48 protein-coding genes (2 of these 48 only partly in view) are annotated in these 56,078 nt (G+C 73.4%); 23 read left to right on the top strand and 25 right to left on the bottom strand.

All coding sequences use genetic code 11. The features are described 5' to 3' along the window. From AB0J87_RS27005 to AB0J87_RS26985, 5 genes are all read left to right on the top strand, one after another. On the top strand, positions 1-772 hold the 3' portion of the coding sequence (locus AB0J87_RS27005) for an ABC transporter ATP-binding protein (protein WP_363969442.1). Its footprint begins 47 nt before the window's first position; the window shows 772 of its 819 coding nt (coding positions 48-819); its start codon lies beyond the left edge, outside the window; the stop codon is at positions 770-772. Continuing rightward, the gene (locus AB0J87_RS27000) at positions 769-1,584 is read left to right on the top strand and encodes an ABC transporter permease (RefSeq protein ID WP_363969440.1); all 816 of its coding nucleotides are present in this window, start codon (positions 769-771) and stop codon (positions 1,582-1,584) included. Before AB0J87_RS27005 ends, AB0J87_RS27000 begins: the two co-directional genes overlap by 4 nt. Then, complete coding sequence (locus tag AB0J87_RS26995; protein WP_363969438.1) at positions 1,581-2,597, top strand: ABC transporter substrate-binding protein; 1,017 nt, start codon at positions 1,581-1,583, stop codon at positions 2,595-2,597. Before AB0J87_RS27000 ends, AB0J87_RS26995 begins: the two co-directional genes overlap by 4 nt. A gap of 118 nt (positions 2,598-2,715) precedes the next feature. Then, positions 2,716-4,185: a hypothetical protein gene (locus AB0J87_RS26990; protein WP_363969436.1), complete on the top strand. Its 1,470-nt coding sequence runs from the start codon at positions 2,716-2,718 to the stop codon at positions 4,183-4,185. Between the two features lie 40 nt (positions 4,186-4,225). Continuing rightward, complete coding sequence (locus AB0J87_RS26985; protein ID WP_319719532.1) at positions 4,226-4,510, top strand: protealysin inhibitor emfourin; 285 nt, start codon at positions 4,226-4,228, stop codon at positions 4,508-4,510. Here the strand turns inward: AB0J87_RS26985 and AB0J87_RS26980 are convergent. After that, positions 4,438-6,783, bottom strand: coding sequence for a LuxR C-terminal-related transcriptional regulator (locus tag AB0J87_RS26980; RefSeq protein ID WP_363969434.1), 2,346 nt, complete (start codon positions 6,781-6,783; stop codon positions 4,438-4,440). The two genes, AB0J87_RS26985 and AB0J87_RS26980, sit on opposite strands and share 73 nt — an antisense overlap. 135 nt (positions 6,784-6,918) lie before the next feature. Here AB0J87_RS26980 and AB0J87_RS26975 point away from each other — a divergent pair, with 135 nt between their 5' ends. The 3 genes from AB0J87_RS26975 to AB0J87_RS26965 all read left to right on the top strand — a co-directional run bounded on the left by AB0J87_RS26975 (position 6,919) and on the right by AB0J87_RS26965 (position 10,333). After that, complete coding sequence (locus tag AB0J87_RS26975) at positions 6,919-7,908, top strand: NAD(P)-dependent alcohol dehydrogenase (protein WP_363969432.1); 990 nt, start codon at positions 6,919-6,921, stop codon at positions 7,906-7,908. A gap of 83 nt (positions 7,909-7,991) precedes the next feature. Continuing rightward, positions 7,992-8,531 (top strand): TetR/AcrR family transcriptional regulator, encoded by a 540-nt coding sequence (locus AB0J87_RS26970; RefSeq protein ID WP_363969430.1) that lies wholly within the window; start codon positions 7,992-7,994, stop codon positions 8,529-8,531. Beyond that, positions 8,528-10,333, top strand: coding sequence for an alpha/beta fold hydrolase (locus AB0J87_RS26965; protein WP_363969428.1), 1,806 nt, complete (start codon positions 8,528-8,530; stop codon positions 10,331-10,333). The genes AB0J87_RS26970 and AB0J87_RS26965 overlap by 4 nt, the downstream gene beginning before the upstream one ends. Before the next feature lie 37 nt (positions 10,334-10,370). Here AB0J87_RS26965 and AB0J87_RS26960 read toward each other — a convergent pair whose 3' ends face one another. The 5 genes from AB0J87_RS26960 to AB0J87_RS26940 form a co-directional block, all read right to left on the bottom strand. Next, positions 10,371-12,332, bottom strand: coding sequence for an SWIM zinc finger family protein (locus AB0J87_RS26960; protein ID WP_363969426.1), 1,962 nt, complete (start codon positions 12,330-12,332; stop codon positions 10,371-10,373). Next, a complete protein-coding gene (locus AB0J87_RS26955; protein WP_363969424.1) occupies positions 12,329-15,895 on the bottom strand; it encodes a DUF5682 family protein in 3,567 nt (1,188 codons plus the stop codon). Before AB0J87_RS26955 ends, AB0J87_RS26960 begins: the two co-directional genes overlap by 4 nt. Next, complete coding sequence (locus AB0J87_RS26950; RefSeq protein WP_350732152.1) at positions 15,892-17,022, bottom strand: AAA family ATPase; 1,131 nt, start codon at positions 17,020-17,022, stop codon at positions 15,892-15,894. The genes AB0J87_RS26955 and AB0J87_RS26950 overlap by 4 nt, the downstream gene beginning before the upstream one ends. A 74-nt stretch (positions 17,023-17,096) precedes the next feature. Beyond that, the gene (locus AB0J87_RS26945) at positions 17,097-21,917 is read right to left on the bottom strand and encodes a DNA-binding protein (RefSeq protein WP_363969422.1); all 4,821 of its coding nucleotides are present in this window, start codon (positions 21,915-21,917) and stop codon (positions 17,097-17,099) included. Next, positions 21,914-22,780: a DUF4132 domain-containing protein gene (locus AB0J87_RS26940; RefSeq protein ID WP_350732156.1), complete on the bottom strand. Its 867-nt coding sequence runs from the start codon at positions 22,778-22,780 to the stop codon at positions 21,914-21,916. Before AB0J87_RS26940 ends, AB0J87_RS26945 begins: the two co-directional genes overlap by 4 nt. 209 nt (positions 22,781-22,989) lie before the next feature. On the opposite strand from AB0J87_RS26940, the gene AB0J87_RS26935 reads away from it, so the two are divergent. Further along, the gene (locus tag AB0J87_RS26935) at positions 22,990-23,721 is read left to right on the top strand and encodes a hypothetical protein (RefSeq protein ID WP_363969420.1); all 732 of its coding nucleotides are present in this window, start codon (positions 22,990-22,992) and stop codon (positions 23,719-23,721) included. Then, complete coding sequence (locus tag AB0J87_RS26930; RefSeq protein ID WP_363969418.1) at positions 23,718-24,554, top strand: NAD(P)H-binding protein; 837 nt, start codon at positions 23,718-23,720, stop codon at positions 24,552-24,554. The genes AB0J87_RS26935 and AB0J87_RS26930 overlap by 4 nt, the downstream gene beginning before the upstream one ends. Here AB0J87_RS26930 and AB0J87_RS26925 read toward each other — a convergent pair. The 4 genes from AB0J87_RS26925 to AB0J87_RS26910 are packed head-to-tail and all read right to left on the bottom strand — an operon-like array spanning position 24,551 to position 28,722. Continuing rightward, positions 24,551-26,218: a thiamine pyrophosphate-binding protein gene (locus AB0J87_RS26925; protein WP_363969416.1), complete on the bottom strand. Its 1,668-nt coding sequence runs from the start codon at positions 26,216-26,218 to the stop codon at positions 24,551-24,553. The genes AB0J87_RS26930 and AB0J87_RS26925 overlap by 4 nt on opposite strands. A gap of 16 nt (positions 26,219-26,234) precedes the next feature. Continuing rightward, positions 26,235-26,996 carry an amino acid ABC transporter ATP-binding protein gene (locus AB0J87_RS26920; RefSeq protein ID WP_363969414.1) on the bottom strand — a complete coding sequence of 254 codons (762 nt, stop codon included), beginning with the start codon at positions 26,994-26,996 and terminating at the stop codon, positions 26,235-26,237. Continuing rightward, the gene (locus AB0J87_RS26915; protein WP_363969412.1) at positions 26,993-27,832 is read right to left on the bottom strand and encodes an amino acid ABC transporter permease; all 840 of its coding nucleotides are present in this window, start codon (positions 27,830-27,832) and stop codon (positions 26,993-26,995) included. The genes AB0J87_RS26920 and AB0J87_RS26915 overlap by 4 nt, the downstream gene beginning before the upstream one ends. Continuing rightward, the gene (locus AB0J87_RS26910) at positions 27,829-28,722 is read right to left on the bottom strand and encodes an ABC transporter substrate-binding protein (protein WP_363969410.1); all 894 of its coding nucleotides are present in this window, start codon (positions 28,720-28,722) and stop codon (positions 27,829-27,831) included. The genes AB0J87_RS26915 and AB0J87_RS26910 overlap by 4 nt, the downstream gene beginning before the upstream one ends. Positions 28,723-28,828: 106 nt before the next feature. Here AB0J87_RS26910 and AB0J87_RS26905 point away from each other — a divergent pair, with 106 nt between their 5' ends. Further along, positions 28,829-30,283, top strand: a complete 1,455-nt coding sequence (locus AB0J87_RS26905) for a PucR family transcriptional regulator (RefSeq protein WP_363969408.1) — start codon at positions 28,829-28,831, stop codon at positions 30,281-30,283. A 63-nt stretch (positions 30,284-30,346) separates the two neighbouring features. Here the strand turns inward: AB0J87_RS26905 and AB0J87_RS26900 are convergent, their stop codons facing one another. Together AB0J87_RS26900 and AB0J87_RS26895 are read right to left on the bottom strand one after the other, a co-directional pair. Beyond that, positions 30,347-30,547 carry a ferredoxin gene (locus tag AB0J87_RS26900; protein ID WP_363969406.1) on the bottom strand — a complete coding sequence of 67 codons (201 nt, stop codon included), beginning with the start codon at positions 30,545-30,547 and terminating at the stop codon, positions 30,347-30,349. 13 nt (positions 30,548-30,560) lie between these two features. After that, the gene (locus tag AB0J87_RS26895) at positions 30,561-31,775 is read right to left on the bottom strand and encodes a cytochrome P450 (RefSeq protein WP_363969404.1); all 1,215 of its coding nucleotides are present in this window, start codon (positions 31,773-31,775) and stop codon (positions 30,561-30,563) included. A gap of 86 nt (positions 31,776-31,861) precedes the next feature. Here AB0J87_RS26895 and AB0J87_RS26890 point away from each other — a divergent pair, with 86 nt between their 5' ends. Further along, on the top strand, positions 31,862-32,410 hold the full coding sequence (locus AB0J87_RS26890; protein WP_350732174.1) for a helix-turn-helix domain-containing protein: 549 nt from the start codon (positions 31,862-31,864) through the stop codon (positions 32,408-32,410). 52 nt (positions 32,411-32,462) lie between these two features. Here AB0J87_RS26890 and AB0J87_RS26885 read toward each other — a convergent pair whose 3' ends face one another. The 3 genes from AB0J87_RS26885 to AB0J87_RS26875 form a co-directional block, all read right to left on the bottom strand. Next, positions 32,463-33,626, bottom strand: a complete 1,164-nt coding sequence (locus AB0J87_RS26885) for an NAD-dependent formate dehydrogenase (RefSeq protein WP_363969402.1) — start codon at positions 33,624-33,626, stop codon at positions 32,463-32,465. 95 nt (positions 33,627-33,721) lie between these two features. Next, on the bottom strand, positions 33,722-34,636 hold the full coding sequence (locus tag AB0J87_RS26880; protein ID WP_363969400.1) for a LysR family transcriptional regulator: 915 nt from the start codon (positions 34,634-34,636) through the stop codon (positions 33,722-33,724). A 70-nt stretch (positions 34,637-34,706) separates the two neighbouring features. Next, positions 34,707-35,273 (bottom strand): helix-turn-helix domain-containing protein, encoded by a 567-nt coding sequence (locus AB0J87_RS26875; RefSeq protein ID WP_363969398.1) that lies wholly within the window; start codon positions 35,271-35,273, stop codon positions 34,707-34,709. Between the two features lie 104 nt (positions 35,274-35,377). Between AB0J87_RS26875 and AB0J87_RS26870 the strand changes: the two genes are divergently transcribed. Then, complete coding sequence (locus tag AB0J87_RS26870; protein WP_363969396.1) at positions 35,378-36,232, top strand: nuclear transport factor 2 family protein; 855 nt, start codon at positions 35,378-35,380, stop codon at positions 36,230-36,232. A gap of 9 nt (positions 36,233-36,241) precedes the next feature. Here AB0J87_RS26870 and AB0J87_RS26865 read toward each other — a convergent pair whose 3' ends face one another. From AB0J87_RS26865 to AB0J87_RS26855, 3 genes are all read right to left on the bottom strand, one after another. Next, the gene (locus AB0J87_RS26865) at positions 36,242-37,057 is read right to left on the bottom strand and encodes an alpha/beta hydrolase (RefSeq protein WP_363969395.1); all 816 of its coding nucleotides are present in this window, start codon (positions 37,055-37,057) and stop codon (positions 36,242-36,244) included. 108 nt (positions 37,058-37,165) lie between these two features. Continuing rightward, positions 37,166-37,648: an NUDIX hydrolase gene (locus AB0J87_RS26860; RefSeq protein WP_363969393.1), complete on the bottom strand. Its 483-nt coding sequence runs from the start codon at positions 37,646-37,648 to the stop codon at positions 37,166-37,168. A 53-nt stretch (positions 37,649-37,701) separates the two neighbouring features. After that, positions 37,702-37,953, bottom strand: a complete 252-nt coding sequence (locus AB0J87_RS26855; RefSeq protein ID WP_363969391.1) for a hypothetical protein — start codon at positions 37,951-37,953, stop codon at positions 37,702-37,704. 71 nt (positions 37,954-38,024) lie between these two features. On the opposite strand from AB0J87_RS26855, the gene AB0J87_RS26850 reads away from it, so the two are divergent. The 4 genes from AB0J87_RS26850 to AB0J87_RS26835 all read left to right on the top strand — a co-directional run bounded on the left by AB0J87_RS26850 (position 38,025) and on the right by AB0J87_RS26835 (position 42,387). Beyond that, entirely contained in the window at positions 38,025-38,174 is a 150-nt protein-coding gene (locus AB0J87_RS26850) for a hypothetical protein (protein ID WP_363969389.1), read from the top strand. A gap of 413 nt (positions 38,175-38,587) precedes the next feature. Next, the gene (locus tag AB0J87_RS26845; protein WP_363969388.1) at positions 38,588-39,100 is read left to right on the top strand and encodes a fasciclin domain-containing protein; all 513 of its coding nucleotides are present in this window, start codon (positions 38,588-38,590) and stop codon (positions 39,098-39,100) included. Positions 39,101-39,269: 169 nt separating this feature from the next. Beyond that, entirely contained in the window at positions 39,270-40,730 is a 1,461-nt protein-coding gene (locus tag AB0J87_RS26840; RefSeq protein ID WP_363969386.1) for an FAD-dependent monooxygenase, read from the top strand. Next, positions 40,657-42,387, top strand: a complete 1,731-nt coding sequence (locus tag AB0J87_RS26835; protein ID WP_363969384.1) for a hypothetical protein — start codon at positions 40,657-40,659, stop codon at positions 42,385-42,387. Before AB0J87_RS26840 ends, AB0J87_RS26835 begins: the two co-directional genes overlap by 74 nt. A 16-nt stretch (positions 42,388-42,403) precedes the next feature. On the opposite strand, the gene AB0J87_RS26830 is transcribed toward AB0J87_RS26835, so the two are convergent. Further along, positions 42,404-42,772: a barstar family protein gene (locus AB0J87_RS26830; RefSeq protein WP_363969382.1), complete on the bottom strand. Its 369-nt coding sequence runs from the start codon at positions 42,770-42,772 to the stop codon at positions 42,404-42,406. Positions 42,773-42,784: 12 nt separating this feature from the next. Then, positions 42,785-43,198, bottom strand: coding sequence for a ribonuclease domain-containing protein (locus tag AB0J87_RS26825; protein ID WP_355202410.1), 414 nt, complete (start codon positions 43,196-43,198; stop codon positions 42,785-42,787). Positions 43,199-43,364: 166 nt separating this feature from the next. Here AB0J87_RS26825 and AB0J87_RS26820 point away from each other — a divergent pair, with 166 nt between their 5' ends. Beyond that, complete coding sequence (locus tag AB0J87_RS26820; protein ID WP_363969380.1) at positions 43,365-43,751, top strand: cupin domain-containing protein; 387 nt, start codon at positions 43,365-43,367, stop codon at positions 43,749-43,751. A gap of 4 nt (positions 43,752-43,755) precedes the next feature. On the opposite strand, the gene AB0J87_RS26815 is transcribed toward AB0J87_RS26820, so the two are convergent. The 5 genes from AB0J87_RS26815 to AB0J87_RS26795 all read right to left on the bottom strand — a co-directional run bounded on the left by AB0J87_RS26815 (position 43,756) and on the right by AB0J87_RS26795 (position 51,161). Continuing rightward, on the bottom strand, positions 43,756-44,760 hold the full coding sequence (locus AB0J87_RS26815) for an ABC transporter permease (protein ID WP_363969378.1): 1,005 nt from the start codon (positions 44,758-44,760) through the stop codon (positions 43,756-43,758). Positions 44,761-44,912: 152 nt separating this feature from the next. Next, complete coding sequence (locus AB0J87_RS26810; RefSeq protein WP_363969377.1) at positions 44,913-45,857, bottom strand: hypothetical protein; 945 nt, start codon at positions 45,855-45,857, stop codon at positions 44,913-44,915. After that, positions 45,854-48,280 (bottom strand): SMC family ATPase, encoded by a 2,427-nt coding sequence (locus AB0J87_RS26805; RefSeq protein ID WP_363969375.1) that lies wholly within the window; start codon positions 48,278-48,280, stop codon positions 45,854-45,856. The genes AB0J87_RS26810 and AB0J87_RS26805 overlap by 4 nt, the downstream gene beginning before the upstream one ends. Next, positions 48,280-49,419, bottom strand: a complete 1,140-nt coding sequence (locus AB0J87_RS26800; protein WP_363969373.1) for an exonuclease SbcCD subunit D — start codon at positions 49,417-49,419, stop codon at positions 48,280-48,282. The genes AB0J87_RS26805 and AB0J87_RS26800 overlap by 1 nt, the downstream gene beginning before the upstream one ends. Positions 49,420-49,433: 14 nt before the next feature. Beyond that, positions 49,434-51,161, bottom strand: a complete 1,728-nt coding sequence (locus tag AB0J87_RS26795) for an ATP-binding protein (RefSeq protein ID WP_363969371.1) — start codon at positions 51,159-51,161, stop codon at positions 49,434-49,436. Positions 51,162-51,356: 195 nt separating this feature from the next. Here AB0J87_RS26795 and AB0J87_RS26790 point away from each other — a divergent pair, with 195 nt between their 5' ends. The 5 genes in view from AB0J87_RS26790 to AB0J87_RS26770 are tightly spaced (at most 24 nt apart) and all read left to right on the top strand, a layout consistent with a single transcriptional unit that may run on beyond the window. Next, positions 51,357-52,124, top strand: coding sequence for a GntR family transcriptional regulator (locus AB0J87_RS26790; RefSeq protein ID WP_350732207.1), 768 nt, complete (start codon positions 51,357-51,359; stop codon positions 52,122-52,124). A gap of 24 nt (positions 52,125-52,148) precedes the next feature. Then, complete coding sequence (locus tag AB0J87_RS26785; protein WP_363969369.1) at positions 52,149-53,435, top strand: ABC transporter substrate-binding protein; 1,287 nt, start codon at positions 52,149-52,151, stop codon at positions 53,433-53,435. Next, positions 53,432-54,343 (top strand): sugar ABC transporter permease, encoded by a 912-nt coding sequence (locus AB0J87_RS26780; RefSeq protein ID WP_363969367.1) that lies wholly within the window; start codon positions 53,432-53,434, stop codon positions 54,341-54,343. The genes AB0J87_RS26785 and AB0J87_RS26780 overlap by 4 nt, the downstream gene beginning before the upstream one ends. Before the next feature lie 3 nt (positions 54,344-54,346). After that, the gene (locus tag AB0J87_RS26775) at positions 54,347-55,147 is read left to right on the top strand and encodes a carbohydrate ABC transporter permease (protein WP_350732213.1); all 801 of its coding nucleotides are present in this window, start codon (positions 54,347-54,349) and stop codon (positions 55,145-55,147) included. Beyond that, on the top strand, positions 55,144-56,078 hold the beginning of the coding sequence (locus tag AB0J87_RS26770; protein ID WP_363969365.1) for a hypothetical protein. It continues 1,042 nt past the right edge of the window; only the first 935 of its 1,977 coding nucleotides appear in the window; it begins with the start codon at positions 55,144-55,146; its stop codon lies off the right edge, out of view. The genes AB0J87_RS26775 and AB0J87_RS26770 overlap by 4 nt, the downstream gene beginning before the upstream one ends.

The following is a 56,078-nucleotide window of genomic DNA, read 5'->3' as shown; positions in this document are numbered from 1 at the left end:
CGGGACGGGCGGTCCGGTGATCAAGGTGAGCGGGCTGGCCAAGCAGTTCGTCAAGGGTGACGTCGGCATCGTGGCGCTGCGTGACTTCGACCTGGAGATCGCGGAGGGCGGCTTCGTCAGCGTGCTCGGCCGCAGCGGCTGCGGCAAGTCGACGATGCTCAACCTGATGGCCGGTCTCACCACGCCGACCGCGGGCTCGGTCGCGTACCGGGGCGAGCCGGTCTCCGGCCCGCGTACGCAGCTGGGCTACCTCACCCAGTCCGACACGCTCATGCCGTGGCGGGACGTCCGCCGCAACGTCGAGCTCCCCCTGGAGATCGGCGGCGTGCCCGCGCGGCCGCGCAGGGAACGCGCGGCCGAGCTCATCAAGAAGGTCGGCCTGGAGGGGTTCGAGCGGCACTACCCACGCGAGCTGTCCGGCGGGATGCGCCGCCGGGTCAGCCTGGCCAGGATGCTGGCCGGCGACCCCGAGACGCTGCTCATGGACGAGCCGTTCGGCGCGCTCGACGCCCAATTGCGCGGCGACCTGCAGGCGGAGCTGCTGCGGCTGTGGGAGGAGAGCGGGCAGACGGTGGTGTTCGTGACCCACGACATCGAGGAGGCGCTGTTGCTCGGCGACAGGGTCGTCGTGCTCGGCCGGGCCGGCCGCATCGTGCTCGACCGGCCGATCGACCTGCCCAGACCCAGGGACGCCGACGAGCTGCGCGTTGACCCGGACTTCGTCGCCCTGCACCGCGAGCTGACCGGCGCCCTGCGGGAGGGAGCGCGATGACCGCCGTCCACACCGTGAACCTCGACCGGAGCTGGTGGAGCAGGCACGGCGGCACCGTGACCGTCTGGTCGCTGCGGACGCTGCTGGTGGCGGCGCTGCTGGTCGTGTGGGAGCTGACCGCCGAGCGGTGGTTCGACATCACCTTCACCAGCAGGCCGAGCGACATCTGGACCCGCCTCGTCCAATGGCACCAGGACGGGACGCTGTGGTCCAACACCTGGATCACCGTCCAGGAGATCGTGTACGGCTTCGTGGTCGGCGCGGTCGCCGGCGCGTTGACCGGCTTCCTGCTCGCCTCGGCGCCCGCCGTCTACCGGGTCCTCGATCCGTTCGTCATGGCCCTGTACGCGATCCCCAAGGTCGCGCTGGCCCCGCTGTTCATCGTCTGGTTCGGCATCGGCATGCACATGAAGGTGCTGCTGGCCGCGGCGACGGTGTTCTTCCTCGTCTTCCTCAACACGGCCGCGGGCGTGCGCGAGGTGGACCGCGGCCTGATCGACGCCGTGCGCCTGATGGGCGGCGGCCGGAGAGAGATCATGATCAAGGTGGTCGTGCCGTCGTCCATGACCGGGCTGCTCACCGGGCTCAAGGTGGCCATCCCGTACGCCCTCATCGGCGCCGTGATCGGTGAGCTGGTGGCCTCCAACCGCGGGCTCGGCTATCTGATCAACGACGCGGCCGCGCAGTTCGACACCGCGGGGGTGTTCGCCACGCTGGCGGTCCTGAGCGTGATCGCGGCCCTGCTCAACCTCCTGGTCGGGCTGCTCGACCGCCGGGCCGGCCGCTGGAAGCCGATGGGGGCCGACCGGTGAGGCGCGCCGTCCTGCCGATCCTGGCCGCCCTCGTCCTGGCCGTGACCGGCTGCGCGCAACGCAGCTCGACGACGCCGCCCGGCGTGCTGAACGTCGGCCAGATCAGCAACTCGATCGCGTTCTTCCCGCTCTTCGTGGCCGAACAGAAGGGATATTTCACCCAGGCCGGGGTCACGCTCGGCGAGCGGCCCAGGCTCGGCACCGGCGCCAAGGTCGCGGCAGCGCTCAAATCCGGCAGCATCGACCTGGGCGCGGGCGTGCTGACCGACGCACTCAACCTCGCCAGGATCGACGACAAGGGCAGGCTGGTGGCCAACCTGGTCGACCGCTACTACGTCGACGTCGTGGTCGGCTCCTCCTTCACCGGCGCCGCCGCCACCGACCCGCTCGACCAGCGCATCCGCGCCCTGCGCGGCAAGAAGATCGGCATCACCGGGCCGGGAAGCGGGACCGAGGCGCTGGTCACCTACCTGTTCGCCAAGGTCGGCATGGACTCCGCCACCGACTGCGAGCTGGTCAACCTCGGCAGCACCGCCGCCGCGGCGCTCGGCGCGCTCAAGGCCGGACGGGTGGACGCGCTCGCCTTCTTCCAGCCGATCGCCCAGCAGGCGGCCGCCGCCGGCATCGGCACCCGCTTCATCTCGCCCGCCGCCGGTGACGTGCCCGGCCTGGAACGGACCGCGCACGGCGTCGTGTTCACCACCCAGCGGATCATCGACAAGAAGCCCAAGGAGGTGGCCGCCTTCCAGGCCGGGCTGGAGCGCGCCCAGCGCTTCATCCACGAGGCCGACCCCGCCGAGATCACGCGGCTGCTGACCGTCTACCTCAAGGGCATCGACCCGAAGGCGCTGACCGAGCTGCCGGGTCTCATGCGTACGGAGATGCCGGAGAGCATCGGCTTCACGCGGGCCTCCTTCGACACGGCCATCGCCTTCCACCGCGCGACCGGCCTGGTCAAGCACCTCCCCACGTACGAGAAGATCGTGCCACCCCCACTGCGGACGACGCCCTAGCAGAATGTCCGATCGAAGCTTTGATTTCCCATGTGCACCTGATTATCCAAGTCCGGGCACGACTCGATAGGCGCGTCCAAATTGTCGCCGCGCCCGAGTTACGGGGAGTGGAGATCAGATGATCATTCAGGAAGTGCGGGAGAAGAGCGTCCCTGAGGGCCGCGCCGTCATCGGGACGGCCGTGGCCGACACGACGAAGCTGCTGCTGCAGCCGCCGTTCACCATCGAACCGGCGCCCGTTCAGCGCGCGGCCCCGGCTCCGGTCCCCATCCCGGTCCCGCCGATCGTCGGGCCCCGGATCCTCATCTACAAGCAGGACCCCACCGTCGCCGAACTGGGCGTCAGGCCGATCTTCATCCCCAACCCGGTGCTCAACGGGCCCACCGACGCCCGGATCATCACCCAGCTGCCCGGCACCACGCCCGTGGCGCGCAGCGTCAACGGCGACTTCATCTTCGTCCCCAACTCGCCGGAGTTCGACTGCTCGCACACGTACGCGGTCGTCCGGGAGACGCTGACGATGTACGAGCGCCACAACGGCGGCACGCCCATCCCGTTCGCCTGGAACACCGGCGGGAACCTCGACCGGCTCACCGTCTTCCCGCACGCCGCGGTCGGGGCCAACGCCTTCTACACCAGGACGGCCAAGGCGCTGAAGTTCCTCTTCTTCACCCCGACCGGCACCACGCAGCAGGTCTTCACCTGCCGCTCGCTGGACATCGTCGCGCACGAGACCGGCCACGCGATCCTCGACGGGCTCAAGCCGGGCTGGCTCGCCGCGGACAACCCGCCGCAGACCGGCGGCCTGCACGAGTCGTTCGGCGACCTGACCGCGGTCTTCCTGACGCTGGCGCAGCCGGACCAGGCCGAGGCGCTCGTCGCGCTCACCAAGGCCAACCTGCACGCCAAGTCGTTCCTGTCGGCCCTGGCCGAGCAGTTCGGGCAGGCGCTCGGCCGGCCGTTCGGCCTGCGCAACGCCGACAACGACCTCAAGCTGAGCGAGGTCAGCAACGAGGTGCACGCGATCTCGCAGGTGTTCACCGGCGGCATCTACGACGTGCTGGCCGACATCTACGCGTTCGAACGCACCCGGCAGGGCGCGCTCAAGAGCCCCACCGTGATCCTCATGGAGGTCGCGAACCAGCTGTGCGAGCTGCTGTTCAAGGCGATCGTGAAGGCGCCCGCGACCAAGGCCACCTACACGGACGTCGTCAACCAGATGCTGCAGGTCTCGGCCGCCCAGGGCGATCCCAACATCTACCGGACCTTCATCCGTAACCGGTTCGCCTTCCGCGAGGTGGTGACGTCGCCCACGCCGTTCTCCGAGATGCTCTCCGGCGAGATGGACTTCAGGAACGCCGACTACACCGGCGACGGCAAGACCGCGAAGGACATCACCAACGTCAAGCCCGCCGACGCGTCGTCGGCCAGCCTGCGCGCGGTGCAGGACCGTTCGAGCTGCTGCGGCACCATGCAGCTGCCGGAGTTCCAGGTGATCGGCGCCGACAAGCTGACGACCAAGGGCCAGCTGCACGACGACGACATCCTCGCCTCGGAACTGAGCGCGCTGAAGAAGGCGTTCAAGTAACACCTCGCCGTATCGTGCGGTACGGCAGGGGGAGTCAGACATGCGTGTGAAGATCGAGAGAACCGGCGGCTTCGCCGGCATCGAGGAGGCCGTCGGTGAGTACGACACCGACGACCTCCCCGAGCCTCAGGCCGCCAGGGTGTACGAGGCGCTGTCCGCCATCGACGCCGCCACGGCCGAGGGCGGGTCCGGGGAGGTGGGCGCCGACCTGATGACCTACCGGATCACCGTCGGCAACGGCGCGGGACGGGTCTACACGGTCTCCGACGACCCTTCGTCGAAGGCGGCCGACCCGCTGGCCGTGCTGCTGCGCCCGTCCGCCTGACCGGACGCCGCCATCCAGGCCGCGATCTGCGCCCGCGAGTTGACGCCGAGCTTGTTCAGGATGTTGCGGACGTGGCTGTCGACGGTGTGCTCGGAGATGAACAGGCGGGCCGCGATCCGCTTGTTGCTCAGCCCGTCGGCGACCAGCCGGGCGACCTCCGCCTCCCGCTTCCCGAGCGGCCCCGCGTCGGCGGGGGCGGCCCGGGCGGCGGGAGCCGGCTCGCCGAGCGCCAGCCTGATCGCGGCGTCGCGGCTCAGGCGTGCGCCGGCCTCGTACTCGGCCCTGAACCCGGGCTCGCCGAGCGCCGCCGTCGCCGACTCCTCGGCCCGGGCGACCAGCCGGGTCAGGTACGGCTGGAGGCTCGCGCCGGCGCCCGTGCGCACCGTCTCCGCCGCTCCGAGCAGCCGCGCCGCGACCTGAGCCTGTCCGGAGGCCGCGGCGTGGCAGCCCAGGGCGTCGAGCAGGCAGTACTGCGCCACCCGGTCGTCGATCCGGTGGGCGATCGGCAGGGCCTCCGCGAGCAGCGGCTTCGCCTCGTCGAGCGCGCCGGCCATCAGCATGGCCGAGCCGAGGTTCAGCAGCATCATGCCGAGGCTGTAGAGGTCGCCGATCTCCCGGCTGATCCGCACGCCCTGCGACGCCGCGGCCCTGACGTCGTCGAGGTCGCCGTCGGCCAGGCCGTTCAGCGCTCGCGACTGCAGCGCCATGAGCGTGGCCGGGAGGTCGTCGAGGGCCGCCGCGACAGAGTGGGCCTCCTCGGACAGGCGCCTGCTGGACAGGCGATCGCCGGCCATGTTCGCGGCGAGGGAGAGTGACTGCGACAGCAGACTGCGCAGGTCCGCCTCCCGAGCGGCCGTCACCGCCCGTTCGAGCGCCGGGCGGGCGGCGGCCGGATCCGACTGCAGCACGGCCAGGAAGCCGCGCATGAAGTACCCATGAGCCCGCGTCGGCGGGTCGCCGGGGCCGGAGGCGAGCAGTTCGTCCAGCCATCGGACGCCCTCGCTCGTGGCCCGCGTCATCCAGTACCAGCCGAGGAAGTAGACGAGGTCGACCCCTTCGTGGGCCGGGCAGCGCCTGAGGACCGACCGGATGTTGTCGATCTCCAGGTCCATCCACGCGAGCCACTCGAGGAGCCGGACCCGGGCCTCGGCCGCGGACCGGCGGCACCTCGACCGGTAGTAGCCGGAGCAGCGCCGTTCGACGGCCTCCTCCTCGCCGGCCGCGCGCAGCTTGAGCCCGGCGTACTCGCGCATCGTCTCGTGCAGCCGGTAGCAGGCCAGGCTGCCGGCGTCCTCCTTCATCACCAGGGACTTGTCGACGAGCGACGACAGCAGGTCCAGCGCCCGCTCCGCCGGCACGTCGTCCCACGCGCAGACCGACTCGACGTCTTCCAGGGTGAACCTGCCGGAGAACACGGACAGCCGCCTCAGCAGCGCCTGCTCGCCCGCCGCCAGCAGGTCGTGGCTCCAGTCGATGGCGGTACGCAGGGTCTGATGGCGGGGCATTGCGGCCCGTACTCCGCCGGTGAGCAGGCCGAACCGGTCGGACAGCCGGTCGAGGATCTGCTCGGCGGACAGGACCCGCGTCCTGACGGCCGCCAGCTCGATCGCCAGCGGCAGGCCGTCGAGCCGGCGGCACAGCTCGGCCACGGCCGCCTGGTTCGCGGCGGTCAGCTCGAAGGCGCCCGATCCGGCCGCGGCCCGTTCCACGAAGAGCGTGACCGCCTCGTTCTGCCGGACCCGCGCGAGGGGCCCGGCCACGGGCAGCTGGAGCGGCGGCACCGGCACCACGTGCTCACCCGGCGCCGACAACGGCTCCCGGCTGGTGGCCAGCACGCTCACGCCCGGCGCGGCTTTCATGATCTCCGTCACGAGCCGGGAGGCCGCTTCGAGCAGGTGCTCGCAGTTGTCCAGCACGATCAGCAGCCGCTTGTCGCGCAGGTGGGCCGGCAGCCGGGCCAGGGGATCGGCCGCCGCCTGGTCCCGCAGGTCCAGGGTCGCCAGCACGGTGTCGCCGACCCGCGCCGGATCCCGGACCTCGGCCAGCTCGACCAGCCACGCGCCGCCGGGGAACCCGCGTCCGAGGCCGGACGCCATCCGCACCGCGAGGCGGGTCTTGCCCACGCCGCCCGGCCCGACGAGGCTGACCAGCCGGGCCTCGGTGAGCTTCTTCCTGACTTCTGCCAGCTCGTGGCGGCGGCCGATGAAGCTGGTCGCTTCGGCCGGCAGGTTGCCCGAGCGGCGCGGCGGTCTGGCCATCGTTGATCTGGACACTACTCCCGGCGGCGGATCGATTGGCCCCCTAAATCACGAATTTCCGTGATATCCGCGCTCGGAGGCGGCTGCCTACGCTGACCAGCGACGCGGCCGCGCGGCGCGTCCTGCCGGCAACTCGTCCAAGGGGGCACCATGAAGGCAATCCGCTATGACCGGTACGGCTCGCCCGACGTCCTCGAGCTCCACGACGTCGACCCACCCGCCGTGGGCGACGACGACGTCCTGGTCAGCGTGAAGGCGGCCGCCGTCAACCCGCTCGACTACCACTTCATGAGGGGCACGCCGTACGTGGTCCGCTCGATGAGCGGCCTGTCACGGCCCAAGCCCATCGGCATGGGCGCCGACCTGGCGGGGTGCGTCGAAGCGGTGGGCAGGAACGTCACCAGGCTCCGGCCGGGGGACGAGGTGTTCGGCGGCCGGGCGAAGCCGGAGGCGCGCAGCGCGGCGTTCGCCGAGTACGCCTGCTTCCGCCAGGACGCGATGCTCCTGAAGAAGCCGGTCAACCTGACCTTCGAGGAGGCCGCCGCCATCCCGGTGGCCGCGCTCACCGCCCTGCAGGCGCTGCGGGACAAGGCGCGCGTCCGGGCCGGGCAGCGGGTCCTCGTCAACGGCGCCGGGGGAGGCGTGGGCACGTTCGCGGTCCAGCTCGCCAAGGCGTACGGGGCCGAGGTCACCGGCGTGTGCGGCACCGGGAACGTGGAGATGGTCCGCTCGATCGGCGCCGACCACGTCGTGGACTACACCCGGGACGACGTCACCCGGGCCGGGCGGCGCTACGACGCGATGATCGACATGGTCGGAAACCATTCGCTGTCCGAGATCAGGCGCGTGCTGGCCCCGAAGGGGGTGCTGGTGGCCGTCGGGGGGCCGGTCAAAGGGCTGTGGCTGGCGCCCTTCACCGGTCCGCTCAAGCTGATGGCGCTCTCCATGGTCATGAGCCAGCGGCTGGCGCCCATGCTGTCGCGGACGAGCAGCGAGGATCTCGAACTCCTGCGGGACTTCGCCGAAGCCGGGAAGATCACGCCGGTCATCGACCGGACGTATCCGCTCAAGGAGCTGCCCGAAGCCGTCCGCTACCTCGAGAAGGGCCACGCCCGGGGGAAGGTCGTCATCACCATATAGTTGGAAAAATAGGTAGACCGGTCTATATTTTCCGCATGATAGGAACCAAAGGCGCGCAAACCAGCGCACGGCTGGTGGAATCGATGCTCGAGCTGATCCAGGCCCGCGGCTACAGCGGCACGGGCCTCAACACCGTGGTCGAGCACGCCCGCGCTCCCAAGGGATCGCTGTACTTCCACTTCCCCGAGGGGAAGGAGGCGCTCGGCGAGAAGGCCGTCGCGCTCGCCGCCGAGCGGTTCCGCGCCCTCGTGGTCGAGTCGGCGCTGGAGCCGGGGAGCCCGGGCGACGTGGTCCGGCGCGTGATCGACGTGCTGGCCGGGATGCTCACCGACAGCGACTTCCAGCTCGGCTGCCCGGTCTCGGTGGTCACGCTGGAGATGGGCGCGCAGAGCGAGCGGCTGCGGGAGGCCTGCGCGGACGCGTTCGGCTCCTGGATCGACCCCATGGCCGAGTACCTCGTGGCCCAGGGCCGCCCGGCCGCCGCCGCGCGGACGCTGGCGACGGCCGTGGTCAGCACGGTCGAGGGGGCGATGATCATGTCACGCGCCCGGCGGTCGGTGGAGCCGCTGCGCTGCGCCGCCGACGTCATCGCCGCGCTCCTGGCCGGGGAGAGGCTGTCATGAGCCGGCACGCCCTGGTGTTCGGGGCGACGGGGCTCATCGGCCGCCACCTGATCCTCGCGCTCGGCCAGGCCGGCGTACGGGTGAGCGCGGCCACCCGGAGCCCCGAGTCGTACCGGCGGCTGGTCCGCTGGCTGGAGGAGCACGGGCACGGCGAGGCCCCGGCCGATCTCCGGGTCGACTTCGAGACGCCGTCGCTGATCCGCGGCGACGCGGCGGACGTCACCGAGATCTACAACTGCGCCGGCGCCTACCGGTTCGGGATGCCGGCGGAGGAGGCCCGCCGCGCCAACGTCGACAGCGTCCGCGCCGTCGTCGCCTTCGCGGCGCGGCTGCCCCGGCTGCGCCGCCTCGTGCACGTCTCCGGCTACCGGGTGGGCGGGCAGGACCCCGAGCCCTGGAGCGACGAGCGACGGCGGGAGACGTACGAGGCGCTGGGAGCGTACGAGGCGTCGAAGGTCGAGTCGGACGCGGTGCTCAAGGCCACCGCGGAGCGGCTCGGCGTCCCCTGGTCCGTCGTCAACCCCTCCAGCGTGATCGGCGACAGCGTCACCGGCGAGTCGGACCAGCAACTGGGCCTCGCGTCGAGCGTGAAGGAGATCTGGCAGGGCAGCATGGCGGCACTGCCGGGAGGCGCCACGACGTTCGTGCCGGTGGTCACGGTCGACCATCTGGCCCGGTTCATGACCCTGCTCCCGCTGGACGAGGCCGCCGAGCGGAGCGCGTACTGGGTGCTCGACGACGACACGCCCGCGTTGCCCGACCTGCTCGCCCGCGTCGCGGAGCACTACCAGGTCAGAGCGCCGCGTACGCGGATCCCGGTGTCCCTCCTGAAGCGCCTGCCCCGAGTGCTCACCAAGGCCGACCCGGAGACGCTGACGTTCCTCTCGGACGACCGCTACCCCACAGGTCCGGCGGACGCCTTCGCCGCCCGGCACGGCCTCGCCATGCCGGACGTCACCACGTCCGTCCTGCGCTGGGCCGACCACCTGGCGGCGCACCGGTTCGGAGCCGTCCCCGCAGGTCGGCGGCGCTTCACCGCGCCCGGCGGGGTCCGCACCTTCGAACTCGGCGAACCGGACGCGCCCACCGTGGTCCTGCCGGGCCTGCCGGTGAACGCCGACACCTGGGCCCCGGTCGCCGCGGCGCTGGACCACGCCCGCGTCGTGGACCTGCCCGGGCTGGGGCTGAGCGCGGGGCGGCTCGGGGACTGGCCGCGCTGGCTGACCGCGCTCGTGGACGAGACCGGCGCCCGTCACCTGGTGGGTCACTCCGTGGGGGCGGCGGCCGCCCTGGAGGCGGCACTCGCGCGTCCCGATCTGGTGGACCGGCTCACGCTCGTGTCGCCGTTCTTCCTCCAGGCGCGCGCCGGTCTCGCCGCGCGGTCGGCGTTCCTGAGCCGCCGCTATCTGGGCCGGGTACGCCCTGAGGCGCTGGCGCAGCGGCTCACCGGGGACGTGGCGTACGCGAAGGCGCTGGAGTCCAGCGTCGCCGACCTGCGCCGGGGCCGCGTGGCCGCCGACGTCGCCCGGCTCCTGGCCGGCGTCGGCCGGGAGGACCGGCGCGCGGACCTCCGGGCCAAGCTGCGGCGGTACGCGGGGAGCGTGCACGTCATCGTGGGAGCCGGCGACCCGCTCACCGCCGAGGGACGCATGCTGCTGGACACGCTCCCCCGGGCCACGGTGACGGTCGTCCCCGGCGCCGGCCATCACCCCCAGCTGACGCACCCGGACGAGCTCGCCCACGCCATCCGGATCCCCTCGGCGGAGGTGCGGGAGCCCAGCTCTCCCGCCGTGCCGTCTTAGGGGCCGCCACGTTCGACCTGGGTGACAGCCGGGTTGGTCAGAGGGCCTCCTCGGGCTGCCAGGAGGCGTGGATCATGGCCCGTTCCGTGGCGGCGAGGTGGGTGGCGGCGGCCACCCACGCCCACGCGTACCGGTCCGGCCCCGTGTCCGTCAACCGCCCGAACACGTCACGGCTCCGGCGGTCCGCCTCGGCGGTCAGCCCCGTGACCAGGTCGGCGGCGGCCTGGAACCCGGCGCTGCGCAGCTGGATGTACGACTCGCCGTTGCGGGCCGACTCGGCCACCGCCCGCCTCCCGCCGGACACGGCCAGCTCGACCAGCCTGCGCACCCGCCAGAGCGGCGCGCCGGCCACCGGGTCCACCTCGTCGCCGTCCGGGGGCGGCGGGCAGGCGTCCTGGGGCGGGAGGTGGGCTCCCTGGAGCCGGTCGTACCCGAGGTCGGCGTGCCCCTGCCAGTCGGGGGGCAGGCGCAGCGTCGCCTCGGTGCCGGGAACCGGACCGACCGCCAGCGGGAGCAGCGTCGCCACCCGGTCCGGCTCCACCCGGCCCACCACCCGTACGAGCAGGCCCGGACGGGAGGCGAGGCGCCGCAGGTTGTCGACGTGGGCCAGCTCGGGGTGGTGACTGGCCGGGACGAGCCGGATCAGCGGACCGTGGCCCCGCACGTCACCCCCGGAATCGGGCAGCACCGCGCGGGCCAGTACGTGGTCGCCTGCCGCGCCGACGATGACCAGGTCGCAGCCGACCGGTTCGCGGGCCTGTTCCGCCGTGTCCGACTCGCTCCAGGCGTGACCGGAGAGCCGGGCGCCCGCCGCCTCCGCCAGCGGCCGGGCGAACAGGGCCGCCATCGGCCCCTCCGTCCACGGCATGCCGGAGACGGGGGTGGCCCGTACACCCTTGCCCGCCCCGAGGCGCCCGTCCGGGGAGACGGTGGCGCCGACGATCAGCAGCCCGGCACGGGAGAGCTGGGAGTGGTTCAGCATGGCGGGGCCGATGGCGACCGGCGCGGTGGCGGCTCCACGGGCACGGGCCGATCCGCCCGGCTTGACGTCGGCCACCGAATACCAGCGGCCGTCCTCCGCGACCACGTGCGTCACCACGCCGCCGTACCCGGTGGCGCTGATCACCGGCTCCCTGAACACCCCGTACACCTTCAGGCTCCCGCCCGGCTGGTAGTTGCGCCGTACGGTGCCGGCCAGCGCCGGGTCGGGGTCCGCCCCGGCCAGCCGGCCTGCGGTGAGCAGCAGCTCGCGCAGGGCGGAGACCAGGTCGGCGAGGCGGTGGCCGTCGTGGCGGGCGCGGGCGGCGCGCAGCCCCCGCACCACCCGCAGCGCGGCGGCCTCCGCTCCCGGCAACCCCGCGAGGCGGGCGGTGTGCGCGGCCCTCAGCAACTCGGCCTGGGGCACCGCGCCGGCGGCGGGCACCCCGGCGGACAGCACGGCGGCGGCAGCGGCCCACAGCCCGGTCGCGGCGGCCACCTGCGCCGCCGTGGGCCCCGTCGCCTCGTCTGCCCCCTCAGCCGCACTGTCAGGTGTGCCGCTGACCTCCGGCTCCGCGGCCGTCTGCGCGCCGTCGGATCCGGCGAGCGCGGGTTCGGCGTCGGAGGAGTCGCGGGAGGCGGTCTCCTCTCCGCCGGGGAGCGCGTCCCCGATCGGGCAGGCGCTCAGTACGGCCGCACGATGCAGACAGCGCGGCGCCAGCAGGCAACTGCACGACGCCTGGCCACCATCGGTGATCACCCCGGACGGCCCCGGCGAGAGCGTGACGACCGCGTCCTCGCCGCAGGCGATCCACACGCCCTCCCCGCCGGCCGTGACGGGCAGGGCCGCGTACTGTTCGATCGCCGCGTCCAGCTTCTTGCGCAGCCGCGAGGTCAGGCTCTCGACGGCGGCGGCCACCACCTCCGGGGTCACCGGCGGCAGCGGCCCGCCGCCACCGGGAGAGCCGGACGGGACGGTCTCCGGAGCGGTTTCGGGACTGGTTGACGTGGAGGGGTTCACCGGTGTTCTCCGCGGAGGCGGTCGCCCACCCATCGGGCGAGGGCGAGCGGGCTGAGCGCGGCCACGGGCATCCCGGCCGCGACGAGTTGCTGGGCGACGGGGATCGAGTAGCGGGGTACGCCGTCGTCGTCCAGGGCGGCGCATCCCATCAGGTGCACGCCGGAGCTGGCCAGCGCGCGCACCTCGGCGAGCAGGCCGCCGATCGGGTAGCCCTCCTCGAAGTCGCTGACCACCACGACGAGCGTGCGGCTCGGGACCGTGACCAGCGTACGGGCCTGGGCGAGCCCGGCGGCGATGTGCGTGCCGCCGCCGACCCGTACCTCCAGCAGGAGGGACAGCGGGTCGCTGACCCGGTCGGTCAGGTCGATCACCTGCGTGGAGAACGACAGGAAGTGCGTGGACAGCGTCGGCACCCCCGCCAGCACGGCGGCCGTCAGCGCCGACCAGATCACCGACGCCTCCATGGAGCCGGAGACGTCCACCACCAGGATCAGCCGCCAGTCGGCCTCCCGGCGCGAACGCGTGCTGAACACCGGCCGCTCCGGCACCACCACGAGCCGGCCGTCGTCCAGGCGGCGCGTGTGCGCCAGGTTGGCGCGCAGGGTGCGCGGCAGGTCCAGCTTGCCGCCGGGCCGGCGGGTCGGGCGCGGCGTGGCGACCCCGGTCATGGCGGGCCGCAGGCGGGTGGCAAGCTCGCGGGTCAGCTCGTCCACCAGGCGGCGTACGAGCGGGCGCAGCTTGGCCACCTGCTGCTCCGGCAGGCCACCGGCCAGGGACAGCACGGAGGTCAGCAGGTCCACGGACGGCCGGACGGAGGCGGGGTCGAGTTCGGTCAGCACGTCGTGGCGTCCGGCATCGGCGGCGCGGGCCAGGACCTCCTCGCGTACCTCGGTGCCGAACAGCGCCTCCAGCTCCTCCGACCACTCGCGTGCCGTGGGGAACGGCGCCTCCTTGCCGCCCCCGTCCCCCGGGGCGGGCCCGAAGTCGTTGGCGCCTTCGCCGCGGCCCGACCCGTACAGCTCGTCCAGGGCGCGGGCGTACGAGCGGGCGTTGGGGGGCAGGTTTTCCGACTCCCGGCCGAGCAGCAACCGCCACCGGTCCGCGGGCCTCAGCCTGCGGTGTATGTCGGTCACGGGAACGGCGACCGCCTCCGGCTCCTCCGAGGTCCCGGCCTGCGGTTCATCCGCCGGTGCCGGGGTGCTCTCGATGGGGATGGGGAGCCGGAGCGCGCGCAGGGCCTCCAGGCCGGCCGCGTCGGCAGCGGTCCAGAGGGCCAGCAGCGCCGGCGGAGCGTGCAGGGCCACGTCGAGCCGGTCGCCGAGCCGTTCGGACACGACCCCTAGCAGCCGGGCGCGGCCGGCCGGGCTGAGCGTGTCGAACCCGCCGCGCAACGCCGGCAGCCGGTCCAGGAACTCCTTGTCCGTGAGCCCGTCCACCCGGTTCATGAGCGGGTCGAGCGCGGCGGGGGCCGACTGGAGCAGCGGCCCGGCGGCCGTGAGCACGCCGGTCAGCAGCCGGGCCAGCCGCAGGCGGGCGTCGGGGCCGGTGGCGGTGTCGATCCAGCCGGCCGCCCGGTCTCCGAGCGAGGCCGGGCCGTCCAGGTCCAGCAGCACGCGGGCGGCCAGCGCCGCCCCCTGCATGAGGGGCGAGGCCGTACGCGCGAGCACCGCCAGAGCGTCGTCCATCCGCAGGCCCAGGCGCTCCTCGCCGGCCCGGGAGGCGAGGGCGACCAGGGCGACCGCGTCCTCCGGTTGATCGCTGCCCGCCAGCCCCGGCAGGGCGCGTACCGCCGCCTCCAGGAGGGTGCCGGACAGCTCTCCGGCCTGCTCGCGGCCCTCCGGCGTGGTGCCGGGCAGGTGCCGGCGGCGCAGGGCCTCCAGCAGGTCGAGGGCCTGGAGCAGCTCGGCGAGGCTCGCGGTGGCGGGCAGCGTGACGGCGGCGTCGGCGAGGCGGTCGGCCACCAGGTCGGGCAGGTCGCAGCCGGCCGCGGCGCGCAGGCCGCCGAGGATGAGGGCGCAGGTCGGGCCGCCGTCCGCCGACTCGCGGCGGTACGTCTCCCGCAGCGTCCCGGCCGCGGCCTGGGCGAGGGTCACACCGCGCACGCCCGCCAGGTCCAGCAGGGCCGGGACCGCGGGGGTCCAGGCCAGCCGCCACCTGGTGGTGAGCGCGGCTCCGTCGCCCGTGCCCATCACCTCGATCGGCTCGCCGTAGTTGACGCCGCAGACGAGGAGGCGCTGCAGGGCCACCTCGCGGCGGGCGTCGAGGTCGGAGCGGAGCGGATCGAGACGTACCTCCCGGGGTTCCGGGTTGTCGGGACACGGGAGGCGCAGAGCGGCGAGATCGGCCTCCACGGCGGGGCCGAGCCCGGAACGCGGCGTGCCGGGCGCGGTCCTGCCCCGCTGGGTGCCGACGAACACGGTGTCCAGGGCCCGCGCCAGAGCACGTCCCCGGCCGAGCGGCTCGCCCTGGCCGAGCACGGTCGTCACCGCCTCCAGCAGCTCGCCGCGCCCGGGGGCGGGCAGGCCGCGCAGGCCGGCCAGGTCGCAGGCGAGCCGCAGCGTCTCGACGGCCTCGCCGGTGCCCGCGGTGTGCCCGGCCGAGCGCAGTTCCCGGCACAGGTCCGTGATGGCGCGCGCGGCGCCGTCCCGGACCTTCCCGGGATCGCCTCCGGCCGCGAACACGGCCTGCTGCCAGCGCGGGTCCCGGATGCCGGCCGGGTAGCCGGACCGGGAGTCGAGCAGGTCGAACGCGTACGGCACGAGCGAGGTCACGGGCACCGGCCCGGCCCCGTCAGCCGGCCCCACGGCGGGGCCGGTGGCCTCGTCGGTGGCCTCGTCGGAGGGCAGGCGGAGCGCGGGCGCGTGGAAGGCGCCGATCACCGCCGCGACCCGGCGGCCACCGGCCGCGGCGACCGCGAGGACGCGGCGCATGTGGTCCTCGCGGGCCAGGTCCATCGCGGGCACGCCGCCCGCGGTCTCCGCGTCGCGGCGCAGGGCCCAGCCGACGCCGAGGGCGGCGCGGCGGACGGCCTCGGGTTCGCAACCGGGGGCGAGGACCTCGACGGCGCGGTCCCACATGTCGTCGCCGTCACGCCCGCTGCCGGCCCTGGCCAGCCCCTCGGCGAAGGAGACACCACGCGGGCCCGCCTCCTCGGCGAGGGGAGCCGGCGCGGTGGCGTCCCAGCCGCGGTCGGACAGCGGGAGGTCGCAGCAGACCACCTCCGCCCCGCGCTTCCAGGCCCACCGGATGGCCACCAGCTCGGGCGAGAAGTCGGCGAACGGGTAGAACCCGAGCCCGCCGTCGACCCGGGCCCCCGCGAGCGCCACCGGGGCCTGCGTCCCCGGGTCGGCCAGGTGCGCGAGCCAGGGCTGGAAGTCCGCCGGCAGCTCGACGCAGACCACCTCGGGGTCGGCGGCGTCCAGCAGCGCGGGCAGCACCACGGCCAGGGCGGGGCTGTGGTGCCGCACCCCCAGCAGGTACGGCCGCGACGAGGCCGCCAGCTCGGCGACCGCCTCCCGGGGATCCAGATCCGGGGCGGGCGGATTGAGGCTCTGAGCGGTCAACGGAGGTTCTCCCGCAGGTCCCACAGGCGGCGCCACATCGCCGACCCGTCCTCCGCGCGCCTGCGTACCGGCCCGTCCCAGTAGCCCAGCAGCCGCCCGTGATCCGCGGGGTCGTCCTTGCGCACGACCCCCAGCAGGTGACCGGGCACCAGGTCCAGCACGTCCCCGGTGGGCAGGTACGCTGCCGCCACCCCCAGCGAGGCCGCCACCTGCACGGCCTCGGCCGTGGACATGACGGTGCCGGGGCGTTCGACGTCCCAGCCCTCGGTGGAGCGGCCGGAGCGCAGGTCACGGAAGACGGTGACCAGCGCGTCGAGCACGGCGTCGTCCACCCCGAAGGTCGCGCCGGCGCGCTCGACGACGGCCGTGGCCTGGCGGCGTACCAGGGAGACCTCGGCGTCGGCGTCGGAGATGGGGCCGACGGTCTCGAAGTTGAAGCGCCGCTTGAGGGCGGCCGACATCTCCGAGACGCCGCGGTCGCGCAGGTTGGCCGTGGCGATGACGGTGAACCCGGACGCGGCCGCGACCTGCGCGTCCTCGGTCCCGGCCAGCTCGGGCACGCTGACCCGCCGGTCGGACAGGATCGACACGAGCGCGTCCTGGACCTCGGGCAGGCAGCGGGTGATCTCCTCCACCCGGGCGACGCGGCCGGAGCGCATGGCGGTCAGCACGGGCGAGTCGACGAGCGCCGTCCGGCTGGGGCCCTGGGCGAGGAGCAGGGCGTAGTTCCAGCCGTAGCGGAAGGCGTCCTCGGTCGTGCCGGCGGTGCCCTGGACGGTGAGCGCGCTGGTGCCGCACACGGCGGCGGCCAGCAGCTCCGAGAGCATCGACTTGGCGGTGCCGGGCTCGCCGACCAGGAGCAGGCCGCGCTCGCCGGCGAGGGTGACGACGCAGCGTTCGACGAGGGCCCGTTCGCCGACGAACTTGGGCGCGATCTTCATCCGGCCGTCCAGCGTCTCGTCACCGCTGCCGCAGATGAAGGTGACGACCGCGCGCGGGGTCAGCGCCCAGCCGGGCGGGCGGGGGCCGGAGTCGTGGGCGGCGAGGAAGGCGAGTTCGGCGGCGTGGCGCTCCTCGGCGGGCAGCACCTGCCGGGCCGAGGGGGCGCGATCTTCGGTCAAGGTCATGAGAAGAGAAGTCCTCTGAGTCATCGGTGGATGGAATGGGCGCGCCCCGGAGAAGGGGCGCGCCCCGAGCAGGGTCAGCGGCGGCGTCCGCGCTTCACCTTCAGCTCCTCGAAGCGCGGCGCGTCGCCGTCCCGCACCCGTCCCCAGGCCCTGGCGTACAGGTCGGCGGCGGGTTCGGCGGGCACGAGCGGAATCCCGGTCGACTCCGTCACGTCGAACATCGCGAGCTTCCACTGCTCCAGCGGCAGCCGCGGCGCGCTCTGCGCCGTCCACCCGCCGGGCAGGAACAGCGACCGCCCCGCCCGCTCGCGGGTGGCCCGCACGACCAGGTCGGTGTCGGCCAGCTCGGCGTGGGCCGACTTGAGCCGGGCGGGCTTCCAGCCGGTCCACCGCGCCGCGTTCCGGTCGGCCGGGTCGGGCATGGCCAGCAGCATCAGGTACGCGGTCGCGGCGTCCTCGCCCAGCCCGAACTCCTTGGCCACCTCGACGACCAGGTGGGGCACGGAACGGCTGGGGTCCTGCGGCCACCACGTGCCGTCGGCCCCGCGTTCCCCGGCGAGCGGGTCCCCGGGGTCGGCCAGCAGGGCCTCGAAGCGCGGGCCGCGGACGGTCCGCAGCGCGTCCATGGCCGGGAACGACCCCTCCGAGCCGATGAGGGCCCGCAGGTAGGGGTCGTCGCCGGCCTCGTCCAGGAGCGACACGCGGACGGCGGGCGCGGGCCGGTCGTCGTGGGTGGCCATGAGGACGGCGCCGTACCTTTCGTACCCCTCGCCGGTCTCGGTGGGCGTGCCGGCCGCCTTGCGGAAGGCGGGCAGGTCGACGTACCGGCCGAGGTCGAGCAGCAGGCCGGGGGCGGCCAGCCGGTCGCGTACGGCGGCCAGCGCGCCGGGCAGCGCGGCCCTGATCGGGTCGCCCGCGGGCAGCCGGTGCGCGAGCCAGCGCGACATCACGATGGCCGTGTGCAGGGTGTCGGCCGTGAAGCCGGTGGCGTTCTGGTCGGCGGGGTGGGCGCGGTCGCCCCGGATGGCCCAGGCCAGGTCGCGGCCGAGCTCGGGCTCGCCGGCCGGGTCGATGAGGGCGCGCAGCGCGCGGCCGGTGTCCCACCCGGTCCTGACCGTGCGGGACGCCTCGCCGAGCAGCCATTCGGGCACGGCCATCTGGTGGCCGATCCTGTCGTTCCAGACGGCCGCCGCGGCGGCCACGTCGGGACCGTCGCTCCAGAGCCGGGCGGGCTCCTGAGGCAGCAGCGCGGCGACGACCGCCCGCCGGATCCCCGCGCCGATCTTGCGCAGCTCGTTGCGGGCGATGGCGGCGTCGGCCACCTTCACGCCGATCGTGGTGCGGGTCTCCTTGGCGAGGAAGGAGTGCTCGTACGAGTCGACGGACGGCAGGCCTGCCACGACCAGCCGGGCCATCGTCAGGGAGACGCCGGTGAGCCGGGAGAACTCCTCGGCCGCCTCCGGCCGCCAGGGCGCGGGCCCGCGTTCGGCCAGCTCGGCGCGGAACGCCTCCAGCCACCCCTGCGGCCGATCCACGCCGACCGGGCCGGAGGAGCTCAGCGTGTACGGCTGCGGCACGTCGAACCGCCCGGACGGGTCGTGGAACAGCGCCGTCCACCGGGTCGCGGAGTCGTCGGGCGAGTCGTGGCCGAAGAGCACCAGGAACGCGCCGCCCTCCAGCGGCAGGCCCCCGAACCAGTTGCCCTCGCGCCACTCGCCGTCGGGCTTCTTCAGGTACCGGTTGGGCAGGTGGACGGCGACGCGGCGCCACTGCGAAGGGTCGGCCGCCGTGGGCAGCCCGGCCTCGGCCAGGGCCTGCAGCAGCCGCTCCTGTGTGACGCGGTGCTCCTCGGCGATGGTCGCCGATCCGGTGCGGTAGGCCACCGCGGCCAGGTGGTCGAGCATCGGCTCCCAGTCCAGGCTGGAGTACGGCAGCTCCGGCCGGTCGAGGTGGATGTGACCCACCCCGGCCGGAGCGTCGTCCGCCAGCGCCTGGATCCTCCGGACCTGCTGGAAGGCCCCGTCGGTCTCGTGGCGCCAGTAGTAGGAGGTGGAGATGTCCAGCCCGCTGAGCGCCTCCTGGAGTTCGTAGTCCGTGGGGCCCACGGGAGCCTGCTCGCGGTGTCCGCCGGCCAGTGCCTCGGTGAGCCTGGCGGCGACGGCGTCCAGCGAGGCCTGCTGCGCGCCGGCGAACCGCACGATCCCGGCGATGCCCGCCACCAGCCCGTCGTGGCTGACCTGGGGCAGCAGCTCCCGGATCCGCGCCGGCAGGTCCTCCTCGCGGGCCGCGGCCAGCAGCCGCGAAGCGGTGTCCGGGCCGAGCTCGCGCAGGGCGGCCGACCCCTCGGGGTCCCTCGCCCGCAGGTGGTGCCAGTAGCGCAGCGGCGGCAGGATGATCGTGCCCTCGCCGAACGCGCCGGGAGCGGCGTCGGTCTTGGCGGTGGAGACGCGCACGCCGTCGGCATCGACCAGTTCGACCCGGTAGCTCCCCTTGAGGACGGCCACGGGCCGGTCGGTGCCGGGGAAGGTCAGGATGCGCGCCGGTTTGCCGCCGTCGGGCGGGAGGGTGACCGCGCGGCCGGACAGGTCCTCGCCGCGCAGCGAACCGTCGGGCAGCCGCGTCACCCGCCAGCCGAGCAGCCCGCCCACGGGCACGCTCCCCGGGGTCGCCTCCTCGGACGGGGCGGGCAGCAGCCAGCCCCCGTGCAACGTCGTGCCCGCGGGGATGTCGGTGAGGAAGGCGGGCATGCTCTTCCTGCCGTGCTCCCCGCTGACCGGGTCGTACTCGTGCCAGCCGAGGGTGTCGTGGTCGGACCCGTCCCAGGTCCACACCCAGTAGGAGGTGCCGTCGGTGATCACGGACCGTTCGAGGGGGACGGTGGTGTCGCCGGGGTGCACCACGCCGAGCCCGGTGGTGCGGCCGCCGCCGGGCAGCGCCAGGGTGACCGCGTCGTCGCCGCGGTACCAGTCCATGCGCGTGCCCCGGGTGCTGCCGCTCTGGCTCTCGACGGCATGGACGCGGTCGGCCGAGGTGTGCCAGTAGCCGCGGTAGGCGTAGTCGGCGGTGCGGGACTGCCAGTAGACGAACAGGTCGCCGTCGACGTAGTGGTAGCCGATGTCGTTATACGTGTCGTTGGGCGGGATGCGCAGGTCGTGGGTGAGCACGGCGCCCTCGCGATCGAGCACGCGGACCTGCCGGGAGCCCGCCGCGATCAGGTACGGCCAGGCGTCGGCGACCACGATGTCGTCGACGTCCTTCCTCGGTACGAGGGTCGCGGCGGCCTCCTCCCAGGCCGGCCAGCCCAGCTCATCGAAGATCCCGGTCCGCAGCGTACGGGCGAGCACGGGGGAGACGTCGGCCGCGGCGGCCTGGCGTACCTCGTCCTCGGCCAGGACCAGGGCCTCGCCCGGCAGCCAGGACAGCCGCCGCAGCGCCTCGGGCAGTTCGGGCAGCCCGGCGGACGTCGACCGCGCGCAGACCTTGCGCACCCACTCGGCCAGCATCGGCCGGCTGCCGTCGGAGGCGGCCAGCAGGCGGACGGCGCGCAGCCCGTCGGAGTCGCCCGTGAACGTGTCGGCGGAGCGCTGGAAGGCCGCCGTGAACCGGCCGTCGGCGGCCAGCGCGGCCAGGTCGCGCTGCCCCTCGCCCTTCGCCCAGTGCTCCAGCCGCAGGTAGTCGCCCTCACCGGGGTCGGCCACGGGCAGGCCGAGCGCGAGGAACAGGTCGAGCAGATCGACGTCGTACGGGTCCGTCAGCCGGGTCGTGGTGCCGGCGAGCTCGGCGCGCAGCCGGTCGGTGGCCCGCTCGACGAGCGTGTAGAGGACCGGCAGCCGCGGCGGCAGGCCATAGGTGGCGTTGCGGGTGGTGAGGAAGCGCCGGAGCCAGCCCGACGCGCCGTCCTCCGGCACCTGGCCCGAGACGAGCTCGTCGACGGCGCCCGCCGCCTCGAGGACGTCCAGCCACACACCGGGCACGTCGTTGTCGTGGCTCTGCGGCATGACGGCGAGCAGCGTCGCGCGCACCTCGGGCTCGCGCGCGCCCAGCGCCCCGATCGCCGCGCGGTGCGCCTTCCACCAGCCGGTGGCGGCCCGCAGGGTGGCGGGCAGGGCGAGCAGCTCGCGCAGGTACGACTGCTCGGTCGCGTCGGCGTCCACGCCGGCCGCCCTGGCCAGGCGGCGCAGGTCGGTGGCCATCTGGGCGGAGGGGGGCATCCCGCCCGCCGTGCGCCGCACGCACAGCTGGGAGAAGCGGCGCAGCGCCTCGTCGGCGGACACCCGGGCGGCCAGCTCCTTGGCGTAACCGGACAGCACCTTGACCGGCAGCGCCCCCGCCAGCGCGAACTCCAGGAACACCGAGTCGAGCCGGTCCTCGTCGACCTCCAGCCCGTGCTCGGCCTCCGCCTTGCGGGCGCTGGAGAACATCTGGGAGGCGTAGGTGGCGTTCTCCACGCCGATGAACACCCGCCCGGCCTGCTCGTAGAAGGTGGGCAGGAAGTGCGGCACGGACGCGCCGAGCCGGCGGGCCAGCTCGTGGTAGCCGTCGAGCGCGTTCTTGGGCTTGGACTTGGCCTGGCGGGAGATCCGCTCCAGCTCCGGGACGACGGCGAGCGCGTGCTGCCCGTCGCCGGGGTAGTGCACCAGCACCCACTCGGGGAAGCCGAGCGAACGCCTTAACCCGAGCCCGACCACCGCCGGCTCCCCGTCGGGCTCCAGGCCCAGGAACCCGGCGGCCAGGTCCTCGGCCGCGCCCAGCTCGCCCGCGACCAGGCGCACGACCACGCGGTCGTCGAGCACGGGGTGACGGTAGCGGCGGGCGGTCATCGGCACGGCGCCCTCGACCGCGATCTCGGTGTCCGGCGGCAGGATCGCCCCCGCCTTCAGCAACTGCTCACTCATGCGTCCTTGCCCTCCTCGACCTTGCGCCCCGCGTACAGCGCCGCGGCCATCCGCATCCCCTCCGACCAGGCCACCGGGCCGACCTCACGCAGCGGCAGCGTCCTGCCGTCGAGGTCCTGCCAGGTCAGGCCGCCCGTGCTCACCTCGTCCTCCCAGTACGGCTCGCCGATCCAGACGCTCGCCTCGGTGATGGCCCCGGCGTCGCGGACCCGGCAGGTGGCGTAGCCGCCGGTGACCCGGTAGCCGAGCGTGGTGGCCCGCGCGGCCAGGCCGAAGCGGGAGTCGTACGTGCCGCCGGAGAACTCCGTCACGGTCGTCGCCCTGACGTCCAGGTCGGCGGGCTTGCGCCAGGTGGCGCGGTGGATCTGCTCGACCTTCTGGACCACGCCCAGCTCGGCGGCGAACTCCCGCAGGTCGTCGAGGTCGGGCAGCAGCACCGGGTGGGGCAGCGTCACCGTGCGCGGCGACAGCCGTACGGTCTCGCCGTCGAGGTTGACCACGCGCAGCTCGCCCGTCTCGGTGGCGTCGCGCAGGAAGCCCACCTCGTCGGGGTCGTCGCCGACCACGGCCAGGTCGCGCAGCGCCGACTGCCACGCCTCGTCCGGCCACACCCGGGCCAGCAGCCCGGTCGGCACGGGCAGGGACGACACCATCCACAGGTCCGCCTGCGCCACGCACGCGGCGGCGTGGCGGTCGAGCCACTCGGCGAACCGGCGCAGCCGGTCCACCTCGGGGTGATCACGCAACGCCTTCGGCAGCGATTTCAGCTGCCGTCCCGCCGATCGGCCGGAGGTGGCTCGCGCCGCCACCCGGCCTTCTATCAGGGCAACCTCGTACCCGTCGCCCGCTGCCAGCCAACCCAACGGTCCCCGCCTTCCAGACGCCCGAATCCGGGCATGAAACCTCGAATGAGCAGGGGTTTCCGTGCCCCTGCCGCTGTTGTTGCGCCGAACCTAGCGGCCCTGACCGACAAATGCGTGGATCTCGCGAATTATCGGGCAAGCGGTCTTGTCACGGTGCGGGCCGTGCCCGACGATCGTCGCGACGGGCGAGCGCGCGGGGGTGACGGTTCGTGGGCGGCAGGTCTTCGATCGTGATCGGCGGGCTGGCGGCGGTCCTGTCCCTGACGTCGTGCAGCGGCGACGGACCTGCGGAAACGACCCCCTCCACGGCGAGCTCCCCGTCCGCCGGCACGCCGTCCCCCAGTGCGCCGGTGGCCTGGGCGCAGGGCCTCTGCCTCGACGTCCGGGTGCCCAAACCGGACGCCCAGGTCCCGGTGCCGGTCGACTGCACCCTGGCGACGGCCGGCGTGCGGATCATCCGGCTGGTGGCCCAGGGCGAGGGTGCCGCGAAGTGCCCGCCCGACTCCGACGGCTGGCTGGACGCCCCGGCGGGCTCCCGGACGGCCTGCCTGCGCAACCGCGTCGGCCCGCATCCCGGGGACCCCGGCAAGGGCGGCGGCGTCCTGAAGGCCGGCGACTGCACGCTCATCCAGGACGGCGACGTCCAGGAACGGGCCTGCTTCGACGCCCACGGCCCCGGCAGGATCCGCTCCTTCACAAGGACGAAGAAGGCGTGCGAGCGCAGGATCTGGTCGTACGCCTACAAGTGGAACGGCTCGTACGTCTGCGTCGGCCCCGGCGAGGACGCCACGGACGTCGGCCCCAGGTACGAGCCCGGCAGCTGCCTGACCGCGCCGAAGACCAAGAAGCGCAAGACCGTGTTCGGGACCGAGACGGCCATCGTCGGCGGCCTCCGTCACCTGCGTCCGGCGGTTGTGACCCCCGATAGGCTGGCGGCATGATCTTAGTGACCGGCGCCACCGGTAACGTCGGCTCCGAACTCGTCGCCGCGCTGGCCTCGGCCGGCCGGCCGGTCCGGGCGCTCGTCCGGGACCCGCGCCGCGCCGCCCTCCCGGCCAGCGCCGAGCCCGTGACCGGCGACCTCAACCGGCCGGAGAGCCTGGCCGGAGCGCTCGACGGCGCCCAGGGGCTGTTCCTCATGCCGGGCTACGCGGACATGCCCGGGCTGCTGGCCCTGGCCCGCGACGCCGGCGTGCGGCACGTCGTGCTCCTGTCCGGCGGCTCGGCCGCGCTGGAGGACCTCGGGAACGCCGTCTCCCGCTACATGACGCTCTCGGAGCGGGCCGTGCGCGAGTCGGGTCTGGCCTGGACCTTCCTGCGGCCCAGGTCGTTCATGTCCAACGCGCTGCGCTGGCTCCCGCAGCTCGAGGCCGGCGACGTGGTGCGGGTGCCGTTCGCCGACGTGCCGGTCGCGGCCGTCGACCCGTACGACATCGCGGCCGTCGCGGCCCGCGCGCTGCTGAGCGGCGAGCACGAGGGCCGGATCCACGAGCTGACCGGCTCCCGCGCGCTGCTGCCCGCCGACCAGGTCGCCGTTCTCAGCCGGGTGCTGGGCCGGGACCTGCGGTGCGAAGGGCTGACGAACAGCCAGGCGCGCGCCGAGATGGAGGCGGGCATGCCGGTCGAGTACGTCGACGCCTTCTTCCAGTTCTTCGTGGACGGCACGCTCGACGAGACGACGGTCCACCCGACCGTGGAGGACGTGCTCGGACGGCCGCCGCGCACGTTCGAGCAGTGGGCGCGGGACCACGCGGACGCCTTCCGCAAGAGCTAGCCCGCCAGGTGGGTGGGGGCGAACATGCGCAGGGTCGCGGGCAGCACGACGACGCTCGGCCCCGGGGTCCGCAGCGCCTGCGCGAGGTCGCTCTCCAGGTCCTCCGGAGTGGTGCGCCGGGCCGGCACGCCGAAGGCCGCCGCGAGGGCGGCGAAGTCCGGCCTGGCCAGCTCGGTCCCCGTGGCGGCGCCGAACGCGTCCGTCATGTACTCGCGCAGGATGCCGTAGCCGCCGTCGTCCACGATCAGCCAGGTCACGTCGAGCCGGTGCTGGTGCAGCGTGGCCAGCTCGGCCAGGCCGTACATCGCTCCTCCGTCGCCGCTGACCGCGAGCACCGGCCCGCCGGTGGCGGCGGCCGCGCCGAGCGCGGCGGGCAGCGCGTAGCCGAGCCCGCCCGCGCCCTGCGCCGACTCCATCGGCCGCGGCCAGGCGGACCAGGCCCAGTACGCCAGGATCGTCATGTCCCAGAAGCTCAGGGCCTGTTCCGGTAGCGCGCGGTCGATGGCCGCGAGCAGCGACCGTTCGAGCGCGAGGTCCTGCGCGTCCAGCCGCGCGGCGACGCGCCCGAGCACGTCGCGTACCGCCGACTGGGCCGCCGACCGCACCGCCGGTTGGTCCCCCGGCCGGCCCGCTGCCCCGTCCCGGCCGGTACGCGCGCCCTTCACGGCCCGCGCCAGCTCCTCCAGCGCCGCCCGGGCGTCCGCGTGGACGGCCAGCGCCGGATGGTTGGACTCGAGCTTGCCGAGATCGGCCTCGATCTGCACCACCCGGCCCCGCGGCCGCATCGTGTGGTAGTTGCTGGACAGTTCCCCCAGCCCCGAGCCCACGACCAGCAGCACGTCGGCCTCCTCCAGGAACGCCGTCAGGTGCCGGTCCTCCAGCCACGACTGGAGCGACAGCGGGTGCTCCCAGGGGAAGGCGCCCTTCGCGCCGAACGTGGTGGCGACCGGCGCGTCCAGCTCCTGGGCCAGCTCCAGCAGGGCCGCCTGGGCGCCGGCGCGCACCACCCCGCCGCCGGCCAGGATCACCGGATTGGCCGCCCGTACCAGCAGGTCCGCCGCCGCGGCGACGAGCTCGGCCCGCGGGGCGAGCGGTCTCGGCGCCACCCGGAGCTCGGTCACCGCCGGGATCCCGGTCTCGGCGAGCAGCACGTCCTGCGGGATCTCCACCAGGACCGGGCCCGCGGGGGCGGTCAGCGCGAGCTCCCACGCCTCGGCCAGCGCCGGCGCGATCTGCCCGGCCGTCCGCACCACGTGGGCCGACTTCACGACGTCCCTGAAGGCCGCGGCCTGGTCCGGCAGCTCGTGCAGGTAGCCCTTGCGCCGCCCGCCCAGCCCGTCCGCGGGGATCTGGCTGCTGACGACCAGCACGGGGACGCCGGCCGCGCGGGACTCCATGAGCGCGGGGAGGGTGCCCAGCGCGCCCGGGCCGGTGGAGACCATCAAAGGCGTGACCGAGCCGGTCGCGCGGGCGTGGCCGTCGGCCGCGAAGGCGACGCTCAGCTCGGTACGGCACCCCACGTAGCGCAGGTCAGAGCGGCGCAGCGCGTCGAACAGGCCGAGCGCGTGCTGCCCCGGCTCGCCGAAGACCGTGGTGGCGCCGAGCGCGGCCAGCGACTCGACGACCAGGTCGCCGCCCGTCCGCACGGCTTGTCCCCGTGACATGGTCGGATCCTTTCCTCTACAGGACTTTGGCCAGGAAGGCCCTGGTCCGCTCGTGCCTGGGCCGGGCGATCAGCTCGGCGGCCGGTCCCGCCTCGACGACCAGCCCGTCGTCCATGAAGACGACGTGGTCGGCGACCTCGCGGGCGAACCCGATCTCGTGCGTCACCACGACCATCGTCATCCCCGCTCCGGCCAGGTCCTTCATCACGTCGAGGACCTCGCCGACGAGCTCGGGGTCGAGCGCGCTGGTCGGCTCGTCGAACAGCATCAGCTTGGGCTTCATGGCCAGGGCCCGGGCGATGGCCACGCGCTGCTGCTGGCCCCCGGAGAGCTGAGCGGGGAGGTGGCCGGCCCGCTCCTCCAGGCCGACCCGCCGCAGCAGGTCGAGCGCCTCCTGCCGGACGGCCTCGCGGGGGCGGCCGAGCACGTACACGGGCGCCTCCATGACGTTCTCCAGCGCGGTGCGGTGCGGGAAGAGGTTGAAGCGCTGGAACACCATGCCGATGTCCCGTCGCTGGTCGGCCACCTCGCGCGGGCGCATCTCGTACTTCTTGCCGCCGGAGCGGCGGTAGCCGACCAGGTGGCCGTCGACCCAGATCTCCCCGGCGTCGAGCCGTTCGAGGTGGTTGACGCAGCGCAGGAAGGTCGACTTGCCCGAGCCCGACGGGCCGAGCAGGCACACCACCTGGCCGGCGTGGACCGTCAGGTCGACGCCCTTGAGCACCTCGACCTTCCCGAAGCTCTTGCGCACGCCCCGCGCGCTGAGCAGTTCGTTCACGATCGGCCTCCGAACCGTCGTTCGAGCCGTGACTGGGCCAAGGTCAGCAGCGTGGTCAGGACGAGGTACCAGAGGCTGGCGACGATCAGCAGCGGGATCTGCTGGAAGTTGCGGCCGTAGATCAGCTGGGCGCTGGTCAGCAGGTCAGGGAGGCCGATGACCAGCACCAGGGAGGTGAGCTTGAGCATCGAGATCGCCTCGTTGGCGGTCGGCGGCACGATCACCCGGGCCGCCTGGGGCAGGATGACCCGCCGGTAGACCAGCGCGGGCCGCATGCCCAGCGCCTCGGCGGCCTCCCGCTGCCCGTGGTCGACCGAGCCGATGCCCGCTCTGACGATCTCGGCCATGTACGCCGCCTCGTTCAGCCCGAGGCCGAGGATGGCCGCGGTGAACGGCGTGATCAGCGCGTTGACCGGCGCGGAGAAGAACTCGGGGCCGAAGGGGACGCCCAGGCTGATCCGCGGCATCACGGCGCCCAGGAAGAACCAGAACAGCAGCTGGACCAGGATGGGCGTGCCGCGGAAGAGCCAGACATAGGCGGCGGCGACCCAGCGCAGCAGCGGATTGTCCGACAGCCGCATGATCGCCAGCGCGGTGCCGAGCACGGCGCCCGCCAGCATGGCCAGCGCCGTCAACTCGACCGTGAGCAGCAGCCCGCGCATGATCGAGCGCTCGAAGAGGTAGCCGGCCACCAGGTCGGGCCGGAGCGCCGGGGTGGTCACCACGAAGTTGACCGCCATCGCGGCCAGCACCGCGAGCACCGCGGCGGCCACCCACCGGCCGGGCCGCCGCAGCGGCACGATCGGCTCGGTCATGTGCTCCCGGGCGCTGGTCATGAGCCCGCGTTGATCGCGGCGTCCTTGAACGCCTGCGCCTGGAGGTTCCACTTGGCCAGGAGCTGGTCGTAGGTCCCGTTCGCGATGAGCTTCTTCAGCGCGGCCTGAACGGCGTCACGCAACTGCGGCTTGCCCTTCGGGACCGGGATGCCGACGGGAAGCGGGTCGATCGCGCTCACCGCGACCTCGAACTGCTGCGGAGCCTGCTTCACGCTGTAGGCCAGGGTCAGGTCGAGCGCGGCGACCATGTCGGCCCGCCCGGACTGCAGGGCCTGTACGGCACTCGCCTGGTCGGGGAAGGGGACCTTCTCCACGGCCGGTTTGCCGGCCCCGGCGCACTTCTTCGTGACGTCGTCCACGAGCAGGTCGCCGGTCGCGGCCTTCTCGACCGCGACCTTCCTGCCGCACATGTCGAGGGCCTCCTTGACGCCCTGCGGGTTGCCCTTGGCCACCATGAGCGCCGACCCGGACTTGAGGTAGTCGACGAAGTCCACCTGCTCCTGGCGTTCCTTCTTGTCGAGCATGCTGGTCAGGCCGAGGTCGTAGCGGCCCGCGTTGAGGCCGCCGATGATGCCGTCGAAGCTGACGTTCTCGAAGGCGAACTCCACGCCCAGCACCTCGCCGAGCGCCTTGCCGAGGTCGGCGTCGAACCCGAGCACGGTCTTGTTGTCGGTGTCGAAGAACTCCATGGGCGGGAAGGAGACGCCGGAGGCCACCCGTATCTTGCCGGCCTGCCGGATGTCGGCCGGGAGCAGCTGGGCGGCCGCCTCGTCCTTCGCGCCTGCCGCGATCTCGGTCTTGGGGGCGGCCGCCGTGGTGGTCTCCTCGGGCGCGGCGCAGCCGGTGAGGGCCAATCCGGCGAAGAGGGTGATGGCAAGTGCTCTTCTCATGTGGTGCCGTGCCTTCCCGAACAGGGGCGAATGACTACCGAGTGTGAAGGCCGTACCCCCAACCTTCAATCGGGGCAGCACTCAAGACCCGCCATATCCTTTGTGGGTGACCACAAAGGTGTCCGTGGAGGACCTGCTGCGCTCTCCCGCACTCCAGCTACGGCTCCTGGCCGGTGAGGCGGGGCTGGGGCGGTCGGTGTCGTGGGCGCACGTCAGCGAGCTCGACGACCCCACGCCGTGGCTGCTCGGCGCGGAGGTCATCATGACGACGGGGATCGCGATCCCGCGCCAGGCCGCCAAACAGCGCGCCTACCTGGAGCGGCTCGACGACGCGGGCGTGTCGGCGCTCGCCCTGTCGGCGGCGCTGCACGTGCCGCCGCTGCACGACGCGTTCATCCAGGCCGCCGAGGAGCGGGGGATGCCCGTGCTCGAGGTGCCGCTGGCCGTGCCGTTCATCGCGATCGCCCAGGAGGTGGCCGCGGCCGTGCAGGAGGACGCCAGGCAGCGCCTCGGCGCGCAGCTGCAGGTGTTCGGGGCGCTGCGCTGGCTGGCGGCCGAGGATCTCGACAGCGCGACGCTGTTCAAGCGGCTGGAGCGGCTGTCCGGATACGAGGTCTATCTGTGCACCACGCAGGGGCGGCCACTGCTGCCGGGGGTGCCGGTGCCCGACGTCGCGGTGCTGCCTTCCGAGCCGGAGGCGCCGCCCACCATCCCCGGTGGTTTCGTCCTGCCCGTGCCCGCGCCGGGAGGCCCGGCGGGCTTCCTCGTCGCCTTCGAGCGCCAGGGGGCCAGGCCCGCCGGGCTGGCCGTGGTGCAGCACATCGCCACGGTTGCCGCCCTGCAGGTGGCCATGGCCCGCAACGAGCGCGAGACGCTACGCCGCCAGGGCGCCGAGACCCTGTCCGAGCTGCTCCAGGACGTCCTCGACCCGGCCGCGGCGCGGCGGCGCTTGGTCAGGATGGGCATCCCCGTGGAGGCCGAGCTGGCCCTCCTCGTGATCAGGAACGTGCCCGACGAGGCCATCCACCGGGCGCTCGACGACGCGCCGCACCTGATGCTGCGCCGCGGCGACGACCGCTACGTGCTCGGCTCGCCCGCCCTCGGCCCGGCGATCGCCGCGCTGCCGGGCGTCGCGGCGGGCATGAGCAGGCCGTTCCCGCCGGGGGAGTCCATGCAGATCCCCAAGCGGGAGGCGGTGTGGGCGGCCTCCTCGGCGTCCGAGTCGGGACGCGCGCTGATCCACTACGGCGACGACACCACCGGCCGGTGGCTGCCCGACGACCCGTGGGCGCTCACCGCGCTGGTCGAGAACGTGCTCGGCAAGGCGCTCGCCTACGACTCCGCGCACGGGTCCCAGCTCCTGACGTCCGTGCGGACCTGGATGGAGCGTGACCGGCGCACCGAGGACGCCGCGACCGCGCTGCACATCCATCCCAACACCCTGGCCTACCGCCTGCGCAGGTTCGCCGAGCTGACGGGCCGCGACCTGACGTCCACCGCCGCGTTCGCGGAGGTCTGGCTGGCCCTGCGGGCGGGTCGCCAGCTCGGTCTCATGGACTGACGCCGCGACAGCTCGGGAGGCCCGGCCCCGGGTGGCCCGGGGCCGGGCGGGCGCGGTCAGGGCTCAGGCGTCCTCGTCCACCTGGATGGCGGCCGCCGGGCAGACGGCGGCGGCCTCACGCACGGCGGCATGCCGGTCCGCGGCGGGCTCGGCCTCCAGCAGGATGACGATGCCGTCGTCCTCGTTCTGGTCGAACACCTCCGGCGCGATCAGCACGCACTGGCCCGCGCCGCAGCACTTGGCCTCGTCCACGATGATCTTCATCTGAGTCTCCTCCTCACCAGCGGACCGGGACCTGGCGCAAGCCGCCGACCACGAGGCCCTCCACCCGGTGCAGCTCCTCCACCGGCACGGCCAGCTCCAGGGTGGGCAGCTTGCGCAGCAGCACCTCGAGGACGACCTGCAGCTCGGTGCGGGCCAGGGACTGGCCGAGGCAGGAGTGGGAGCCGGAGCCGAAGGCCAGGTGCGGGTTCGGGGTGCGGGTCAGGTCCATCTCGGCGGCCGCGTCGAAGACGCTCTCGTCGCGGTTGGCGGCGGCCATGCTGCAGATCACGGTCGTGCCGCGGGGCAGCACCGTGCCGCTGACCTCGGTCTCCTCCTTCAGGTAGCGGGGCAGGCCGAAGCCGGAGTTGGCGTCGAAGCGCAGCACCTCCTCCACCGCCGTACGCACCAGCGACGGGTCGGCCAGCAGCCGCTCCCAGCGGGTGCGGTCGGCCAGCAGCATCCCCACCATCTTGCCGATCATGTTGGCGGTGGTCTCGTGCCCGGCCACGAGCAGCCCCATCCCGGTGGCCAGCAGCTCGACGTCCGTCAGGCCCTCGCCCTCGGCGGCGCTGGCCTCGATCAGCTCGCTGAGCAGGTCGTCGCCCGGCGTCACCCGCTTGGCGGCCACGTGCTCGGACATGTACTGGATGAACTCGGCCTGCGAGGCGTCGGTCTCCGCCTGGGTGAACTTGGTCAGGTTGAGCAGGCTGTCCGACCAGTGGGCGAAGCGGTCCCGGTCGGAGGCGGGCACGCCGAGCAGGTCGCAGATCACGTACACGGGCAGGGGGAAGCCCAAGGACGCCTTGAGGTCGCCGGGGGCGCCGTGCTCGACCATGTCGTCGATGAGCTGCTCGGCGATCTGCGCCATGGCGGGCCGCAGGGCGGCCATGCGCTTGGCGGTGAAGTACTTGCCGACCAGGCGCCGCCACCGCTGGTGCGGCTCCCCGCTGTCCGGGATGATCGCCGCCATCTCGCTGCTGAACAGCCCGCCGTCGTCGTTGGCCGACAGCCGGGCCGCGTCGGGCGCGTTCAGCAGGCGGGTGAAGCGCGGGTCGGCCAGCACCTGCTTGACGTCCTCGTACCGGGTGAGCAGCGTGGCCTCGTCGCCGCTGGGCAGCGTGACCCGCGCGACCGGGCACTTCCCCCGCAGGTCCGCCCACTCGGCAGGCGGCTCCAGCGCCGCCTCGCTCGGGATCGGATAGCTCAGGACCTGCTCGCTCTGCGTCATGCGGTATCTCCTCAAAAGGGTACGGAACTGGCGATGTTGCGCTCCAGGAATACCGGACGATGTCGTCCGGTTGCTACCGTACTCCTATGCCCAACACGCGTCGACCCAACAGAGGCCCCAGCGCCGCCGCCGAGAACCGCGCGGCGCTGATCGAGGCGGCCCGCGAGCTGTTCGCCACGGATGGCTTCGACGCGCCGCTCACCTCGATCGCGCGGGCGGCCGGGGTCGGCCAGGGCAGCCTCTACCGGCACTTCCCCGACCGTGTCAGCCTCGCGCTGGCCGTGTTCGACGACGGCATCAAGGCGCTGGAGGCGCTGGCCACCGATCCCGCGGCCACGCTCGACGACGTGCTGGCGCTGACGACCGATCAGGCCATCGCCTCGACAGCGTTCATCGCGATGGTCAGCGCCACGGATCCGCGCATCATGAGCCTGCGTTACCAGGTGGAGGCGCTGCTGGAGGGGCCGCTGGCCAGGGCGCGGGAGGCCGGCCGCGTGCGCGAGCACGTCACCGCCGAGGATCTGGTGACGGCGTTGGGCATGATCGCGGGGCTGCTCGCCAAGATACCGGCGGACCTGCGGCGCGAGACCGCCGACAGGGCGTGGCTGCTGCTCCGCAAGGGCCTGGAGCCCTGATTCCCGGGGCGGCGGGCGCGGGAGGCGCCCGCCGCCTTCCGACCCGGTCGTGTCAACGCGTCCGGGTCGTGTAGGAATGGGCGCCGGCCCCGGCCAGGGCGCCGCCCTCCACGATCAGGTACTCCTCCCGGATCGGCGTGCCCTCCAGCCACGATTCGAGGATCTCGCGGGTGCCGGCGGCGTAACGCGCCTGGGCCGACAGGGAGGAGCCGGAGATGTGCGGGGTCATGCCGTGGTGCGGCATGGTCCGCCAGGGGTGGTCGGCGGGCGCGGGCTGGGGGTACCAGACGTCACCCGCGTAGCCGGCGAGCTGCCCGCTCTCCAGCGCGCGCACGATCGCGTCGCGGTCGGCGATCTTGGCGCGGGCGGTGTTGATCAGGTACGCGCCCCGCTTCATCGAGCCGATCAGCTCGTCGCCGAACAGTCCTTCGGTCTGCGGGTGGAGCGGCGCGTTGACGGTCACCACGTCGCAGTGCGGGACCATGGCGGCGGCGTCGGGGTGGAAGGTGAGCCCGAGCTCCTCCTCGACCTCGCGTGGCAGGCGGTGTTTGTCGGTGTAGTGCAGGTGCACGTCGAACGGCTTGAGCCGGCGCAGCACCGCCGTGCCGATGCGGCCGGCGGCGACGGTGCCGACGTGCATGCCCTCGACGTCGTAGGAGCGGGCGACGCAGTCGGCGATGTTCCAGCCGCCGTCCAGCACCGTCCGGTGGGAGGGCAGGTAGTTGCGCACCAGGGACAGGATCATCATCACGACGTGCTCGGCGACGCTGATGCTGTTGCAGTAGGTGACCTCGGCGACGGTGATGCCGCGGGCGATGGCGGCGTCGAGGTCGACGTGGTCGGAGCCGATGCCGGCGGTGACGGCCAGCTTCAGCTTGGGTGCGCGGGCGATGCGCTCGGCGGTCAGGTACGCGGGCCAGAACGGCTGGGAGATCACCACGTCGGCGTCGGCCAGCTCGCGGTCGAACTCCGAGTCGTCGCCGTCCTTGTCGGAGGTGACCACCAGGGTGTGGCCGCGTTCTTCGAGGAAGCGGCGCAGGCCCAGCTCGCCGGAGACGCTGCCGAGCAGGTGGCCGGGGGTGAAGTCGATCGCCTTGGGGCTGGGCAGCGTCTGGCCGCCCGGGTAGCCGGTCAGCGCGGGCAGGCCGTCCCGCGCGTATGAGGTGGGGTATCCGTCGATCGGGTCGTCGTACAGCACGCACAGCACCTTGGCCATGGCCTCTGCTCCTCGTCGTCGGGGGATGATCTCACTGTCCGCCGCCGTATATCCGCAGGTCAAAGCGTTTGTGCCTATCGGGTGATAGAGGGCTTCTATGCCAGGTGGTCGTGGGTGAGCCGGTCGAACACCTCGCGCAGGTCGAGGTCGCGGGCCAGGTCCAGCAGCGCCCGGGCCATCACCGGCTCCGGGCCCGTGCCGGCCAGGACGAGCCCCACGCGCGGCTCCCGGGCGGGCCGCTCCAGCCGGACGACGCGCATGCCTTCGGGCACCCCGAACATGTGCAGCCAGGCGTGCGCGATGACGCTGGACCAGCGGTGGGTCGCGACGTGCGCGAACAGGGCCGAGACGGTGTCGGTCTCGATCGCGGGCACGGCCACCGCGCCGGCCTGGCGGAAGTTGGCGTCCAGGATGCGGCGGTTGCGCATCTCGGGGGCCAGCAGGCACAGCGGCAGCGCGGCCACCTCCGCCCAGCGCGCCACCCGGCGCTCGGCCAGCTCGCCGTCGGACGGGGTAAGCAGCAGGTAGCGCTCCTCGTAGAGGGGATGCACCTCGCCGAACTCCTCCTCGTCGTCGAGGTACGTCATCGCCATGTCGATCTCGAACTCGGCCAGCCGCCGCGTGATCTCCCGCGACGACAGCGAGGTCAGCAGGACCCGTACGTGCGGGTAGCGCTCGCAGAACGGCGTGGTCAGCAGCGAGGCGGCGGTCAGCGCGGTCGGGATCGCGCCCATCCGCAGCGTGCCCGACAGCCCTTCGCGCATCTTCGACAGGTCCTGGCGCAGGGCGTCGGCGTCGGCGAGGATCCGGTGGGCCCACAGCAGCACCCGCTCGCCCTCCGGGGTCAGCCCGGCGAAGCGCTGGCCGCGCCGGACGAGGGGCACGTCCAGCTCGCGTTCGAGCTTGCGGATGGCCGCCGACAGCGACGGCTGGGAGACGTGACAGGCCGCGGCGGCACGGGCGAAATGCCGCTCCCGGGCCAGGGCCACCAGATACTCCAACTGGCGCAACAGCACGCCACAGGATGCCCCGCCCGCCCGCGCCGCGTCCATCCCCCCGCCGCGCGCCTTCCCGCAGCGGTCAGGGGCGGGGGCGCAGGGCGTCCAGCAGGAGCCCGGTCAGCCGGCCGGCGGGACGGTCGCTGTCGCGGGCGTGGCGTTCCATGGCGAGCGCCCCCGACAGCAGGGCCCGCAGGTCGGAGACGTCGACGTCGGCGCGGACGGCGCCGGCGCGCTGGGCGGCGCCGAGCAGGGCGCCGAAGGCCTCCCACACGTCGCGCTGGACGCCGTCGGACGGCTTGACCGGCGATCCGGCGGCCTCCAGGGCGTCGCACAACGCCTTGTTGAGCATCGCCTGATCGATCACCCGGCCCAGGAACGCGAGGAACTCCTCGCCGGGCCGCTCCGCCGCCGAGAGCGTGTGGGCCTCGTCGGCGAACTGCCCGATCCGGTCGTGGATCACGGCCTCGAACAGCGCCTCCTTGGAGGGGAAGTGCCGGTAGACCGTGCCGGCGCCGACGCCCGCCCGCCGGGCGATCTCGTCCAGTGGCACCGCCATGCCCTCGGCCGAGAACGCGGCCTCGGCGGCTTGCAGCACGCGGTCGCGGTTGCGGCGGGCGTCGGCGCGCAGCGGCTTGTCCGGCGTCATCGGTGGCTCCCTTCTAGACAAACGGGGCGCGCGTTCCGTATCGTCCAATCATGAAACGGGGCGTGCGTTCCGATTCTATTCCGTTCTCTCCGAGGGGATTCACCATGTCCGAGAACCTTCAGGCGGTCGTCGAGCACCTGCGCCAGGCCCTGGCGGGCAGGGACGCCGACGCCTTCACCGCCGTGTTCGCCGACGACGCCGTCTATGAGCTGCGGTTCGGCATGCCCGGGCAGCCGCGCCGATTCGAAGGCGTGCAAACCATCCGAGAGCACATGAAACAGGGCGCCTCTGGCGGGATCGCGCGGCTGCTGAGCTTCGACGACGTCCACGCCACCGTCTACGAGGCCGCCGACCCGGAGGTGGTCGTCGTCGAGTTCGAGCCGGAGGGCAGCGCCGGCGGCACGCCGTTCCGGTTCGCCTCGTCCCTCGGGGTGATCCGCGTCCGCGACGGCGCCGTGGTCTCCTACCTCGACTACCCCAACGCCGTGGGCGCCGCCGAAGCCGTCGGCATGCTGCCCGAGCTGGCGGCCGTGCTCGCGCCCGTGCGGCCCGGGAGCGCCAGGGAGGTCGCCGCGCGGCTGATCGAGGTCTCGGCGACCGGCGACTACGAGGCGATGCTCGCCCTGTACGCGCCGGACGTGGTCATCGAGATCCCGTTCGCCCCGCCGGGCGTGCCCACGCGTTCGGTCGGCAGCGACCTCCTGCGTGCCCGGGTCGAGGCGGTGAAGGGGCTGTGGCGATTCGAGCGCGCGGACGCGGTCAACCTGCTGGAGACCGCGGACCCGGACGTGGTGGTGGCCGAGTTCACCCTGCACGGGTCCGTCACGGCCACGGGCAGGCCGTTCGCCTCCACGTACGTCATGATCGTGACGGTGCGGGACGGGCTCATCGTGCACTCGCGCGACTACGGCAACCCGATGGCCTCGGCCGAGCTGATGCGCGAGGTGGCCGGCGCGTGAGAGCCCCGGTCAGGGGGCGGTGAGCACCTCGATCAGCTGCTTGGCGAACTCGTCGGGGGCGTCGGTGAAGCTGTGCCCGCCGGGGAACTCGACCAGCCCGAGCCCGAGCCGCTCCGCCAGCAGCGCGGCCGGCCGGTACGGCAGGTGCCCCCTGGTCTCGCGCCCGGCGGCCAGGACCAGCCGGTCGGAGACGCGGCCGAGCGCGGCCAGGTCGGGGACGTAGGACGTGAACTGCCGCAACTCATGCTCCATCATGATCGGAGCGTTGTTCATCAGCCGGGTCATCATCTCGGCGGCCCGGGGCGGCAGCGAGGCCGGGTCCGGCAGCGGCCGGAGGGTCCCGCCGATGCCCTCCATGAACCGGGCGGACGCGGCCGCGAGCCCCTGCTCGCGGAAGAGCCGGTGAACCTCCTCGACGAAGGCCCGCTGCGCGGCGGCGTCGGGGAGGACGGCGAAGCACGGCGGCTCGTGGGCGACCAGGCGGCGCACCCGCTCGGGGTGCCGGGCGAGCAGGTCGAGGCCGACGATGGCGCCGCTGCTGCCGCCGAAGACGCAGGCGGGCCGGTCGGGGGTGACGGCGTCGAGCAGCCGGCGGGCGTCCTCGCTCTGCACCTCGACCCGCTGGTCCACGGCCGGGCCGTCGAGGCGGCTGCGCGAGTAGCCGCGCGGGTCGAGGGTGATGAGCGTGAAGTGCTCGGCGAGCGGGCCGGCCAGTGCGTCGAAGACCGCCGCGTCACCGCCGCCGCCGGGCAGCAGCAAGAGTGCGGGTCCGTCGCCGCTGACCTCGTAGTAAAGCCTGGCGCCTGGTACGTCCAGCGTGGCCATGATGATCCCCTTTCGGTCGCTCCTAGGGATGCTAGCCTATTTCCTAGAGTCCCTAGGTTTCGTGGCCGCGCGGAACGCATCACAGCTGCCTGGACGTACCGAGAGGGGCTACTGGGGGGTGAAGGGGAGGTAGACGGTGCGGGCGTCCTTGCGTGCCCGCCGTGCCGCCGGGATGCGGGCGGTGGTGGTGGCGGGGAGCAGCCCGGCCGCCTCGTCCCAGGGGAAGAAGCCGAAGTCGTCGAGCTCCGAGACCTGCAGGACGATCTGGCTCGGATCCGTGACCGTGCCGCCCTCGAACAGGAAGTTGGCCATGCTCTGCGGCCGGTCGCCCACCGGCAGCACCCAGTCCACCACCAGGAGCCGGCTCACCGTCACGCGCAGTCCGAGCTCCTCCTCGACCTCGCGGACCGCGCACTCGTGGGGGTGCTCGTCGGCCTCCATGATGCCGCCGGGGATCGCCCAGTGGGGCCGGTAGTTGGGCTTGACCATGAGGACCCGGTCCTCGGTATCGGTGAGCAGCACGCACGCCGAGGCGTAGAACGCCGGAAGGGTCGCGTACCACTCGGCCGGCTCCAGGAACGACTTGCTCATCCGTCCACGCTACCCGTTCCGCCCCCGGGATCCCGGTAGCGCCGGGCCGTCTCTCAGCGCGCCGGCCCGGCCGCCCCGCCGGCCGCGCGCTCGGGGGGCACCCCCGCCCCGATCAGGATCGCGGTGGCGGCCCCCGGTCCGGAGTCCTCCCACAGGCCGGCGTTGACGCTCTCCAGCAGCGACAGCATCAGGGCGCCGAGGGCGGGCGCGAGCACTTCGGCGGGCAGGTGGTCGTGGAAGACGCCGTCGGCCTGCCCGCGCCGGACGGCGTCGCGCCGCGCCGGGTCCGTCAGGCTCGCAGTCACAGGACGCACTCGACCGCCTCTCCCGCGTCTTCCCCGAGGTCAGCGGCACGTCGGCGCGGATGGTGGTGGTGATGCCGGAGCGCGCCCGCGCCGACGTGCCCGCCGTCGGGAGCGCGGTGGAGGCGGCCGTACGGGACATCGAACGGCTCGACCAGGTCGCGGCGGCCGAACCGCCGCTGCCCACGCACGGCGCGATCATCGCCCTGCGGCCGCTGCTCTGAACGCTTCTTAAAGGGACCCGAGGCCCGCGGGCTCCGGCGGGCCAGGGACCGTCGGGTTCCAAACCTGCGCCGAGATATGGCGGGCAAAAGTTGTGGTGTACGGCTTTTGTGGCTTTTTGGGTGAAATGTAACTCCCGTGTTCTCAATGGCTGCCCACACTGGAGAGGCAGCCGGGGTGCGAGCCCGGGGCTGCGTTCGAGCCGTGGCAGGTCCGCCCGCCGCGGCACTCCGAACTCGGGGGGATCACAGTGAAACAAGTGCTTCTCGCGGCGGCGCTGGCGCTGGCCGCCGGTGCCACTGGTACCGCCGGCGCAGCTGTCCACACGCGTACGCCGGTGCCATCGCCGGAGGAAACGACCGCCGCCCCGGAGATGTCGCCGACTTCGCCAGAGATGTCGCCCACCTCTCCGGAAATGTCACCCACTTCTCCGGAAATGTCGCCCTCGCCGACCGCGACCGCCGCCGCCAGCCCGTCCGGACCCGGCTGCTCCGCGATCGAGGGCAACCTGGCCGAGGTCGCGGACGAGCCCGTCGGCACCGCACTCTCCAAGATCTCCGAGCTGTCCAAGCTGTCGGAGGCGGTGAAGAAGGCCGGGCTCGAGGAGAAACTGGACTCCGCCACGGACATCACGGTCTTCGCGCCGGACAACAAGGCGTTCGACGCGATCCCGAAGGAAGCCCAGGACAAGCTCATGGCCAACAAGGAAGCGCTGACCAAGCTGCTGTCCTACCACGTCGTGATGGGCAAGAAGGCGCCGTCCGACCTGGTCGAGGGCGCCACGCTCAAGACCATGCAGGGCGGGTCCCTGACCGTGAAGGGCTCCGGTGAGAACCTCACCATCAACGATGCCAAGATCGTCTGCGGCGGCGTGACGACGAGCAACGCCACCGTCTACATCGTCGACAAGATCCTGCTGCCCCACTGACGGGATCTGCCCTATCGGGGAGCGCGGTCGCCATCGGCCGCGCTCCCCGCCGGCTCCTGTCCTTCCCATGCCAGGGTTGCCGGCCGCGACTGGGGCGGTTGAGCGATCGCTTAAATCGGTCTATGGTCTTATTAAGCAGTCGCTCAAAAGGATGTCGGGGGTGCGGGTCGTGCCTGCTGCGGTCGTGGTCGGCGGGGGGATCGGAGGGCTGGCGGCGGCGATCGCGCTGCACCGGATCGGGTGGCGGGTGACCGTGCTGGAGCGGGCCGTCGAGTTCGGCGAGATCGGGGCGGGGCTGGCGCTCTGGCCGAACGCCACGCGCGCCCTCGCCGCATTGGGCCTGGCCGACCGGGTGCGGGCGATCGCCGGCGTGGAGACCGTGGGCGGGGTACGGGACCGGGCCGGGCGATGGCTGTCCAGGACCGACAACGCCGACGTGACGAGGCGTCACGGGTGGCCGCTGCTCATGGTGCACCGGGCCGAGCTGGTGCGGGTCCTCGTGGCGGCACTGCCGGCGGACCTCCTGCGGCCCGGCGGCGAGGTGCAAGCCGTGCGGCCGGACGGCGACGGGGTGGTGGTCGAGTATCGGGACGTACGGGCGCGGGTGGACGGCGCGGGGGCGATGGTCGAGCACCGGGGCGGGCGGGTCTGGGCGGGCGGTGAGGAGGAGCCGGCCGAGCACCGAGCCGGGCGGGTGCGGGCGGATGGTGCGGGGGTGGTGGTCGAGCACCGAGGCGGGCAGGTGCGGGCGGACCTGGTGGTGGGGGCCGATGGGATCCGTAGCCGGGTGCGGCGGCAGGGGTGGCCGGAGTCGCGGGCGCCTCGGTATGCCGGGTGTACGGCGTGGCGGGCGGTGACCGAGCCGCTGGGCGGGCGAGGCGCCGAAGGGGCGATTTTCTGGGGGCGCGGAGAGCGCTTCGGGTTCGCCGCGCTGCCGGACGGGCGGTTCTACTGCTTCGCTGCGGCCCGGGCGCCCGAAGGCGGCGAGGAGGACGCGTACGCGGGGCTCGTGAGCAGGTTCGGCGGCTGGCCCGATCCGGTGCCCGAGTTGCTGGCGGCCGTGCCCGAGGACGCCGCGCTGCGCCACGACGTGTACGCGATGCCGCCGCTGGCCACGTACGTGCGGGGGAGGGTGGCGCTGCTGGGGGACGCGGCGCACGCGATGGATCCGGCGCTGGGGCAGGGGGCGGGCACGGCGCTGGAGGACGCGGTCACGCTGGCCGCCGGCCTGCGTTCGGACCGCGGAGTGGACGTGGCGCTCGCACGGTACGACCGGGTGCGGCGGCCTCGTACCCAGGCGATCGTGCGCCGATCGGCCCGGATGGGGGCGGCGTCCCTGATGGCGTGGGGACCGGGGGCGTGGTCACGGAACCTCGCCGCCCGCATGGTGCCGCCCGGGCTGCTGCTGCGGTCGATGGATCCACTCCTCGGGTGGACGCCACCCGAGTCGGCGGAACGGGGCACCGACCCGCTGCCCGAGCTCGATGGAAGGCCGGACGGAGGGCCGGGCGGAGGGTCGGGCGGACCGCCGGGCGGACCGCCGGGTGGAGGGCCGGGTGGAGGGTCGGGCGGACAGCCGGGTGGAGGGCCGGACGGAGGACGGGGTGGAGGGCCGGGGAGCGATGCCTGACTGGACGTACCAGCCGCTGCGGGGGATAGCGGGGGCGCTGCTGGGCGTACGGCGGTCGCGGCGGGTGGCGCTGCGGACGCTGGCCTGGACGGGATCGCTGCCCGGCGGCGGGCGGGCGGTCGCGCGGTTGCTCGGGCATCGGCACCCGCCCGCGCATCTGTCGGGCACCGTGGGCGGAGTGGCGGTGCGCAGCCGGCTGGGCGCGGCGGTGCCGCCGGAGGTGGCCCGGGACGCCGTACGTGCGCTGCCGCCGCTCGGGGCGGGGCTCATCCTGGTGGAGCCGGTCGGGCTCGCGGACGTGCCGCTGGTACGGCAGGCGGCGGCGGGCAGGCGGGTGCCGCTGCTGGTCCGCACGGGGGACCCGGCCGTGACCGCCGCCCTGGCAGCACACGTGGACGCGATCCTGCCGACGGACGACGAGGAGCAGCACCGGCCGGAGTGCGGCGTGGAGGAGTCCCGGGCAGAGCGCGGCGTGCCCCGGGGGGAGCGCGGAGTGGAGGAGGGTGAACTTGAGCGCGGCGTGGGGGTGGGCGGGGCCGAGTGTGGTGTGGGGGTGGGTGAAGGGGGCATCGTGTTGCCCGCTTCCCCGGCCGTTGGAGCGGCGGTCCGCATTCTTGCCGATCCCGCCAAGATCGTGCTCGCCACACCGGCCCTGCTGATCGAGGCAGGCCCCGGGTGGTTCGGTCGGGTGATGGAGGCGGCGACCCCCACCGCGCCCGCCCCCTCGCTGCGGGCCGTCGGCCGTGACCCCCGCCGGTGGCCCGGCTGGTGGTGGGGGCTGGTGACCGGTGCCGTCATCGCGGTCGCCGGGCTCGTCGCCGCGGCGGTCGCGCTCGGGCCGGTGCTGCTCTGGTACGACCGCGCCTTCCTCGACATGGACCAGGAGGCGTTACACGCCGTCAACCACCACCTGGTCCACTTCCTGCGGCACGACCGGATCACGCTGGCGGGCACGATGGTGGCCGTCGGCGTCCTCTACCTCGGACTCGCCGCCGGGGGCATGCGCCGCGGGTGGCCGTGGGCGCGCGAGGCGTACCTGGTCTCGGGGGCGATCGGGTTCGCCGCCGTGCCGTACCTCTTCACCCACGGGTACGTGGAGCCGCTGCACACGGCGCTGGCCGTCGTGCTCCTCCCCATGTTCCTGGCCGCGGCCCGGCGGCCCCGGGAGCGCCCGCGATGGACCTCCCGCCCGGACGGACCCGAACGCGAACGCCGCCGGGCGCTCACCGGCCAGCTCCTCATGGTGGTCACCGGGGTGGGGCTGTTCGTCGGCGGCGTGGCCGTGTCGGCCGTCGGTCTCGGCGGCGTCTTCGTCCCGAGCGACCTGGAGTACCTGGGAACGGGACCGGACGCGCTGCGGGCGGCGGCCGGGACGCGGCTGCTGCCGTTCGTCGCGCACGACAGGGCCGGGTTCGGCGGGGCGCTGCTGGCCGCCGCGGCGGCGATCACCCTGCTGAGCGCCTGGGGATGGCGGCGCGGTGAGTCGTGGGTGTGGTGGACGCTGACGCTCGCGGCCGTCGCCGGGTTCGTGCCCGCCGTCCTCACCCACCTGGCCATCGGGTACGTCGACCTCTGGCACCTCGCGCCGGTCCTGTTCGGGATGGCCCTCACGGCGACCGCCCTGACGCTCTCCCGCCCGTACCTGTGCTCCGCATAGTGCTGGTCGCCCTGGTTCAGCTCAGTGCGGCGGCGGCCCGCTCCCGGAGCAGGGCCTCATGGGCGGGGTCGGTGTTCAGGGTGACGGTCAGCCCGGCTTCGGCGGCGTCGGAGAGGACCGCCAGCAGCGTGGCGAACTGCTCGGGAGGCTCGTCGCCGAGCAGTTCCTCGGCGTGCGCCACGAACAGGGCGACGGCGCCGGTGTCGCGCAGCGAGTCGGTGAGCGCGTCCCAGTTGCGGCCGAAGTAGGCGGGCAGGCGCAGCACCCGCGCCACCTCCTCGAAGAAGGCGGCGCGGGTCCGGCAGGCCCGCCCGTCGACCACCGCCGGCGCCGGGCCGGTGGACACCGTGAGCCAGGACGGCAGCGGACGTTCGGCGGAGGTCATGGGCGTGCGTCCCTACAGGCGGTAGAAGTCGGTGTAGTGGTTGGGCGAGAACCACACCACGCCGGTGCTGCGGTTCACGACGATCCGGTAGGCGTCACGCGCGGCCCCGCGCGCCCGGGAGTACACGTCGTACTCATAGTAGGTGGCGCCGCTGGGCAGCTGGCCCTCGCGGTTGTAGAAGCGCCCGCCGGTGTAGTTGTAGCGGCCGTCCGGCCAGGAGTACCAGCCGCTGGAGGTGGGGTAGCCCTTGGAGGCCCAGGTCGAGCTGGCCGAGCGCGCGTCGGAGCACCGCGAGATGGTGCAGGAGTTGTAGACCGACGCGTTGGCGGGGGTGATGCCGACCAGGCCGATGAGGGACACGAAGGCGGTGAGGACGACGGTGAGCCTCACCGGCCAGGAACGTCCGGAGCGTTGCGGGGTGTGCACGAAGCCTCCTCGTGGGGGGTGCGACGGACACCGCAATGATCCCCGCAGAATGGGGCAAATAACGACAAAGATCACTAAAGGAAAGATGAACACTCGGAATTGGTCCAATCGGTCGGACCGCAAATGGCCCATCTCATAGGGCCGAATGGCCCATAGCCTCCTGGACATGCAATCCAACACCGTCCTGACCCTCCTTCAGGAGCAGCACCCCACGGTCCCCGAAGGGGCCTGCTCGATGACCGCCCTGATCGAGCTGCCACCGGGGGACCCGGGCACCCCGCCGCACCGCCACGCCGGCCCGGTCTTCGGCTACATGCTCGAAGGAGAAATGATCTTCGAGCTGGAGGGCGAGCCCGAGCGGGTCATCCGCGCCGGCGAGGCCTTCTGGGAGCCGGGCGGTGACGTCATCCACTACCAGGCGGCCAACAACCTCCCCGACACGTGGAGCCGTTTCGTCGTCGTGATGCTGTGCGCCCCGGGCGAGCCGATGCTCACCCTGGTCGGCGAGGAAGAGCTCGAACGCCGCCGCGACCGCCGCGCCCCACGCGGCTGACCGCTCATGAGGGGGCGTCGGTGCGGCCCCTGGGGTGGCGTCCGCGCCAGATCAGGAAGACGGCGCAGGACACCAGCGACCACGCCCCCAGCACCAGGAACGGCATCAGGCTCTGGTGGTCGCGGAAGTAGACGGCGGTGTGCTGGGCGTTGACCGACGCCCCCGGCGGCAGCCAGCGGCCGATGACGCCCAGCGGTGACGGCAGCAGCGGCCACGACACCGCCCCGCCGGAGGAGGGGTTGCCCAGCAGCACCATCAGCCCCCAGGTGGGAAGCATCGCCCAGCGTCCGAGGAAGGTGTGGAACATGGTGAACACCATCCCCGTCGCGAACATGGTCAGCGCCAGGATCAACCACGACTCCAGGACCGGCAGCTTCAACGCGCCCAGCAGCCAGTCCACGATCGCCACGATGGCGAACGCCCCGAGCCCGGCGTAGGCGGCGGTGAAGGCGATCCGCTCGCCGGGATTGAGCTGGGCGGCGTTGGCGCTCAGCTGGGCCGCCCCGGTGAACCCGATGATCACGGAGGCGAGCGTGATGTAGAAGATCGCCAGGCCGCGCGGGTCGGCCCGCTGGAGCGGCTTGATGTCCCTCATCGTGAGGCGCACCCCCACCCGGGCGGCGACGCGCGGAGCCTGCTCGACGAGCAGCAGCGCCACCGACGCGCCCGAGGCGCTCGAGACGTCCATCTCGACGTCGTTCCCGCGCACCGCGAATATGGCGAAGGCCCGCTGCTCCTCGATGGCCCTGACGGCGTCGGCGTACGTCCGCTGGAAGCGCAGGACGAGCGAGGACTCCAAAGACTGCTCCAGACCGGCGACGAAGGCCTTCCCGCGTACGGTCTGGGCGCTGACGCCGACGACCGCCACGGGCATGTGGTGCGGCGTCGGGGAGGCCATGGCGTACGTGTACGACCCGGCGAACAGCCCCGCCCCCGCCGAGAGGATCAGCGCCAGGACGGACGCGGGAAAGTACGGCGATCGCTTGAAGGCCGCCCACCAGTCACCCATGCGCCCACGCTAGGCAGGCGCCCGCCGGTCAGGGCCGCTGACATTCCCTCCGTGACGGCTAGCGAAGCCTTTCGTGACGGGCCCGTTCCCAGAACGCGCCGGCCCGCGGTCGAGCACGTGGCGGACCGGCCGTCGCCGTGCGGAGCGGGCGGTTATCCGGCCGCCGCCGTGCGCAGCGCGCGGTAGAGCAGGCGGCTGTCGCCCAGGTGGTGGCGCAGGAGCTTCTCCAGGCCGCCGATGGGGACCAGGTTCTGCGGCGCGCGCGGGTCCTTGTAGTCCACGCCGGCCAGCGGCGGCAGGGCGAGGGTGACCGCGTCGGCCAGCCGTACGACCTGGGCCGGTTCCAGCTCGGCGCTGGCCTCGCAGCGCGCCACGCCCGCCCACGGCGCCGACGACTGGACGGGAAGCCGCAGGTACCAGGCGTGCCGCCGCCAGCTCGTGCCCATCAGGAACACGGGCGTGCGCTGGCCCGGCGCGAGCGCGGCGACCACCGCGGACTGCGGCGGCGGCAGGTAGGCGGTGTGGTGGGTCTTGATGTAGCCGATCGTGCGCGGCAGGTGCGTACGCCCCCGCAGCGGCCCGTCCACCAGCAGCAGGTCGTCGCCGCGGTCGCGGTGCCGCACCGCCAGGTCCACCTCCAGCTGGGTGACCAGCCGCTGCAACGCCAGGGACAGCTCCTCGAAGCTCGCGTCGGCGGCCTTGCTGGGCTCGTACGTGGCGTGCGTGGTCTTGACCTCGGGCGTGTGCGGCGAGGCGGAGATCAGCGACCGGTTGACCTGGATGGCCGCGAGGTCGGCGCCGTCCGGGCCGCAGCGGACGATGCCGGCCGCGTACGACGCCGCGATCCCCGGGACGGGCATGGGCGCGTCGGGATCGTCGACCCACACGCGGGCGTCGATCCTGCGGACCCCGTCGGCCACCAGCAGCGTTTCGGGAGGGGAGGCGTCGGGCCCGGGCGTGACGGGCTTCCAGTCGGCGGCCGGCCGCTCGATGTCGATGACCAGCTCGGCGCTGGTGGCGCCCATCTCGGAGAGGTTCTCGACGGCGAGGGCGGCGGCGTAGCCGGGGTCCCACGGGTCGACGGTGAATCCCGTCATGGAGCGATGGCCGCCTTCCGCACGTGGGAGCCCTTGCCGTCGCGCCTGACCTCGAAGCGCACCGGCACGCGATCGGCCAGCGCGGGCACGTGCGTGACGACGCCGATCAGGCGGTCCTGGCCGGCGGCCAGGCGTTCGAGGGTGCCGGCAACGGTGTCGAGCGTGGCCGGGTCGAGCGTGCCGAACCCCTCGTCCAGGAAGATCGAGTCCAGGCCCCGGGCGACGGCGCCGGACAGCGCCAGGGCCAGCGCGAGGGCGGCCTGGAAGGTCTCGCCGCCGGAGAGGGTACGGGCGCTGCGCCGCAATCCGGCCTCGCCGTAGTCGATGACCTCGATGTCGCCGGTCTTGTCGCCGAGGGCCAGCTCGTACTGGCCGTCGGACAGCTCGCGCAGCGTGTCGGAGGCCGAGGCGACCAGCACGGCCAGGGCCTCGGCGCACAGCCAGCGCTCGAAGGCGTTGGCCCGCAGGCGCAGGGCGAGCTCGTGGGCGACCTTGGCCTCGTGCTCCTTCCCGGAGGCCTGGAGCTCGAGGTCGGCGGCGCGCTTGCGCTCCTCCTTGAGGCGCTCGAGGGCGCTGTCGGCGCGGGCGACGGTCCCGGCGACGGCGGCGCCGAGCTGGTCGGGCGAGGCGTCGCGCGGGGCGACCACGCCGTGCTCGGCCAGCCGCTCGGTCAGCCGGCGGCGGTCGGCCGTGAGCCGGGCGCGGGCCTGCGCGAGCTGCTCCTCGCGTTCGGCCAGCTCGGCGCGGGCGGCCTGCGCGGCCCGGTCCCGCCAGCCGAGCAGCTCGGTCCACGCCCGGTGCAGGTCGCGCCGGTCGAGGAGCGGCGGCGGGTCCTCCTGCCGGCCGGAGACGAGCAGCCGGTCGCGGGCCGCCTCCAGCTCCCGCCAGGCGCTCTCGGCCTGCCGCTCGGTGCGCTCGGCGCCGGCCCGCGCCTCGTCCAGCTTCCCGCGGGCGGCGCGCAGCGCCCTGCGTGCCTGGGTGGCCAGCTCGTCGGCCTTGGCGATCGCGGCCAGCCGGCCTTCGAGCTCGGCCCGGTCCCCGGGGGCGGGCAACGCGGCCAGCTCGGACTCCGCCCGCTCGGCCTGCGTGGTGAGCATCGACGCCGAGGTCTCGGCCCGCGCGTGGGCGGCCCTGGCGCGCTCGGCGCGTTCGCGCGTGCCCGCGAGGACGCGGTCGGCGGCGCGGATGTCGGCGGGCGGCTCGTGTCGGGGCAGCTCGGAGACGGGGTGCCGGCAGACCGGGCACGGCTCGCCCACGGCCAGCCGCGGGACCAGGTGGGCGGCCGCGTGGGCGTCGCGCAGCCGTTCCCGCTGGGTCTCGGCGGCGGTCAGCGCCTCTTCGGCGGCTTCCCGCGCGCCGGCCAGGTCCCGCAGCGACGCGGCGGCCGTCGCGGCCTCGGCGCGGGCGCGGGCGGCGTCGGCGGCCAGGCGCTCGCGAGCGTCCAGCGCGGTCAGCGCCGACCGAGGCGCGCCCCGGTCGCCCAGCGCTGCCAGCGCCTCGTACGCCTCGTGGTCGTCGGCCTCCAGCGTGGCCACCTCGCCGGTCAGCGCCTCGACCGCCTCGGCGGCGGCGCGGCGGGCGGAAGCCAGCGTGGGCACGGCGGCGGGCATGCGCAGCGCCGACAGCATCGACCGGCGCTCGGCCATGGCGGCCAGCTCCTGCTCGGCCCGGCGGATGTCGCCCTCGCGGGCCCGCAGCAGGTCCAGGTCGGCGCCGATGGTCTCGGCCAGCCGCCGCAGCGCCTCCAGCCGCTCCGCCAGCTCCCGCTCGGCCTCCGCGGTCGCGCCGGACAGCTTGGTGAGCTGGTCGCGGGCGAAGGAGGCGGCCTGCTTGGCGGCCTCCTCCTCGCGGGCGGCGCTCTGCCTGATCCGCTCGTAGACGTCGGCGTCGAGCAGCTGCACCAGCAGGTCCTGCCGCTCGCGCGGCGCCGCGTGCAGGAACTCCGCGAAGCGCCCCTGCGGCAGCACCACGCACTGGGTGAAGAACCGATATTCCAGCCCGGTCACCCGCTGCGCCTCCGGGGTGACGTTCTCGCCCTCGGCGAGCGGCTTGACCACCGCGTCGAACGCCTGCTCGAGCGGCGAGGCCGGGTCGAGCTCGTCGAGCCTGGCCTCCTTGGTGCGCACCGCGCCCTTGGCGTCGCGCACCATCGACCGGGCCACGCCGAAGCGCCGCCCGTTGCTGTCGAACACCATCGCCACCTTGCCGGCCGCGACGGACGGGGCCAGGGCGTGGGCGATGGAGTTCTCCCTGCCCCAGCGCGGCACCGTGCCGTACAGGGCAAAGCAGATCGCGTCGATGATCGTGCTCTTGCCGGCGCCGGTCGGGCCCACGAGCGCGAAGTATTCGGTGTCGGAGAAGTCGACGGTCACCGGCTCGCGGAAGCTGCCGAAGTGGTCCAGGTGCAGCAGGAGGGGTCGCATCAGCCGGTCACCTCGTCGTAGAGCCGGTCGAACAGCGTGGCCACCTGCTCGTCGTGGCGGCCGGTGGCGGTCAGGTATTCGCGGAACAGCTCGCGCGGGCTGCGCTCGGCCGAGCCGGTCCTGCGCGTGGCGGGCACCGGCCGGAACCGCTCGTCCAGGACCACGTCAACAGCGCCGTTCAGCAGGCCGCGCACGTCGTCGGCGAGGCCCACGCGGGGTTTCTCCTCCACGATCACCTTGAGCCAGTCGTCGCCCGGCTCGATGGCCTCCAGCTGCTCCAGCGTGCCGCGCACGGTGCGCAGCCGCCGCGCCGAGGTGAAGGCCAGCTCCCGCACCACGGCAGGCTTGCCCGGGGTGACCTCGACCAGCAGCGCCCCCGGGGTGTTGCCCTCCTCGCCGAAGTCGACGGCCAGCGGCGAGCCGCTGTACCAGATCGGGCACGGGCCGGGGATCTGCTGGCGGCGGTGCAGGTGGCCGAGGGCGGCGTACTGGGTGGCGGTCGGGAACGCGGTCGGCTCGAAGTAGTAGGAGAAGATCGACTGCGCCTCCCGCTCGCCGCCGCCGAGCGCCCCGCCGGGCAGGGTGCCGTGGGTGGTGACCAGGTTGACGGTGTCGGCGTGGAAGCCGGCGGTGAGCGCGCCGATCAGCTCGCCGATGCGGGCGGCGTAGTCGCGGTTGTGGTCGGCGGCGGTGCCGGTGAGGACCTCGGCGGCGCGTACGACGTAGCGGTGCGACAGGAACGGCAGCACCGCCAGCCGCACCGGCTCGCCCGAGCGCGCCGTGAAGGCGAGCGTGCCGCCCGCGTCCGGGCGCCGGAACGAGCCGATGACGTGCAGGCCCAGCTTGCCGAGCACCGGCCGGTAGACCTCCAGCAGCTGCGGGTTGTCGTGGTTGCCGGCCAGCACGACCACGTCCCTGCCGTCGCCGCGCAGCGCCATGAGCGCGTTGAGCACCAGCGACTGGGCCTCGGGCGTGGGCGCCGAGGTGTCGAACAGGTCGCCGGCCACGATGACGGCGTCGACGTCGTGGGTGCGGGCGGCGGCGACGAGCTCGCGCAGCACCTCCCGGTGCTCGTCGAAGCGGGGGCGGCCCTTGAGCACCTTGCCCACGTGCCAGTCCGCGGTGTGCAGGATCTTCACGAAACCACCTGTGGTCAGAAGGGCGGGATGTCGTCTTCGACGCCGGGCAGGCCCTGGAACGGATCGGCCGAGACCTTCGCCGGCTCGGTCGCGGCCTCGGACGGCCGGGTCGCCCAGGCCGGGAAGGGGAAGGCGACGGCCAGCGGGACCGGGATCTCCGGCTGGGCGACGAACATGGTGCCGGGCTTGGCGATCGTGGCGCGCTCCCTGACGGCCGGGGGCAGCCAGCCGTACTCGGACCGGGCGGCCTCGGCCGGGTCGAGGCGGCCGGCGACGCGTACGGCGCTGTTGGAGACGATGCGCCGCTCCACCTCCGAGGCGGTCTGCTGGGCGCCGATGAGGATGACGCCCAGCGAGCGGCCCCGCTCGGCCACGTCCAGGAGGATCTCCTTGATCGGGGAGTCGCCCTCGCGCGGGGCGTACTTGTTGAGCTCGTCGAGCACCACGAACAGCAGCGGCCGGGCCGTGCCCGAGGACTCCTTGCGGTGGAACTCGCCGCGCAGCACCACGCCCACCACGAACCGCTGCGCCCGCTCCGGCAGGTTGTGCAGGTCCACGATCGACACCTGCGCGTCGGAGGTGCGGACCGAGTGGTTGCGGTAGAACGGCAGGTCGCCCCGGACGATCGGGGACAGCGGCCGCACGGCGCTGCGGAGCCTGCGCAGGAACGCGTTGACGGTGCCGAGCGGCGTCTGCGCGCCGGTCCACTCGCCGCGCGTGCCCTCGTCCTGGAGCTCGTCGGACAGCAGCTCGACGAGGTCGGTGAACGTACGGCAGGACGTGCCCCGCACCATGATCGCGCCGCCGTCGCCGACCGGCTCGGCCCACGCCTTCAGCCGGGCGGCGACCTGGCCGACCAGCAGGGAGTAGCCGGCCCGCTCGTCGTCGGAGTCGGCGAACACGAAGCGCAGCAGCTCCTCCTGGCAGAACTCGACCAGCGTCCAGTAGAAGGAGCTCACCCCCTGCGTACGCGCGGAGACGTGCGGCACGCCGTTGGGGTCGTTCGGCCGGGGCGGGGCGAAGACGTGGACGCTGCCGAACGCCCTGGCGGGCAGCCCCAGCCGGGCGTAGACGCCTCTGGCGCGCTCGTCGAGCCGCACGTTGTCGTGGTCGAGGAAGAGCAGGTCCTCACCCTTGACGGAGAAGATCAGCGCCTTGGTGTTGGCGGCCTCTCCCTCCAGCACGCCCGAATTGAAGATCGAGTAGAGCAGGAAGGTCGCGAAGGAGGTCTTGGTGGCCACGCCGGAGACGCCGGAGATCGACACGTGGGCGCCGCGGGTGCCGTCGAGGAAGTCGAAGTTGACGTAAAGCGGCTGGCCGTCGCGGCCCATGCCCAGGGGGATGCGGCGGTCCATCACGTCGAAGTAGAGGGCCTGGTCGCGGTCGCCCGAGCCGGCCAGGAAGACCTTGGAGCCGGGCAGCGGCGGCACGAACACCTCCGGCTCGACCCGCGTCACCCGCACCTCCGCCACCTCGACCACGGCGGCCGGCAGCGCGCCGTCGGCGATCAGGAAGACGTCGGAGTCGTACGCGGCGCCCTCGTGCCTGGCCTCCACGGTCGTCACCACGCCCGCCACGAGCACGGTACCGTGGCCGGGCACCTCGCGCCTGGTCACCACCACGTCGTCGAGCTGGACGACCTTGCCCGGCTCCAGGCCGACCCAGAACGACAGCGGCGAGGCCGCCTGCGTGCCGAGCACCCGCCCGACGGCCTCACCCGCTGTGGCCGCCGCTGTGCTCACCTGATGGTTTACCGCCCCGTTGACCGTCACTCATCCCTCCGCCCCCACGAAACGCCCTTCTAAAGGAGCGTAGTGGCCCCGAGGTGTGCGTCCGGCGCATTTCACGTGCGCTATCGCCCTGTGGGATCACATGGTTGACACTTGCCCGGTGAGCAGAAAAGATACGGTCGTCCGTACAACTGGGGCGGAGACGTCATGACCGACTGGGAACGCAGGCTGGCGCTCGACCCGTCAGCCGCGGTGCCGCTCTACTACCAGCTGCGCGAGCGCCTGCGGGCGGTGATCCGCGACTGCGAGCCCGACACGATGATCCCCGCGGAGAAGGACCTGATGGTCTACGCGGGCGTGAGCAGGGCGACGGCCCGGCGGGCGATCGGCGACCTGGTCCAGGAAGGGCTGCTGGTGGCCAGGCAGGGGAGCGGCACCTACACCGCCCCGCAGGCCGTGGCCCCCGAGCTGGGCTCGCGGCCGGTCGGGTTCACCGAGACGATGGCGCGGCTGGGCCGCAAGCCCGCGACGCGGCTGCTCAAGGCCCACCTCCAGCAGGCCGGGTCCGACGCCGCCGCCGCGCTCGGCGTGCGGGAGGACCAGGAGATCGTCTTCGTCGAGCGGCTGCGCCTGCTCGACGGCGTGCCCTGCATGCTCGAAAGCGCCCACCTGCCCGTCGAGCTGGTCCCCGGCATCCTCGACGAGGACCTCACCGGCTCCCTCTACGACCTGCTGCGCACCAAGTACGGCCTCACCCCCGCGAGCGGCCGGGAGACGATCGGCGCGGTCAACGCCGACTACCGGCTCGCCGAGCTGCTGCGCGTGCCCATGGCCGCGGCCCTGCTGGCCACCGCCCGCAGCACGTGTACCGAGAGCGGGATCGCCCTCGAATACACCATCCGCCACGCCCGCGGCGATCTCACCGTGTTCTCCGTGGAGCTCAACGACCCCAACAACGCACTCATGGGCCAGTAAAACCCCCATACCGGGAGGTCGAGCATGACCAGGTTGACCCGCCGTGCCCTGCTCAGAACCGCCACCCTCGCGACGGCGTCCGGCCTGCTCGCCGCCTGCGGCTCGGAACCGGCCGCCACGGTCCCCGCCGACGGGGTGCCGCGCGGGAAACTCTCCGTCTGGCTGCACCAGACCAAGGCGTACGACAAGGTCTTCAACCCGCTGCTGCGCAGCTACATGCAGGAGTTCGGCGGCGTCGACATCACCCCCTTGTACGTGCCGGTCGACAAGCTCGACGCCAAGCTGCTGACCGCGTTCGCCGGCGACGTCCCGCCCGACCTGGTCAAGATCGGCGGCTGGACGATCCCGGGCCACGCCCGCAAGGGCCGCCTCGCCCCGATCATCCCCAAGGCCATGGGCGTGGCCGACGAGAAGGCGCTGGTCCAGGCGTACGACGAGCACGCGATCGGCTCGCTGTCGTACGAGGGCAAGCTGTACGGCGTCCCCATCGACTACACGATCTGCTACCTCTACTACCGCAAGGACAGGTTCGCCGAAGCCGGGCTCGACCCGGACAAGCCGCCCACCACCTGGGAGGAGGTCGCCGAGTACAGCAAGCGGCTGACCTCGGCCGACGGCAAGAAGGTGGGCCTGCAGTGGATCCTGGGCAGCCCGCAGTGGACGCTGATGCAGCTGCTCGCCCTGGTCAAGGGCAAGGGCGGCACGATACTCAGCCCCGACGCCACCAAGGCCACGCTCGCCTCGGACGCCGGGGTCGAGGCCCTGCGCTACTACGGCAGCCTGGGCAACCCCAAGCTGTCGAACCCGCTGTCCGGCTTCGGGCTGTTCGCCACCGGTGAGGCGGCCATGCTGGTGTCCGGGCTGTTCGCGATGGACCTGTTCCCGACGCTGAACCCCAAGCTGACCTTCGGCAAGGGCTTCGACATCGCGCCGATGCCGCGCTGGGAGTCGGGCCGGCCGGTCGCCCCCGCCTACACGTGGGGCTGGGCGGTCGCCCAGAAGTCCAAGCTCCAGTACACCGCCTGGCACTTCATCGACTACCTCCAGCGCGAGGACGTCGCCGCCAGGCAGCTCAAGGACGCCAGCCTGCTCACCCCGGTCAAGGGCTGGGAGAAGCTGCCCGGGGCCGACCAGAAGGCCATCGACATCATGGCCGCCTCCGCCCCGCACGCCGACTTCGGCCCGCAGACGCCCGTCTGGAACGAGATGGCCAAGGCGCTCACCGACGCCGGCGACGCGGTGGCGTTCGGCAAGAAGACGCCCGAGCAGGCTGCGGCCGACTTCGACCAGGCGATGCGGATCGCCCTATGACGCTGTCTCTGGGGCTCGCACCTCGCGTCGCGCGGGTCTCGGGCCAGGGGCAGCGCTGGGCGGAGGCGCGCACCGGCGCCCTGCTCTCCCTCCCCGCCGCCCTGTACTTCCTGGTCTTCTGGGTCGTGCCGTTCGTGTCGGCGGTCTACCTCAGCTTCACCAGCTACGACCTCGCCGGCGCCCCAGAGTGGACGGGCCTGGACAACTACCGCAGGATGCTGGAGGACCCCGGCTTCTGGAACTCGGCCAGGGTCACCGCCGTCTACACCGCCGGCTCCGTGGTTCCGTCGATCGTGCTCGCCCTGGCGATCGCCGTGCCGCTGAGCAAGCCGGGCCGCTACAACGCCTTCCTGCGCGGGCTGATCATGATCCCGGCCGCGATGCCGCTGGTGGCCACCTCGCTGACCTGGTCGGTGATCTTCGCCGAGGACGGCCTGGCCAACGCGCTGATCGGGCTGGCCGGCGCGGAGCCGAAGCCGTGGCTGACCGACGAGGGCCTGGCGCTCTGGGCCCTGGTGATCATGACGACGTGGAAGCACCTCGGCCTGTTCGTGATCATCCTGACGGCGGGCCTCCAGGGGCTGCCGCTGAGCGTCTTCGAGGCCGCCGGGCTCGACGGAGCCGGGCCGGTGCGGATCTTCTTCCGCATCACGCTGCCGCTGCTGCGCCGCACGCTGCTGTTCGTGCTGGTCATCGCGGTGGTCGGGGCGATGCAGTCGTTCGTGCCGGCCTTCCTGCTGACCAAGGGCGGCCCGGCGGGCGCGACCGAGGTGCTGCCGCTGTACATGTGGGCGACCGGCTTCACGTTCGAGCGCATGGGCTACGCGTCGGCCATCGCGATGGTGCTGCTCGCGGCCATGCTGGCGCTGTCGATCGCGCAGTTTCCGCGTGCTGCGGGGAGGCGATGACGGGTGAAGGTCTTACGCGGGACCGTCCTGACGCTGGTCGTGGCCGTCATGCTGCTGCCGGTGTACGCGATGTTCGCGGTCTCCTCGGCTTCGGACGCGAGCGATCTCGGCGGGCTGTCGTTCGACGTCTCCCAGCTGGGCGCGCACGTGGCGCAGCTGTTCGGCCAGGGCGGCTTCCCGCTCTACCTGCGCAACAGCCTGATCCTCTCGCTCGGCATCGCGGTGCTCGAGGTGATCCTGTCCGCCGCCGCCGGGTACGCGCTCGCGCAGCTCCGATTCCCCGGCAGCCGCGCGCTGTTCGCGGTGATCGTGGGGACGCTGTCGCTGTCGCCGATCGTGGTGCTCGTGCCGATGTACCTCATCGTCAAGGCGCTGGGCTGGATCGACACCTTCCAGGGCATGATCGTGCCGTTCATGATGAGCGCCTTCGGGGTGTTCCTGGTCCGCCAGTTCGCCCTGGCGCTGCCGCGCGAGCTGCTGCTGTCCGCGCGGGTGGACGGGGCGAGCGAGCTGCGCATCTTCGCCCGCATCGGCGTGCCCCTGCTGCGGCCCGCGCTGCTGACGCTCTTCCTGCTGCAGTTCCTCGCGCAGTGGGACAACCTGCTCTGGCCGCTCATCGTGGCCAACAACCCGGGCCTGTGGCCGCTGCCGGTGGGGCTGTCGCAGCTCCAGACCGAGTACGACTTCAGCATCGGCCTGGTCAGCACCGCCGCGCTGATCACGGCGGTGCCGCCCCTGGCGCTGATGTTCCTGCTGCAGCGCTACTACGTCGCCGGGCTGACCCTGGGAGGGGTGCGCAAATGAGCTCGTACGGGGAGTGGACGACGGCGTACGGGCTGCCCGCGTTCGCGTACACGCTGGACCAGGAGCGGGACCCGCGCGCCGAGTGGGACCCCGTGCTGGACCCGCCCACGCGGCGGCACTTCGCGCACGTGGGCAACCGGCGGATCACGCTGGTGTCGGACAACTACGGGCTGAGCGACCTGTTCGACGAGCACACCGGCCTGCTGTGGCTCACCCGGGGGACCGGCGTGACCCGCATTGGCGAGCTTTCCACCGATATTTCGGGATCTGAGCGGATCTTCGGGCCGACCTTCGCCGTCGTCCGGGTGGCCGACGAGCGGGTGGCGCTGGAACGCACGGTCCTCTGCCCGGAGGGCGAGCAGCCGTGGGTGCTGATCCGGCTGCGGGTGCGCAACCTGCTCGACGCGCCGGTACGGCTGGAGGCGACCGAGGAGTGGGCGGCCAGGCCGGCCCGGGTCGAGCTCATCACCGGCGCCGCCGACGCCGACGACCCCGGGCTCGAGCTGGAGCTGATCGGCGGAGCGAGGACGCGGTCCGGGCGGCTCGTGCTCCCGCTGGAGCTGGCGGCGGGCGAGGAGCGGGTGCTGGACCTCCGTTACGGCCTGCTCGGCCCCTCGTCCGGGACCGCGACGTTCGAGGAGAGCCTGGAGGCCCTGCGCGCCCGGCTGCCGCGCGCCTCCGCCGCGCGGGCGCCCGAGGCCGAGCGGGAGATCCCGTGGCACGCCGCCCTGCTCACCGGCGCGGCCTGCGCCGACGGCGTGCTCGGCGGCCACACCCTCGACCAGGGATCCTGCTACTCCTTCCGGCACGGCTTCAACGGCGCCGCCCGCGACCCGCTCCAGCACGCGCTCCCGCTCGTCCACATCGAGCCCGACCTGGCGCTGTCCGTGCTGCGCAACACGTGCGCGTGGGGTGGACCCGACGGCGACCT

This window comes from Nonomuraea sp. NPDC049625 (assembly GCF_040675285.1).
Lineage (GTDB): Bacteria > Actinomycetota > Actinomycetes > Streptosporangiales > Streptosporangiaceae > Nonomuraea > Nonomuraea angiospora_A.
This window is presented reverse-complemented; position numbering and strand designations above follow the sequence as displayed.

What these genes read in the sequence shown, in the direction of transcription:
- AB0J87_RS27000 (WP_363969440.1), top strand. Translation starts at nt 769, where the DNA reads ATGACCGCCGTCCACACCGTGAACCTCGACCGGAGCTGGTGGAGCAGG.
- AB0J87_RS26990 (WP_363969436.1), top strand. Translation starts at nt 2,716, where the DNA reads ATGATCATTCAGGAAGTGCGGGAGAAGAGCGTCCCTGAGGGCCGCGCC.
- AB0J87_RS26985 (WP_319719532.1), top strand. Translation starts at nt 4,226, where the DNA reads ATGCGTGTGAAGATCGAGAGAACCGGCGGCTTCGCCGGCATCGAGGAG.
- AB0J87_RS26975 (WP_363969432.1), top strand. Translation starts at nt 6,919, where the DNA reads ATGAAGGCAATCCGCTATGACCGGTACGGCTCGCCCGACGTCCTCGAG.
- AB0J87_RS26970 (WP_363969430.1), top strand. Translation starts at nt 7,992, where the DNA reads ATGCTCGAGCTGATCCAGGCCCGCGGCTACAGCGGCACGGGCCTCAAC.
- AB0J87_RS26965 (WP_363969428.1), top strand. Translation starts at nt 8,528, where the DNA reads ATGAGCCGGCACGCCCTGGTGTTCGGGGCGACGGGGCTCATCGGCCGC.
- AB0J87_RS26950 (WP_350732152.1), bottom strand. Translation starts at nt 17,022, where the DNA reads ATGACCTTGACCGAAGATCGCGCCCCCTCGGCCCGGCAGGTGCTGCCC.
- AB0J87_RS26945 (WP_363969422.1), bottom strand. Translation starts at nt 21,917, where the DNA reads ATGAGTGAGCAGTTGCTGAAGGCGGGGGCGATCCTGCCGCCGGACACC.
- AB0J87_RS26930 (WP_363969418.1), top strand. Translation starts at nt 23,718, where the DNA reads ATGATCTTAGTGACCGGCGCCACCGGTAACGTCGGCTCCGAACTCGTC.
- AB0J87_RS26925 (WP_363969416.1), bottom strand. Translation starts at nt 26,218, where the DNA reads ATGTCACGGGGACAAGCCGTGCGGACGGGCGGCGACCTGGTCGTCGAG.
- AB0J87_RS26915 (WP_363969412.1), bottom strand. Translation starts at nt 27,832, where the DNA reads ATGACCAGCGCCCGGGAGCACATGACCGAGCCGATCGTGCCGCTGCGG.
- AB0J87_RS26910 (WP_363969410.1), bottom strand. Translation starts at nt 28,722, where the DNA reads ATGAGAAGAGCACTTGCCATCACCCTCTTCGCCGGATTGGCCCTCACC.
- AB0J87_RS26900 (WP_363969406.1), bottom strand. Translation starts at nt 30,547, where the DNA reads ATGAAGATCATCGTGGACGAGGCCAAGTGCTGCGGCGCGGGCCAGTGC.
- AB0J87_RS26895 (WP_363969404.1), bottom strand. Translation starts at nt 31,775, where the DNA reads ATGACGCAGAGCGAGCAGGTCCTGAGCTATCCGATCCCGAGCGAGGCG.
- AB0J87_RS26890 (WP_350732174.1), top strand. Translation starts at nt 31,862, where the DNA reads ATGCCCAACACGCGTCGACCCAACAGAGGCCCCAGCGCCGCCGCCGAG.
- AB0J87_RS26885 (WP_363969402.1), bottom strand. Translation starts at nt 33,626, where the DNA reads ATGGCCAAGGTGCTGTGCGTGCTGTACGACGACCCGATCGACGGATAC.
- AB0J87_RS26875 (WP_363969398.1), bottom strand. Translation starts at nt 35,273, where the DNA reads ATGACGCCGGACAAGCCGCTGCGCGCCGACGCCCGCCGCAACCGCGAC.
- AB0J87_RS26870 (WP_363969396.1), top strand. Translation starts at nt 35,378, where the DNA reads ATGTCCGAGAACCTTCAGGCGGTCGTCGAGCACCTGCGCCAGGCCCTG.
- AB0J87_RS26865 (WP_363969395.1), bottom strand. Translation starts at nt 37,057, where the DNA reads ATGGCCACGCTGGACGTACCAGGCGCCAGGCTTTACTACGAGGTCAGC.
- AB0J87_RS26860 (WP_363969393.1), bottom strand. Translation starts at nt 37,648, where the DNA reads ATGAGCAAGTCGTTCCTGGAGCCGGCCGAGTGGTACGCGACCCTTCCG.
- AB0J87_RS26850 (WP_363969389.1), top strand. Translation starts at nt 38,025, where the DNA reads ATGCCGGAGCGCGCCCGCGCCGACGTGCCCGCCGTCGGGAGCGCGGTG.
- AB0J87_RS26845 (WP_363969388.1), top strand. Translation starts at nt 38,588, where the DNA reads ATGTCACCCACTTCTCCGGAAATGTCGCCCTCGCCGACCGCGACCGCC.
- AB0J87_RS26830 (WP_363969382.1), bottom strand. Translation starts at nt 42,772, where the DNA reads ATGACCTCCGCCGAACGTCCGCTGCCGTCCTGGCTCACGGTGTCCACC.
- AB0J87_RS26820 (WP_363969380.1), top strand. Translation starts at nt 43,365, where the DNA reads ATGCAATCCAACACCGTCCTGACCCTCCTTCAGGAGCAGCACCCCACG.
- AB0J87_RS26815 (WP_363969378.1), bottom strand. Translation starts at nt 44,760, where the DNA reads ATGGGTGACTGGTGGGCGGCCTTCAAGCGATCGCCGTACTTTCCCGCG.
- AB0J87_RS26810 (WP_363969377.1), bottom strand. Translation starts at nt 45,857, where the DNA reads ATGACGGGATTCACCGTCGACCCGTGGGACCCCGGCTACGCCGCCGCC.
- AB0J87_RS26805 (WP_363969375.1), bottom strand. Translation starts at nt 48,280, where the DNA reads ATGCGACCCCTCCTGCTGCACCTGGACCACTTCGGCAGCTTCCGCGAG.
- AB0J87_RS26790 (WP_350732207.1), top strand. Translation starts at nt 51,357, where the DNA reads ATGACCGACTGGGAACGCAGGCTGGCGCTCGACCCGTCAGCCGCGGTG.
- AB0J87_RS26785 (WP_363969369.1), top strand. Translation starts at nt 52,149, where the DNA reads ATGACCAGGTTGACCCGCCGTGCCCTGCTCAGAACCGCCACCCTCGCG.
- AB0J87_RS26780 (WP_363969367.1), top strand. Translation starts at nt 53,432, where the DNA reads ATGACGCTGTCTCTGGGGCTCGCACCTCGCGTCGCGCGGGTCTCGGGC.